Annotated in this window: 47 protein-coding genes, 1 tRNA gene and 1 pseudogene (2 of these 49 running past the window's edge); 19 read left to right on the forward strand and 30 right to left on the reverse strand. The window is 65.0% G+C overall.

The window, feature by feature from the left end; all coding sequences use genetic code 11:
• Positions 1-818, forward strand: the 3' portion of a protein-coding gene (locus tag J4D52_RS10455; protein WP_102677313.1) for a fimbrial protein. It extends 109 nt beyond the left edge of the window; the window shows 818 of its 927 coding nt (coding positions 110-927); its start codon lies beyond the left edge, outside the window; its stop codon occupies positions 816-818.
• Positions 819-1,772: 954 nt separating this feature from the next.
• Here the strand turns inward: J4D52_RS10455 and J4D52_RS10460 are convergent.
• The gene (locus tag J4D52_RS10460) at positions 1,773-2,621 is read right to left on the reverse strand and encodes a hypothetical protein (protein ID WP_124302983.1); all 849 of its coding nucleotides are present in this window, start codon (positions 2,619-2,621) and stop codon (positions 1,773-1,775) included.
• A 762-nt stretch (positions 2,622-3,383) separates the two neighbouring features.
• Here J4D52_RS10460 and J4D52_RS30510 point away from each other — a divergent pair.
• Positions 3,384-3,766 (forward strand): annotated as a pseudogene (locus J4D52_RS30510) (integrase); the annotation flags it as partial.
• 76 nt (positions 3,767-3,842) lie between these two features.
• On the opposite strand, the gene J4D52_RS10465 reads toward J4D52_RS30510, so the two are convergent.
• Positions 3,843-3,916, reverse strand: a tRNA-Cys gene (locus J4D52_RS10465).
• 469 nt (positions 3,917-4,385) lie between these two features.
• On the opposite strand from J4D52_RS10465, the gene J4D52_RS10470 reads away from it, so the two are divergent.
• Both J4D52_RS10470 and J4D52_RS10475 read left to right on the forward strand, forming a co-directional pair.
• Positions 4,386-5,360 carry a quinone oxidoreductase gene (locus tag J4D52_RS10470; protein WP_102677315.1) on the forward strand — a complete coding sequence of 325 codons (975 nt, stop codon included), beginning with the start codon at positions 4,386-4,388 and terminating at the stop codon, positions 5,358-5,360.
• A 50-nt stretch (positions 5,361-5,410) separates the two neighbouring features.
• Positions 5,411-6,349: a LysR family transcriptional regulator gene (locus J4D52_RS10475; RefSeq protein WP_102677316.1), complete on the forward strand. Its 939-nt coding sequence runs from the start codon at positions 5,411-5,413 to the stop codon at positions 6,347-6,349.
• Between the two features lie 6 nt (positions 6,350-6,355).
• On the opposite strand, the gene J4D52_RS10480 is transcribed toward J4D52_RS10475, so the two are convergent.
• The gene (locus J4D52_RS10480) at positions 6,356-7,249 is read right to left on the reverse strand and encodes a LysR family transcriptional regulator (RefSeq protein ID WP_102677317.1); all 894 of its coding nucleotides are present in this window, start codon (positions 7,247-7,249) and stop codon (positions 6,356-6,358) included.
• 85 nt (positions 7,250-7,334) lie between these two features.
• Here J4D52_RS10480 and J4D52_RS10485 point away from each other — a divergent pair, with 85 nt between their 5' ends.
• Positions 7,335-8,111, forward strand: a complete 777-nt coding sequence (locus J4D52_RS10485) for an NAD(P)H-dependent oxidoreductase (RefSeq protein ID WP_102677318.1) — start codon at positions 7,335-7,337, stop codon at positions 8,109-8,111.
• A gap of 9 nt (positions 8,112-8,120) precedes the next feature.
• On the opposite strand, the gene J4D52_RS10490 is transcribed toward J4D52_RS10485, so the two are convergent.
• From J4D52_RS10490 to J4D52_RS10500, 3 genes are read right to left on the reverse strand one after another with little or no spacing between them, the layout of a single operon-like run.
• Complete coding sequence (locus J4D52_RS10490; RefSeq protein ID WP_102677319.1) at positions 8,121-9,518, reverse strand: efflux transporter outer membrane subunit; 1,398 nt, start codon at positions 9,516-9,518, stop codon at positions 8,121-8,123.
• Complete coding sequence (locus tag J4D52_RS10495; RefSeq protein ID WP_102677320.1) at positions 9,515-12,661, reverse strand: efflux RND transporter permease subunit; 3,147 nt, start codon at positions 12,659-12,661, stop codon at positions 9,515-9,517. The genes J4D52_RS10490 and J4D52_RS10495 overlap by 4 nt, the downstream gene beginning before the upstream one ends.
• Positions 12,662-12,663: 2 nt before the next feature.
• Positions 12,664-13,866, reverse strand: coding sequence for an efflux RND transporter periplasmic adaptor subunit (locus tag J4D52_RS10500; protein WP_102677321.1), 1,203 nt, complete (start codon positions 13,864-13,866; stop codon positions 12,664-12,666).
• Between the two features lie 113 nt (positions 13,867-13,979).
• On the opposite strand from J4D52_RS10500, the gene baeS reads away from it, so the two are divergent.
• The 3 genes from baeS to J4D52_RS10515 are packed head-to-tail and all read left to right on the forward strand — an operon-like array spanning position 13,980 to position 16,435.
• Entirely contained in the window at positions 13,980-15,398 is a 1,419-nt protein-coding gene (baeS, locus tag J4D52_RS10505) for a sensor histidine kinase efflux regulator BaeS (RefSeq protein ID WP_102677322.1), read from the forward strand.
• 3 nt (positions 15,399-15,401) lie between these two features.
• Positions 15,402-16,091, forward strand: coding sequence for a response regulator (locus tag J4D52_RS10510; protein WP_102677323.1), 690 nt, complete (start codon positions 15,402-15,404; stop codon positions 16,089-16,091).
• A gap of 56 nt (positions 16,092-16,147) precedes the next feature.
• Positions 16,148-16,435, forward strand: a complete 288-nt coding sequence (locus J4D52_RS10515; protein WP_102677324.1) for a barstar family protein — start codon at positions 16,148-16,150, stop codon at positions 16,433-16,435.
• Between the two features lie 129 nt (positions 16,436-16,564).
• On the opposite strand, the gene J4D52_RS10520 is transcribed toward J4D52_RS10515, so the two are convergent.
• Positions 16,565-17,344 carry an SDR family oxidoreductase gene (locus J4D52_RS10520; protein ID WP_102677325.1) on the reverse strand — a complete coding sequence of 260 codons (780 nt, stop codon included), beginning with the start codon at positions 17,342-17,344 and terminating at the stop codon, positions 16,565-16,567.
• A gap of 35 nt (positions 17,345-17,379) precedes the next feature.
• Positions 17,380-17,775: a heme-binding protein gene (locus tag J4D52_RS10525; protein ID WP_016703264.1), complete on the reverse strand. Its 396-nt coding sequence runs from the start codon at positions 17,773-17,775 to the stop codon at positions 17,380-17,382.
• A gap of 94 nt (positions 17,776-17,869) precedes the next feature.
• Between J4D52_RS10525 and J4D52_RS10530 the strand changes: the two genes are divergently transcribed.
• A complete protein-coding gene (locus J4D52_RS10530; protein WP_102677326.1) occupies positions 17,870-18,793 on the forward strand; it encodes a LysR family transcriptional regulator in 924 nt (307 codons plus the stop codon).
• Between the two features lie 13 nt (positions 18,794-18,806).
• Here the strand turns inward: J4D52_RS10530 and J4D52_RS10535 are convergent, their stop codons facing one another.
• Entirely contained in the window at positions 18,807-19,367 is a 561-nt protein-coding gene (locus J4D52_RS10535) for a TetR/AcrR family transcriptional regulator (RefSeq protein ID WP_230589725.1), read from the reverse strand.
• 276 nt (positions 19,368-19,643) lie between these two features.
• Here J4D52_RS10535 and J4D52_RS10540 point away from each other — a divergent pair, with 276 nt between their 5' ends.
• The 6 genes from J4D52_RS10540 to J4D52_RS10565 all read left to right on the forward strand — a co-directional run bounded on the left by J4D52_RS10540 (position 19,644) and on the right by J4D52_RS10565 (position 25,117).
• Positions 19,644-20,672, forward strand: coding sequence for a class 1 isoprenoid biosynthesis enzyme (locus J4D52_RS10540; RefSeq protein ID WP_102677327.1), 1,029 nt, complete (start codon positions 19,644-19,646; stop codon positions 20,670-20,672).
• Positions 20,673-20,700: 28 nt separating this feature from the next.
• Entirely contained in the window at positions 20,701-21,645 is a 945-nt protein-coding gene (locus J4D52_RS10545) for a DMT family transporter (protein ID WP_102677328.1), read from the forward strand.
• Positions 21,642-22,430, forward strand: a complete 789-nt coding sequence (locus J4D52_RS10550; RefSeq protein WP_102677329.1) for a glutathione S-transferase family protein — start codon at positions 21,642-21,644, stop codon at positions 22,428-22,430. The genes J4D52_RS10545 and J4D52_RS10550 overlap by 4 nt, the downstream gene beginning before the upstream one ends.
• Entirely contained in the window at positions 22,420-22,863 is a 444-nt protein-coding gene (locus J4D52_RS10555) for a thioesterase family protein (RefSeq protein WP_009049433.1), read from the forward strand. The genes J4D52_RS10550 and J4D52_RS10555 overlap by 11 nt, the downstream gene beginning before the upstream one ends.
• Positions 22,864-22,875: 12 nt before the next feature.
• Entirely contained in the window at positions 22,876-24,159 is a 1,284-nt protein-coding gene (locus J4D52_RS10560; protein WP_102677330.1) for a cation:proton antiporter, read from the forward strand.
• 124 nt (positions 24,160-24,283) lie between these two features.
• Positions 24,284-25,117: an enoyl-CoA hydratase/isomerase family protein gene (locus J4D52_RS10565; RefSeq protein WP_102677331.1), complete on the forward strand. Its 834-nt coding sequence runs from the start codon at positions 24,284-24,286 to the stop codon at positions 25,115-25,117.
• Between the two features lie 310 nt (positions 25,118-25,427).
• Here J4D52_RS10565 and J4D52_RS10570 read toward each other — a convergent pair whose 3' ends face one another.
• A complete protein-coding gene (locus J4D52_RS10570; protein ID WP_102677343.1) occupies positions 25,428-27,014 on the reverse strand; it encodes a serine/threonine-protein kinase in 1,587 nt (528 codons plus the stop codon).
• 192 nt (positions 27,015-27,206) lie between these two features.
• Here J4D52_RS10570 and J4D52_RS30515 point away from each other — a divergent pair, with 192 nt between their 5' ends.
• Entirely contained in the window at positions 27,207-27,503 is a 297-nt protein-coding gene (locus tag J4D52_RS30515) for a cation:proton antiporter (RefSeq protein WP_025810439.1), read from the forward strand.
• 11 nt (positions 27,504-27,514) lie between these two features.
• On the opposite strand, the gene J4D52_RS10585 is transcribed toward J4D52_RS30515, so the two are convergent.
• The 6 genes from J4D52_RS10585 to J4D52_RS10610 form a co-directional block, all read right to left on the reverse strand.
• The gene (locus J4D52_RS10585) at positions 27,515-28,771 is read right to left on the reverse strand and encodes a 3-hydroxybenzoate 6-monooxygenase (protein WP_102677332.1); all 1,257 of its coding nucleotides are present in this window, start codon (positions 28,769-28,771) and stop codon (positions 27,515-27,517) included.
• Between the two features lie 41 nt (positions 28,772-28,812).
• Positions 28,813-29,454, reverse strand: coding sequence for a maleylacetoacetate isomerase (gene maiA / locus J4D52_RS10590; RefSeq protein WP_102677333.1), 642 nt, complete (start codon positions 29,452-29,454; stop codon positions 28,813-28,815).
• 30 nt (positions 29,455-29,484) lie between these two features.
• The gene (locus J4D52_RS10595; RefSeq protein WP_102677334.1) at positions 29,485-30,867 is read right to left on the reverse strand and encodes an aromatic acid/H+ symport family MFS transporter; all 1,383 of its coding nucleotides are present in this window, start codon (positions 30,865-30,867) and stop codon (positions 29,485-29,487) included.
• A 59-nt stretch (positions 30,868-30,926) separates the two neighbouring features.
• The gene (locus J4D52_RS10600) at positions 30,927-31,625 is read right to left on the reverse strand and encodes a fumarylacetoacetate hydrolase family protein (protein ID WP_102677335.1); all 699 of its coding nucleotides are present in this window, start codon (positions 31,623-31,625) and stop codon (positions 30,927-30,929) included.
• A 28-nt stretch (positions 31,626-31,653) separates the two neighbouring features.
• Entirely contained in the window at positions 31,654-32,703 is a 1,050-nt protein-coding gene (gene gtdA, locus J4D52_RS10605; RefSeq protein ID WP_063431431.1) for a gentisate 1,2-dioxygenase, read from the reverse strand.
• A 99-nt stretch (positions 32,704-32,802) separates the two neighbouring features.
• A complete protein-coding gene (locus J4D52_RS10610) occupies positions 32,803-34,146 on the reverse strand; it encodes an OprD family porin (RefSeq protein WP_102677336.1) in 1,344 nt (447 codons plus the stop codon).
• A 116-nt stretch (positions 34,147-34,262) separates the two neighbouring features.
• Here J4D52_RS10610 and J4D52_RS10615 point away from each other — a divergent pair, with 116 nt between their 5' ends.
• Positions 34,263-35,225, forward strand: coding sequence for a LysR substrate-binding domain-containing protein (locus J4D52_RS10615; RefSeq protein WP_102677337.1), 963 nt, complete (start codon positions 34,263-34,265; stop codon positions 35,223-35,225).
• A 22-nt stretch (positions 35,226-35,247) separates the two neighbouring features.
• Here the strand turns inward: J4D52_RS10615 and J4D52_RS10620 are convergent, their stop codons facing one another.
• The 3 genes from J4D52_RS10620 to J4D52_RS10630 all read right to left on the reverse strand — a co-directional run bounded on the left by J4D52_RS10620 (position 35,248) and on the right by J4D52_RS10630 (position 39,937).
• Positions 35,248-35,463, reverse strand: coding sequence for a DUF3079 domain-containing protein (locus J4D52_RS10620; protein WP_102677338.1), 216 nt, complete (start codon positions 35,461-35,463; stop codon positions 35,248-35,250).
• Positions 35,464-35,584: 121 nt separating this feature from the next.
• Entirely contained in the window at positions 35,585-38,728 is a 3,144-nt protein-coding gene (locus J4D52_RS10625) for an efflux RND transporter permease subunit (RefSeq protein WP_102677339.1), read from the reverse strand.
• A 12-nt stretch (positions 38,729-38,740) separates the two neighbouring features.
• Entirely contained in the window at positions 38,741-39,937 is a 1,197-nt protein-coding gene (locus J4D52_RS10630) for an efflux RND transporter periplasmic adaptor subunit (RefSeq protein ID WP_110721773.1), read from the reverse strand.
• Positions 39,938-40,032: 95 nt separating this feature from the next.
• Here J4D52_RS10630 and soxR point away from each other — a divergent pair, with 95 nt between their 5' ends.
• On the forward strand, positions 40,033-40,518 hold the full coding sequence (gene soxR, locus J4D52_RS10635; protein WP_025810422.1) for a redox-sensitive transcriptional activator SoxR: 486 nt from the start codon (positions 40,033-40,035) through the stop codon (positions 40,516-40,518).
• Positions 40,519-40,572: 54 nt separating this feature from the next.
• On the opposite strand, the gene J4D52_RS10640 is transcribed toward soxR, so the two are convergent.
• The 11 genes from J4D52_RS10640 to J4D52_RS10690 all read right to left on the reverse strand — a co-directional run bounded on the left by J4D52_RS10640 (position 40,573) and on the right by J4D52_RS10690 (position 55,860).
• Positions 40,573-41,268: an anaerobic ribonucleoside-triphosphate reductase activating protein gene (locus J4D52_RS10640; protein WP_169914095.1), complete on the reverse strand. Its 696-nt coding sequence runs from the start codon at positions 41,266-41,268 to the stop codon at positions 40,573-40,575.
• A complete protein-coding gene (gene nrdD, locus J4D52_RS10645; RefSeq protein WP_025810414.1) occupies positions 41,265-41,432 on the reverse strand; it encodes an anaerobic ribonucleoside-triphosphate reductase in 168 nt (55 codons plus the stop codon). The genes J4D52_RS10640 and nrdD overlap by 4 nt, the downstream gene beginning before the upstream one ends.
• Positions 41,433-41,464: 32 nt before the next feature.
• A complete protein-coding gene (locus J4D52_RS10650; RefSeq protein WP_102677341.1) occupies positions 41,465-43,477 on the reverse strand; it encodes a ribonucleoside triphosphate reductase in 2,013 nt (670 codons plus the stop codon).
• Positions 43,478-44,389: 912 nt separating this feature from the next.
• On the reverse strand, positions 44,390-45,382 hold the full coding sequence (gene moaA, locus J4D52_RS10655; RefSeq protein ID WP_102677025.1) for a GTP 3',8-cyclase MoaA: 993 nt from the start codon (positions 45,380-45,382) through the stop codon (positions 44,390-44,392).
• Between the two features lie 10 nt (positions 45,383-45,392).
• Positions 45,393-46,355: a peptidylprolyl isomerase gene (locus tag J4D52_RS10660; protein ID WP_102677024.1), complete on the reverse strand. Its 963-nt coding sequence runs from the start codon at positions 46,353-46,355 to the stop codon at positions 45,393-45,395.
• 10 nt (positions 46,356-46,365) lie between these two features.
• Positions 46,366-47,046: a respiratory nitrate reductase subunit gamma gene (narI, locus tag J4D52_RS10665; RefSeq protein WP_025810410.1), complete on the reverse strand. Its 681-nt coding sequence runs from the start codon at positions 47,044-47,046 to the stop codon at positions 46,366-46,368.
• Positions 47,039-47,794: a nitrate reductase molybdenum cofactor assembly chaperone gene (narJ, locus tag J4D52_RS10670; RefSeq protein ID WP_102677023.1), complete on the reverse strand. Its 756-nt coding sequence runs from the start codon at positions 47,792-47,794 to the stop codon at positions 47,039-47,041. The genes narI and narJ overlap by 8 nt, the downstream gene beginning before the upstream one ends.
• A 2-nt stretch (positions 47,795-47,796) precedes the next feature.
• On the reverse strand, positions 47,797-49,335 hold the full coding sequence (gene narH / locus J4D52_RS10675; RefSeq protein WP_025810408.1) for a nitrate reductase subunit beta: 1,539 nt from the start codon (positions 49,333-49,335) through the stop codon (positions 47,797-47,799).
• A gap of 9 nt (positions 49,336-49,344) precedes the next feature.
• On the reverse strand, positions 49,345-53,112 hold the full coding sequence (locus J4D52_RS10680) for a nitrate reductase subunit alpha (RefSeq protein ID WP_102677022.1): 3,768 nt from the start codon (positions 53,110-53,112) through the stop codon (positions 49,345-49,347).
• 68 nt (positions 53,113-53,180) lie between these two features.
• Positions 53,181-54,578, reverse strand: a complete 1,398-nt coding sequence (locus J4D52_RS10685) for a NarK family nitrate/nitrite MFS transporter (protein ID WP_102677021.1) — start codon at positions 54,576-54,578, stop codon at positions 53,181-53,183.
• Complete coding sequence (locus tag J4D52_RS10690) at positions 54,565-55,860, reverse strand: nitrate/nitrite transporter (RefSeq protein WP_025810405.1); 1,296 nt, start codon at positions 55,858-55,860, stop codon at positions 54,565-54,567. The genes J4D52_RS10685 and J4D52_RS10690 overlap by 14 nt, the downstream gene beginning before the upstream one ends.
• 313 nt (positions 55,861-56,173) lie before the next feature.
• Between J4D52_RS10690 and J4D52_RS10695 the strand changes: the two genes are divergently transcribed.
• Positions 56,174-57,035, forward strand: the 5' portion of a protein-coding gene (locus J4D52_RS10695) for a HAMP domain-containing protein (RefSeq protein ID WP_102677020.1). Its footprint extends 953 nt past the window's final position; the window shows 862 of its 1,815 coding nt (coding positions 1-862); its start codon is at positions 56,174-56,176; its stop codon lies beyond the right edge, outside the window.

Consider the following 57,035-nt stretch of genomic DNA (forward strand, 5'->3'; position numbering starts at 1 on the left):
CAGCATTCGGGCAGGAGCTTTCGATTCCGAAGAACACGGCCAACGGCACCATAGTGGCTCGACATTACATTACTCCGCAGCAGCTATGCGGCGGATCGAGCTGCAAAATCACCCACGTTCTCGCCTACCCAGATGGCGGCGGGACCTCCTCATACGCAACAGTACTCACCACGAATGTCTCGGGCATATCGACTCGTTTGTTGATCAATGGAAGAGCCTACGGAACTTCATATCCAGAGCAAACGGTCACGCGGCCAATCGAAGTACAGTTACTTGGCGACGGTCGGGAAAATAAAGGCGGCTCCCTTGCGGGCGTCCACACCTCACCGTATTACTACCAGCTCAGAGCAGTAGAGAACTTCGATTTTCGAATCTACCTGAAGGGCACTATCACCCCTATCGACGGTACCTGCTCGGTACCGAGCCAGACGGTAAAGCTACCTAAAACCTTGATTCAGCGCCTGGAGCGCGTCGGCTCGACAGCCGGCACCCAGAGTTTCCAGATACAGGTCAACAACTGTCCCAAGGGCTATAACCGGATTGGCTATACCCTTGACCCGGTTGGCGGCGTGATTGCGAACTCGCCAGGGGTGTTGCCGCTTGCTGGCGGCTCGACCGCGAGCGGCATAAAGATCCGGGTCGAAAACGCCCAGGGCGCTCCAGCAACCATGGGGAGTTCGATAACGGTCGATGGATACAGCAAGGCGGCAGGTGGCTCGTTTGTCATTCCGATGCAGGCGTCCTACATCAGAACCGACACAGTCGCCAAACCGGGAACGGTAAAGGGGGCGATGACCGTGTTTATGGATTACCGGTAACCCTTCCCGCTCGCTATCCTGCTGGCCTCCTTCGAACCAACGACAGGAGGCTCCGCCAGTCGAACACATGTCTGGCTAGCCAATGCTGGTTTTCGAGGCAGACTTTGAGGGGCTTCAAAAGGCCCATCGGGTAGGCCTCGAACGGCAGGCCGCCATAAGGCTTTTCACTGCATAAATGAAGATTGGCCTGCGGCCATATCGGCTGATAATCGCGGCGCAGGCACCGCTCCTTACGCTTCAAGCCTGCTTTCTTCCAGCCAATAAAAAACCCCGTAGATCATTGATCTACGGGGTTTTCAGTTTGGAGGCCGAGGTCGGAATCGAACCGGCGTAGGCGGATTTGCAATCCGCACGCAGCAATCTTTTCTGTGGCTGGAGCCCGCAATCTACGCGGGGGGCTATATCCCTGTGCGGAAATGACTTTCCCTCCTCCGGCACCCTTCCGACTGAACACAATCCCCCTAACCTGGCCTGCAGTACCACGACTGCGTATACAGGCGCCTATCTACCTCTTCGATACCGCTCAGCATGAAAGTGTTGGCTGACATCCCGGACAGAAACGCATTGATCAACGGCAGAAGCAACTCAGTATCGAGCGGCATTGCCGGTCGGATCCTTGCTATGTTGCTATCGCGACTCATGGTTTCACACATCTCATTACGGATATTCAGGTCTCCGCGGATCGGCTTCTCTCTACCTATTGCCTCCACACCCAAGAAGCGTACCGAGCAGATAGTGCTCTTCAACAGGGCGAATCGGCCGAATCGTTTCGTGCGGGTTTTGAGGTGGGGATATGTGGAGCCAGGTCGCGGAACAAATAAGAGCCATCGATCAACTAACCATCTTTTGTCTTGATCAGCGACGAAAGCAGTCAACTCAAAAACGTCGCCGATCAATATATCGCAGCTCAAGCTAATTCACTCTAAATACAACCCCTTGAGCCTTCTATGAGACCTATGGAAATGGAGCATCCTCAATGGACTCTTCCAACAAATCCTTCAGTCTTTCGTAAACCGCATCAGAAACAAGATCCCAGCCTGATTCAAAAAACCTGATCGCCAAACCTTTAACAAGCAGGTCAAATGACTCGTAATCGGACTGAATAAATAAAGCCCTCCAACTGTTCTGCGTATACGTCATATAGGTATAGGCATAAGCTGTACTCAGATAACCACTATCTTCGCGTATCACCGGCCCAATTGCCCATTGAGACGACTCTCGCTTATTAAACTTATTATTCCAAAAAAAGGTACCAACGTTATCTACTGGCACGCTAGTATCAATCGCCATTTGCTCCGCAAACAAAGCCATAGCATCACTGGCACTTTTACCCAAAATCAAGCCAACGGCGGTTTGAACGATTTTATACAATTCAATTTTGCCGCTATTATTCTCCTGTTTTACAACCTGTTGATTATTGTAGCTAATCAACGCCCACTGCGTCCATTCAACAATAGCTGAGGTAACAAACCCCCAAAACTCTGGGGAGTTCCTCTTCGTAATGTCAGACCAATCTTGCTCAGTCCATCCATTCTGTTTCGCAATACCTAGCGTAACTCGTTGGATCCAGAGCAGAGTATACTCGACCATCTTCCTTTCTTTTGGAGAAACTTCAGGAAGAGAAATTAAGTTCTCATTAATTGCAGAAGTGCTTCTTGGTCGAATATCTGCTCGCGCCCCTGCTTTCGCCGTTACAGCTTTACTTTGTTCAAGGGCTACCACTTTAGTAACCTCGGACAAAATTCTTTTTAGATCTTCAGACGGATAAATTGCTGCTGTCTGGTAAAATTTACTTGGCTCCATTACGAACTCCACACTATTAAATTGCGACTGCCGGTATTGACAGCCACCAACTATCAGCCAGCAACCGCTGGCTGTCCAACACCTATCCTTGGCTTTGGGTATGCAGTCGAGTTAGAAACCACCAACACACCAACTCAGAGCATTTGCCTCGATACAATTTATTAGACTTTACGATAGTGCAGCAGAGCTACTTAGCAAGTACTTAACCAAAGACAAGCACCTGCAATCATGTGCGACCACCAACATGCTCAGCGTAGGATAAAAGCTACTGACTTATGCATAACAGCCTTACGCGACATTTAGGATATCCGCTATCAATTAGCAATTGAAAAGCCATTTTCTGAACCTCTTCCAGCAATGTTCTCTGTGTGATTGCACCTCCTCTAAATTTAAATACCAGTTCGCTCTCGCCTCCTTCAGCGAACAAATCGACCACCCTCCATCACTTACAAACCGTCACTACCGACACCAACTCCACCTCATATCCAATCCTTTGCCAGCGCTCAGCCAGCAGCACCCTCACCTCAAGCGAACCTGCTTTCTTTAGTCCTGCCGTGGCGAACTTCGGTACTGAAACCTCGAGCACCCTACAAGGCACCTCCACCGCCCCCCCCTACCCGCACAGTGCACACTTTCGGCTCCTGCACACTCGTCCAGCTCCTGTACTTTTCCTTGGTCCTCCAGCGCACTCATAGCCCCAACTCCTGATCGATGATTGTGGTGGTGGCCGTGCACTGATCACCGCCAGTTCGCTCCTGCATCAAGCGCCTGCGCATTCGGCTTCAGGAAGGCGGCAAGCAGACGAGACTTGGCACTTTCATTGAGGCACTACTTGAGCGCCGGCCCCTGCAGGGAATTCACACGTCAAGGCTGATCACCAACCTGAACGGCTTGAGGATGAGCTACGCGATGTTGCGCAATAGATGGGATAAGCGAGAGATTGTGCGGCGAAGAAGGCTGGCCTCGAAGGCAACTTGGCCCTTGCCGAAAAAATCAGAACGTTCCAGTTCAGAGATATTCGTCCCAAGGCGGCAAGCAAAATCGAAGATATTGGCCACGCCAGTCGGCTGCCTGGACACTCGAAAGAGGCCATCACCAAAAAGAGTTATCGGCGCGCTGGGGAGATCGTAAAGCCGACACGCTAGCCATACATGCGGAAGCGATACTTTCTTCCAGCCAATAAAAAACCCCGTAGATCATTGATCTACGGGGTTTTCAGTTTGGAGGCCGAGGTCGGAATCGAACCGGCGTAGGCGGATTTGCAATCCGCTGCATAACCATTTTGCTACTCGGCCAAACTTTCGATGCCTTACAACCGCATCAAAGGTACAACTCGAAGCTGGAAGGCCGATCTTGACCTTAATCTTAATCTACCTTCCAACCCTTTGAATTCTAAGGGGTTTTTCGCGTTCCTGAATCAGGAATGGACGCAATTCTGGACTTGTTCGCAGGGCATGTCAAGGACAGAAATGAAATAATTCAATGCTTTAGCACCAGTCTTTACTTCAGGACGCGACAGGCCCGGTTGTCCCGTTCCCCGCTAATCCTCATCGGGCCCGAGGATACTTTCCAACCCCGCCATCCTTTCTATGTCCCTTCTGAATCCACAAAACATCAGTGAACCTGCTGCATGGGGGGCGACTTCCGAAGGTGCTCAACTACTGCATCTGATGCAGCAGTCAAATGCAAACAGGCCTGATTGTTGACCCTGTAGCACAGCCCTATCCTCGTGTTCCCATCCCCAAGTTTCCAAGGAGATCGAGCATGGTCACTCGCATACAACTTCACCAAGTCGGCGCCCCTCAGGTTCTGCAGTTCGAACAGGTGCCAGCCCAGGCACCCGGTGCCGGCGAGGTCTGGCTGGAGCAGACGGCCATCGGCGTCAATCCGCTGGACCTCAGCCAGCGCAGCGGCGCCGTGCCTGTTGCCCTGCCCTGCGGGCTCGGCCTGGAAGGCGCGGGGCTGGTCAGGGCGATCGGTCCTGGCGTTACCCAGGTCCAGGTGGGCGACCGCGTCGCTTATGCCACCGGGCCCCTCGGTGCCTATGCCAGCGCCCGTCTGTACCCGGCCGAGCGCCTGGTCAAGCTGCCGCCGGAGCTGGCCTCGGACGCCGCCGCGGCGCTGCTGTTCAAGGGCATCACCGCCCAGTACCTGCTCAAGTCCACCTACCCCGTCGGCCCAGGCACCCGGGTGCTGATCTATGGCGCGGCCGGGGCCCTTGGGCAGTTGATGGTGCCCTGGGCCAAGCATCTGGGGGCCACGGTGATTGGCGTGGTGTCCAAGCCGCAGAGCGTCGAGCGGGCCCGGGCCGCTGGCTGCGACGCGGTGCTGGTGTTCGATGCCGCCACCCTCGCCCAGCAAGTGGTCGAGGTCACTCAAGGGCACAAGGTCGATGTGGTGTACGACCCGATCGGCCGGGTGTCCTTCGAAGCCTCTCTCGACAGCCTGCGCCCCCGCGGCCTGCTGGTGTCCTTCGGCGCGACGTCGGGTGCTCCGGACGCGGTGCAGGTCGGCACGCTCAACGCCAAGGGCTCGCTGTTCCTCACCCGCCCGTCCCTCGCCGCCCACACGGCCAGCGCCAGCGAGTACCAGGCGCGCGCCGCCGATGTGCTGTACGCCTTCGCCGCGGGTATCATCCAGCCGCGGATCTGGCAGCGTTATCCCCTGGCCGAAGTGGCCCAGGCCCACGCCGATCTGCACGACGGACGCGCGCAAGGAGCCATAGTGCTGATACCTTGAGGCCGATCTTTTCCTTCCCTTCTGGCCACATAGCGAGGCACCCCAGGCACATGGATCTGTTCGACAGTCGCCAGGCCGATGAACTCGCCACCCTGATGGCGCTCTTCGAGCACGGCTCTTTCGCCGCCGCCGGCCGGGCCTTGCAACGCCACCCTTCGGTGCTGTCCAAGCGCCTGGCGGCCCTGGAAAGCCGCCTGGGCATTCGCCTGGTGCAGCGCACCACCCGGCAATTGCGCTTCACCGACGAAGGCGCGCGTCTGGTCGAACGCCTGCGACAGGCAGCGAGCCTGATCAGCGAAGCCGAACACGAAGCCTCCCAGGGCGCCGCGCAGATCCGCGGGCGCCTGCGCCTGGCCCTGCCGGCCGCCATGGGCCGGCGCTGGCTCAGCCCGATCCTCGCCGAGTTCGCCCTGGCCCACCCCGGGGTGATGCTGGAGACCGAGTATTCGGACCGTTTCGTCGACATAGTCGGCGAAGGTTTCGACGCGGCGATCCGCATCGGCGAGCTGGCCGACAGCCAACTGGTGGCCCGCAAGCTCTGCGCCCATCGGCGCATCCTCTGCGCCGCGCCCGCCTACCTGCAACGCCATGGCGAACCCCTGGTGCCTGCCGACCTTTCCAGCCACAACTGCCTGGGTTTTACCGGCCTGCGCTCCTACCCCGACTGGCGCCTGACCTACCAGGGCCAGCTGGAAAGCGTGCGCATCCACGGCAGCCTGCACAGCAACGACAACGAGGCGCTGTTGTCCGCCGCCCGGGCCGGCGTCGGCATCCTCGCCGGTGGCGACTGGCTGATGCACCAGGACCTGGCGTCCGGGCATCTGGTCCGAGTGCTGCCGCAGTGGCAACTGGACAGCGACTCGGGGATCTACCTGCTGCGCCCCTCCGCGCGCTTCAGCAGCGCCACCACCCAGGCCTTCAAGCAGTGGATCGAGTCGTGTTTTGCCCAGGGCGCGCCGTGGGAAACGCCGGCCCCGGGCGAGGCGTAGCACCGCTCACAGCGAACTGACGATGAACTCCCGCAGCCATTGGTGGGCCGGGTCGCGGTGGCAGCGCTCGTGCCAGAGCATGGCCATTTCATAACCCGGGACCTCCAGCGGCGGCTCGACCACTTTCAGCGCCGGGTTGTCGCGCACCAGGCGCGACGGCAGCATCGCTACCAGATCAGTGTTCGCCAGCGCCGAAAGGACAAACAGGAAATGCGGGACCGACAGCACCACCCGGCGCGTCAGGCCCAGTTCCCCCAACGCGCTGTCGGTGACACCATGAAAACCGCCGCCATCGGGCGACACCATGACGTGTTCCAGCTTGCCGAACTGCGCCAGGCTCGGGCGCCGTTGCAGCCGTGGATGGCCCGCGCGGCCCACCAGTACATAACGCTCGCTGAACAGCACGCGGCGGCGCAGCCCTGGCGGCGAATCCTCGCTGGTATGCAGGGCCAGGTCGATGATGCCCTGCTCGGTTTGTCGGACCAGACGCCCGGGCTCCAGCTCGAGCACAGCCAGCCGGGTTCCGGGCGCCGCCGCCCGCAAGCCGGCCAGCGCCGGCAGGATCACCGTCGACTCGCCGTAGTCGGACGCCGACAGGCTCCAGGTATTGACCGCCGCGCCCGGGTCGAACGGGCTGGCCGGCGACACCGCCAGCTCCAATGCTTCCAGCGCCCGGCGCAACGGCTCGCGCAGCTCGTCGGCCCTGGCGGTGGGCCGCATGCCCCGCGGGCCCGGCAGCAACAACGGGTCGCCGAAGATCTCCCGCAGCTTGGCCAGGTGCACGCTGACCGAGGGTTGCGACAGGTTCAGGCGTTGCGCCGCGCGGGTCACGTTGTGCTCCGCGAGCAGCACATCCAGGGTCAGCAGCAGGTTGATGTCCAAGCGCCTTAAATTATTCACGACAATACCTGGGATATTGGATATTCATTTCCAATATACCTGGCAACCTCCGATCCTGCTGTCTCCCGACACTGGAGACCCTGTGATGAATGTACTGCTGGTTTATGCCCACCCCGAACCCCGCTCCTTGAACGGCTCGCTCAAGGACTTCACGATCAAGCGCCTGCAGGCCGCCGGCCACGCGGTCCAGATCTCGGACCTGTATGCGATGAACTGGAAGGCGCCGCTGGATGCCGACGACAGCCTGGGCCGGCCGGACAACAGCCGCTTCGATCCCTCCCTGGATTCCAAGCGCGCGTTCGAAGAAGGCCTGCAGTCGGCGGACATCGCCCGCGAGCAGGAAAAACTGCTGTGGGCCGACACCCTGCTGCTGCAGTTTCCCCTGTGGTGGTTCTCCATGCCGGCGATTCTCAAGGGCTGGGTGGAACGGGTCTACGCCTACGGTTTTGCCTATGGCGTGGGCGAGCATTCGGATGCGCGCTGGGGCGATCGCTACGGCGAAGGCACCCTGGCGGGCAAGCGGGCGATGCTGATTGTCAGCGCCGGCGGCTGGGAGTCGCACTATAGTCCGCGGGGCATCAACGGGCCGATGGACGACCTGCTGTTCCCGATCCACCACGGCATCCTCTATTACCCCGGCTTCGACGTGCTGCCGCCCTTCGTGATCTACCGCACCGGGCGCATCGACGAAGCGCGTTTCACCGCGATCTGCGAAGAACTGGGACAACGTCTGGACCAACTGGAACAAACCGCGCCCATCGCCTTCCGCCCGCAGAACGCCGGCGCCTACCGGATCCCGGAACTCACCCTGCACCCGGAGATCGCCGCCGACCAGCAAGGCTTCGCCGCCCACCTGATGTAGGCCCGGCGCTCACTGCCAGCCCCCACCCAGCACCTTGTACAGGGTCACCCTGTTGCTCTGCTCGGCCAGGCGCAGGCTGATCAGGTCCTGCTGGGCGCTGTACAGCGAACGCTGGGCGTCCAGGGCTTCGAGGTAGCTTTGCGAGCCGCCGCGATACAGCGCGTCGGCCAGCTCGAAGCTTTTGCGGCTGGCATCGGTCAGGGCCTGCTGGGCGTCCAGGCGTTCGTCCAGGGTGCTGCGCTCGGCCAGGGCGTCAGCGACCTCCTTGAAGGCGCTCTGCACGGTCTGCTGGTAGGTCTGCACCTGGATCTCGCGCTCGACCTTGGCCGCGTCCAGGGTCGCGCGATTACTGCCGGCGTCGAACAGCGGCAGGCTGATGCTCGGGGCGAAGGTCCAGGCACCGCTGCCGGCCTTGAACAGCCCGGACAGCGCCGAACTCGCCGAGCCGGCGTTGGCGGTCAGGCTGATGCTGGGAAAGAACGCCGCCCGCGCCGCGCCGATATCGATGTTCGCCGACTTCAGCGTATGTTCCGCCGCCAGCACGTCGGGACGGCGCTGCAACAGGCTGGACGGCAACTCGTCCGGCACCCGCACCAGCAGCGCCGCCGATTGCAGGCTGGCGCCGGGCAGCAGCTCATCGGGAATCTCGCTGCCCACCAGCAGGCGCAGCGCGTTGCGGTCCTGGAGGATCTGGCTGGCGTACACCGCCACGTCGCCACGGGCCGACTCCACGGTGGTCTGCGCCTGGGCCAGGGCCAATCCGGAAGAACCGCCCAAGGCATGGCTGCGCTGGGTCAGCTCGTAGGTCGCCTGCTGGCTGCGCAGGGTTTCCTGGGCCAGACGCAGCAGCTCGTTGTCCGCCGCCAGGGTCAGCCAGGCCGTGGCCACCTCGGCCACCAGGCTGATCTGCGTGCTGCGCCGGGTTTCGGCCAGCGACAGGTAGGCTTCCAGCGCCTCGTCCTTGAGGTTGCGCAGCCGTCCGAACACATCCAGCTCATAGCTGCTCAGGCCCAGTTGCGCGCTGTAGTCATGGCTGGTGGTGGCCACACCGCTGCTGGAGGAAGAAGCCGGCGTGCGCGCGTGAGTGCCGCTGACCCCGGCATCGATCGCCGGAAACAACGCCGCGCGCTGGATGCGGTACTGCGCCTGGGCCTTCTCGATATTCAGGCTGGCCAGGCGCAGGTCGCGGTTGTTGGCCAGGGCCAGGGTCTGCAAGCGCGCCAGGCGGCTGTCGGTGAAAAACTGCTGCCAATGGATATCGGCAGCGGCCTCCCCTTTGCCCGACTGGCTGCCCGGCAACCATTGCTCGGCGACCGGCGCCTCGGGGCGCTGGTATTCGGGTGCCAGGTTGATGCAGCCGCCGAGCAGCGCCAGGGCAGGCATCAGGGCCCAACGAAACTTGATCATGCGTCACCTGTTGCAGCGGGTTGAGTGGAGGTCGTGGAGACCCGGGTAAAGCGGCGACGGATCAGCACAAAGAACAGCGGCACGAAGAAGATCCCCAGCAGCGTGGCGCTGAACATGCCGCCCAGCACTCCGGTGCCGATGGCCCGGCGCCCGGCCGAACCGGCGCCGGAGCTCAAGGCCAGGGGCAGCACGCCGAACATGAAGGCCAGGGAGGTCATGAGGATCGGCCGCAGGCGCTGGCGCACCGCGGTCAGGGTCGCCTCCAGCAGGCTTGCGCCCTGCTCTTGCAGGTGCTTGGCGAACTCGACGATAAGGATCGCGTTCTTCGCCGACAGCCCCACGGTGGTCAACAGCCCCACCTGGAAGTACACGTCGTTGCTCAGGCCGCTGAAACGGGTCGCCAGCACCGCCCCGACCACGCCCAGGGGCACCACCAGCATCACCGAGAACGGCACCGACCAGCTTTCGTACAAGGCCGCCAGGCAGAGGAACACGAACAGGATCGAAATCCCGTAGAGCAACGGCGCCTGGGAGCCGGACAGGCGCAGTTGATAGGACTGCCCGGTCCACTCATAGCCGATGCCCTCGGGCAGTTGCTTGACGATGGACTCGACCACGTCCATGGCCACCCCGGAACTCACCCCCGGCGCCGGATCGCCCACCACCTCCAGGGAGGAGATGCCGTTGTAGCGTTCGAGCAATGGCGAACCGTAGCTCCAGGCGCTGCTGGCGAAAGACGAGAACGGCACCATTTCATCCTTGGCATTGCGCACGAACCAATGGTCCAGGTCCTCCGCCTGCATCCGCGCCGCGGCCTCGCCCTGCACATAGACCTTCTTCACCCGGCCCTGGTTGAGGAAGTCATTGACGTAGGTACCGCCCAGGGCCGTGGACAAGGTGCTGTTGATGTCGCTGGTGCTCAGGCTCAGGGCCCCGGCCTTGCGATCGTCGATGCTGACCTTGAGCTGCGGCGTGTCGTCCAGGCCGTTGCTGCGGACCCCGAGCAGGCGCGGATCCTGTTTCGCCAACTCGATGAACTGTTCGCGGGCTGCCACCAGGGCGTCGTGGCCCAGGCCGCCGAGGTCCTTGAGCTGCAGGTCAAAGCCCGAGCTTTGCCCCAGGCCGCGTACCGCCGGCGGCTGCATGACGAACACATTGGCATCGCCGATACTCGCCAACGCCAGGGTCGCGCGCTGGGCAATCGACGCCGAATCCTGGCCGGCGCCCAGGCGCTCGCTCCAGTCCTTGAGCTTGATAAAGGCGCGGCCGGTGTTCTGGCTGTTGCCGCCCATGCCCAGGCCGCTGATGCTGATCAAGGCCTCGACCTCCGGCTGTTCGAGCATGTAGTTCTCGAACTGCTTCATCACCGCCTGGGTGCGGCTGTCGGTGGCGCCCACCGGCAACTGGATCTGCGCCATCAGGGTGCCCTGGTCTTCGTCCGGCAGGAACGAGGTCGGCAGGTTGCTATAGCCGACGCCCATGACCAGCAGGAGCACCCCGTACAGCAGCAGGCTGCTGCGGCTGCGTTGCAGGATGCCGCCGACCAGCCGCTGATAGGCCTGGGCGTTGCGCTCGAAATGGCGGTTGAACCAGCCGAAGAAGCCGCGCTGCGGCCCATGACCGTGCCCCTGGGCATCGGCGGGCTTGAGCAGGGTCGCGCACAGCGCCGGGGTCAGGGTCATGGCCACCAGCACCGAGAGCAGCATGGCCGAGACGATAGTCACCGAGAACTGGCGGTAGATGACCCCGGTTGAGCCGCCGAAAAACGCCATGGGAATGAACACCGCGCTGAGCACCAGGGCAATGCCGATCAGCGCGCTGGTGATTTCCGCCATCGACTGGCGCGTGGCCTCCAGGGGCGACAGCCCCTGCTCGCCCATCACCCGCTCGACGTTTTCCACCACGACAATGGCGTCGTCCACCAGCAGGCCGATGGCCAGGACCATGGCGAACATGGTCAGGGTGTTGATCGAATAGTCGAGCAGCGCCAGCACGCCGAAGGTGCCCAGCAGCACCACCGGCACGGTGATCGCCGGGATCAGGGTGGCCCGCGGGTTCTGCAGGAACAGGAACATGATCAGCACCACCAGGACGATGGCTTCGCCGAGGGACTTGACCACCTCCTCGATGGACAGGCTGACAAAGGGCGTGGTGTCGTAGGCGATGACGTTCTTCAGTTGCATTTCCGTCGGGTAGAACTGCTCCAGCTCTTTGAGCTTGGCCTTGACCGCGTCGCCAACGCTCAAGGCGTTGGCCCCGGTCGCCAGCTGGATACCCATGGCCGAGGCAGGTTTGCCATTGAGGGCCGAGCTCATGTCATAGCTTTCGCTGCCCAGTTCGACCCGCCCCACATCGCTCAGCAGCACCACGGCGCCGTCGCTGGACGACTTGACCACCACGTTGCGGAACTCGTCCTCGGTCTGCAGCTTGCTGCGCGCGGTAATGGTGGCGTTCAGTTGCTGCCCGGGCACCGCCGGCACCGCGCCCAGTTGCCCGGCGGAGACTTCGGTGTTCTGCGCCTCCAATGCCGTGCTGACGTCGGACGGCATCAAGGCGTATTTTTCCAGCTTGGCCGGGTCCAGCCAGATGCGCATGGCGTAGCCCGAGCCCAGGGTCTGCACCTCGCCGACGCCATCGATACGGCTGATCTGGTCGAGCAAGGTGCTGGAGATGTAGTCGCCGATCTGGGTGCCGGTGACGCTTTCGTTGTCCGAGGCCAGGGCGGCGATCATCAGGAAGTCCGAACCGCCCTTGGTCACGGTCAGGCCTTCGTTCTGCACCGATTGCGGCAAGCGTGATTCGGCCTGCTGCAGCTTGTTCTGCACCTGCATCTGCGCCACGTCCGGGTCGGTGCCGGCGGCGAAAGTCAGGTTGATGCTGGCGCTGCCCGCCGAGCTGCTGGTGGCCGACATATAGGTCAGGTTGTCCAGGCCGGTCATCTGCTGCTCGATGACCTGGGTCACCGAGTCTTCCACGGTCTTGGCCGAGGCGCCGGTGTAGGTGGCGGAGATCCGCACCGTCGGCGGCGCGATGTCCGGGTACTGCTCCAGGGGTAACTGGCTGATGGACAAGGCCCCGGCGAGCATGATGACGATGGCGATGACCCAGGCGAAAATCGGCCGGTCGATAAAGAAGCGCGCCATGCTCAACCCTCCTGCGCCAGGGCGGTGGACGGTGCCTGGGGCACACGGCTGCGGGTACCGCTACCGCTGTTCTGCGCCAACACCGCGGCGCCGATCCGGACCTTCTGCCCGCCTTCGACGATCAACTGGTCACCGGCATTGAGGCCGGCCGTCACCCACCACTGGTTGCCCACCGCGCGGTCGATGGTCACCTGCCGTTGCTCGACCTTGCCCTCGACCACCACCAGCACCGAGGTCACGCCACTGGCGCTGCGGTTCACCGCCCGTTGCGGAATCAAAATCGCCTGTTCGTCCCGGGCCTGTTCCAGCACCGCCCGCACGTACATGCCCGGTAGCAGCAGGCGTTCCGGGTTGGGGAACTCGGCGCGCAGGGTCACGGTGCCGGTGCCCTGGCTGACGCTGACCCCGCTGAATTTCAGGCGGCCCGCATGGGCATAGGTGCTGCCGTCGTCGAACTTGAGACCGACAGGCACTTCATCCGTCGCGTTGCCTTGCAACGCACCGCTGGCCAGGTCGCGCTTGAGGCGCAGCAGCTCGGTGGTGGACTGGGTGACATCGACATAGATCGGGTCCAGTTGCTGCACGGTGGTCAGCGCCGTGTCCTGGTTGGCCACCACCAGGGCGCCGGGGGTCACGGTGGAGGTTTCGATGCGCCCGCCGATGGGCGAGCTGATCCGCGTGTAGGCCAGGTTGATGCGCGCCGTTTCGACACCGGCCTGGGCCACCTGCAGATCGGCCTGGGCGGTCAGCAGGCTGGCCTGGGCGTCTTCGTTGTCCTGCTGGCTGATGGCGTCGATCTTCGCCAGCTGGGCATCGCGGGTAGCGGTGGCCTGGGCCGACTTCAGGGTGGCGCGGGCCTTGGCCAGGCTGGCCTGGGCTTCCGCCAGGGCCGCCTTGTAGGTGGCGGCGTCCAGCTGGTACAGGCTGTCCCCGGCCTTGACCTCGGCGCCCTCGACGAACAGCCGCTGCTGGACGATGCCGCCGACCTGGGGACGGATCTCGGCCACCAGGAACGCCTGGGTACGCCCGGCCAGCTCGCTGGTCAGGGCCTGGCTTTGCGGCTGCACGGTGATCACCGAGACCTTGGGCACCTCGGCGGCGGCTTCGGGCGCCGCTGGCGAGCAACCGCTCAACACGAACAGCACCATCAGGGAAACGATGACCGCGGCGGTCACCATGGATTTGGCGAAAAGTTTGGTCGACATAAATGCCTCTGCAAAACGGGATGGCTTGGGCCTGTCGCCATGCTGCGAAGCAAATGTGCAGGAAAATTGAAGATTGCCCGGCGACCTTGAATCTTTGTCGCGCCGGGGCCTAAATGAGCGGGCCATTCCTCAAGCCCGCGTCCCCCATGAAACTGAGCATCTCCACCAAACTGTTCGGCGCCGTCCTGGCCAGCGTGCTGTTCGTCATCCTGAGCATGGGCCTGGCCACCAGCTGGAGCTTTGGCCGCGGCTTTCTCGGCTACCTCAACGAACAGGCGCTGCAACGCATGGAACCGGTACTGCCGCGCCTGGTAGAAGCCTACGAGCGCGAAGGCAACTGGGAGTTCGTCCGCGACAACCCCGACCGCTGGTTCGACCTCATGCGCCCGGGGCCCAAGGAGCAGTCGCAGATCCGCAAGCTGAAACTGCCGCTGACCTCGGACCTCACCGGCGCGCTGTTTCGCATTGCCCTGCTGGACCGCGACAAGCAACTGGTGATCGGCTATGCGGCGATCGGCGACGATGCCCTGCTGCGGCCGATCGAGGTGGCCGGCAGCACCGTCGGCTGGCTGGCCGTCTCACCCTTCCAGAGCGTCACTGAAGCCGGCGGCGAACGTTTCTTCCAGTACCAGCTGCGCACCAGCCTGGCGGTGGGCGTGGCCTCGCTGCTGCTGGCGATGCTGATCGCCTGGTGGATCTCGCGCACCCTGCTCGACCCGGTCAAGCGCGTGGCCGCGGCCACCCATCGCCTGGCCGCCGGGGAATACAGCAATCGGGTGGCCGAGGCCTCCAACGACGAAGTCGGCCAGCTGGCCCGCGACTTCAACCAGCTGGCCTACACCCTGGAGCGCAACGAACAGATGCGCCGCGAATTCATGGCCGACGTGTCCCACGAGCTGCGCACCCCGCTGTCGGTATTGCGCGGCGAACTGGAGGCCATCGAGGACGGTGTGCGCAAGCTCGACCGGCAGTCGATGCAGTCGCTGCAAAGCGAAGTGGCCATGCTCAGCAAGCTGGTGGACGACCTGTACGAGCTGTCCCTGGCCGATGTCGGCGCCCTCACCTACCGCAAGAGCGAGTGCTCGCTCAACGAGCTGCTGCAAGCCAGCGTGGCGATGTTCCAGGAACGCTGCCAGGCCGCCCGGCTCAAGGTCGAGTTGGAACTGCCGGCGCAGCCATTGCCGCTGGATGCCGACCCCAAGCGCCTGCAACAGCTGTTCGCCAACCTGCTGGAAAACGCCCTGCGCTACACCGATGCCGGCGGCCTGCTGCGTATCCGCGCCGGCACTGAGGGCGACAACCTGCGGGTCGACTTCCTCGACTCCGGCCCCGGGGTCGAGGCCGAACAACTGCCGCGGCTGTTCGAGCGTTTCTACCGTGGCGAGGCCTCGCGCAACCGCGCCAGCGGCGGCGCCGGCCTGGGCCTGGCGATCTGTCGCAGCATCGCCCTGGCCCACGGTGGCAGTCTCGACGCCGATCACTCGCCCCTGGGCGGCCTGTGGCTGACCCTGCGCCTGCCCGGCAAGGTCTGAAGCATGAGCACCGAACAACCGATCCTGATCGTCGAAGACGAACCGAAACTCGCCGCCTTGCTGCGCGACTACCTGGACGCCGCCGGTTACCCCAGCCTGTGTCTGGACAACGGCCTGGACGTGGTGCCGGCCGTGCGTACCCATCGACCGCGGCTGATCCTGCTCGACCTGATGCTGCCCGGGCGCGACGGCCTGGAGGTGTGCCAGGAGCTGCGGCGCTTCAGCGAAGTACCGATCATCATGATCACCGCCCGGGTCGAGGAAGTGGACCGCCTGCTGGGCCTGGACCTGGGCGCCGACGACTACATCTGCAAGCCCTTCAGCCCGCGCGAAGTGGTGGCCCGGGTCAAGGCCATCCTGCGCCGCAGCCCGCAACTGACGGCAGCCGCACAGGCCCGCCTGCAGATCGACGAAGAACGCTACCGCGCCTCGTTCGACGGTATCGCCCTGGACCTGACCCCGGTGGAGCTGCGCCTGCTCAAGACCCTGGCCGCGTCCCCGGGCCGGGTGTTCTCCCGCGACCAGTTGCTCGATCGCCTGTACTCCGACCACCGGGTGGTGACCGACCGCACCGTCGACAGCCATGTGCGCAACCTGCGGCGCAAACTGGCCCAGGCCTGCCCGGGGGAAGACCCGATCCAGTCGTTGTACGGCGTGGGTTACAAACTTGAGCTGGGCGCGCTGCCGGGCTGAGCGATCACGGCAAGCCGGGTTATCCTGCGCCGCCAGAAATCTTGCAGGTGCATGATATGACCCGACTACAGCGGGTGGACATTGACTTGAGCGCGGTGGCCAGCACCGCCGAACTGCACGCCACCCTGCGCGACGCCCTGGGCTTTCCCGACTGGTACGGCGCCAACTGGGACGCCTTCTGGGACGCCATCACCGGCCTGGTGGAAATGCCCGTGCAGCTGCAACTTCATGGCTGGGACCGGCTGGCCACGCGCTTGCCGAGGGATGCCCGGCTGCTGCGGCAATGCCTGGAAAAGATGACAATCCACTATCCGGAATTCGCGTCGCAGGTAACGTTCGGCTGAACAGCACGCCAACGCAACATACCGTTCCTTGATGCCATTGCCCTCCTCCACGCCGGCCTCGAACCCCTGCATGTCCTCCGGCACTTCCAGCGGATGCGCCTGGGGACCGCAAGGGATCGGCAGGCGCACCTACGACTGCTGGCGCGTCCAGGCATCCTGCTGGTCCTGCTTGACGATGTCGACGAAGTGCGCCGGCAGCAGGTTGCGGAACGGCCCGCCGTCGCGCTCCACCACCTCGACCATCTTCGCCACCATTTCCTCGGGGTCGTATTGCTCGAAGGGGAACTTCAGCCCGGAGTGATCGGTGAAGTTTTTCTGCGGGTCGTACCAGCTTTTCCAGGTCTCCATCATCCGGTCGTTGAAGCCGGTGGAATACGGCCCGGGGTTGATGGTCGCGACCTGGATGCCGAACTCCGCCAGCTCCATGTGCAGGGCCTCGGCGATGGACTCCAGGGCATGCTTGGAGGCGCAGTAGGCAGCGGTGAACGGCCCGGTGAGCAGGCCGGCGATCGACGACACGAAGACGATCTTGCCCTTGCGCCGCTCGACCATCTGCCGCACGAAGCCCTGGGTCAGCTCCAGGTTGGCGAACACGTTGGTCTCGAACTGGGAACGCAGGATATCCACGGGGATTTCCGCGATGGCGCCAGTTTCCGCGTCGCCGGCGTTGTTCAGCAGCACGTCGATGTCCCATTGCCAGGCATAGGCGCGGTCGCGGGCCGAAGTGATGTCGAGCTTCTCCACCCGCAGCTTGAGGTCCAGGCTGTCGGCGAGTTCGCGCAGCTCGGTGATCTGCGGGGTGATCTGCACCCCGGCGATCACTTCATGGCCATTGGCAGCCAGGCGCAGCGCCACCGCACGACCAAAGCCCGAACCGGCGCCGGTGACCAGAATACGTTTTTTGCACATTGTGGGTTCTCCAGGAAAATGTCGGTGGCCAGAGCTCAGAGGCAAGCCCGGGCGATGATTTCGTCTTCAACCGCGGTGCCGCCAGAGACGCCGATGGCGCCCAGGCAGCGCCCCGCCTGATCGACGATGGGCAGGCCGCCGGCAAAGCTGGTCAAGCCGCCATTGCTCTGCTCGATCGACCACAGCGACTGCCCCGGCCCGGACAAGGCGCCGAGTTCGGCGCTGGCGGTACGGAACAGCGCCGAAGTCCGGGCCTTGCGCTGGGCCAGGTCGATCGCCCCCGGCACGGCGTCGTCCATGCGCACGAACGCCAGCAGATTGCTGCCTTGATCGACGATGGCGATGCACACCGAAAGTTGCATCTGCATGGCTTTGGCGATGCCCTTGTCGAGCATCTGCCGGGCGGGTTTGAGGGTGACGGGCCAGTGCATGGCGGGACTCCTTTGCGGTTGAAAAGAGTCTATGAAGCTCGTAGCTTTAAGAGAATCCGCATTCTCCCTACAAGACTATTAAGTATTCCTAACAATGAGCCGACGCGATCCACTGGCCGGACTGCACCTCTTCATGGCGGTGGTCGAGACCGGCAACTTCACCCGTGCCGCCGCCGTGCTGGGCGTAACCCCGGCAGCCGTGAGCCTGGCCATCAACCAGCTGGAAAGCGAACTGCAGACCAGGCTGTTCCATCGCACCACCCGCGGCGTCAGCCTGACGGAAAGCGGCCAGCGTTTTCACGAAGGCAGCGAAGCCGGCTACCGCAGCCTGCTGCAGGCCCGGGACGAGTTGGGGGAAACCCAGGGCGAACCTTCGGGGCATCTGCGCATCAGTGCCTTGCACATGGCCAAGCACCTGATCGTCGCCCCGCTGCTCGAGGACTTCTTCCAGCGCTACCCCAGGGTCACCCTGGAAATACGCTACGAAGATCAGCTGGTGGACATCGTCAAGGAACAGCTCGACGCCGGTATCCGCCTGGCCGACGCCCTGCACCCGGGCATGCACGCGGTGCAGATCACCCCGCCGCTGCACTGCGCCCTGGTGGCCAGCCCGCAGTACCTGGCGCGCCACCCTGCACCGCGCAGCATCGACGAGCTGCGCCAGCATTCCTGTGTGCGTTTTCGTTTTCCCAGCAGCGGGCAGATGCACAAATGGCACCTGCACGACGGCCAGCACGAGGTGAAGCTGGATGTGCCCGGGCGCTTTATCAGCACCGACACCCAGGCAGTGATCGAGGCCGCCCGTGCCGGTGTGGGCATTGCCCATGTGTTCATTCGCGAACGGATCGCCGCCGACCTCGCCAGCGGCCAGCTGGTGGAAGTCCTGCCCGGCACCTGCCAACCGCTGCCGGCCATGTGGCTGTACTACGCCAACCGCCGGCACGTCCCGCCTAAGCTGCGCGCCCTGATCGAGGTGCTGCGGGACTGGAAGCAGTCGCTCGGACGTGACGTCCGGTAAGCCACCCTAAGGCCTAGGCCCGCGCCTGGACGCTCGGCACCAGCATCCGCACCAGGCAATCGGCGGTGCTGCGCAAACGCTCCGGTTCTTGATAGATGCGCTCCATCACCGCCAGCCCGCGGGTGAAGGTGACCAGCACTTGCGCGGCTTCTGCCGGCGCCAGGACCAGGTCGTCCTGGATCTGCTCGGCCGACAGCGCGGTGCTGATGGTCAGTTGCAGGGCGTCCAGCAGGTCGCGCAAGCGTTGCTGGATGCGCGGGCCGATGGTATCGGCTTCGGTGGCCGTCTTGGTGGTCAGGCAGCCTTTGGCCGGCGTGCCGCTGGTCATGTTGCTGATCGCCACCTGGAAAAACCGCCGCAGCGCGGTCTCGGCGTCCGGGGCCTCGAGGGCCTTGGCGGCATTGCCCAAAAAGCGCGTGGCGTAGGCTTCGAACGCCAGCAGGAACAACGCCTCCTTGCCGCCATAGGCGTGGTACAGCGAGCCGCGCTGGACCTCGGCCGCCTCGGCCAGGTCGGCCATGGAGGTGGACTGCCAGCCCTTGCGCCAGAACACATCAAGGACCGCCGACAACACTTTTTCTTCGTCAAACTGCCTGACACCCGCCATAAAAATCACTGCTCACATAATTGTTGACAACCTTGTCAAAGATACCAACACTGCGATCTTTGACACACCTGTCAATCATAGCCGATAGGTGCTGTGCGGTAAGCATGCTTGATGTACTGGTCCACGACTTTCGTTTCGCGCCACGGAAGGAAGTCGGCTTCAACTGCGCAGTCACGCCCGCTGACAGCGGTCGTGGGCGCGAGCGGTTTTCTCTTTTTACGTCAGGAAAAAGGAGTCTTCGAAATGGTTTCGAACAGTCGTATCCAGTATGGCTACATCAATGTCATCGAGCCCGCCGAGCACAAGGGCGAGCTCACCCGCGACAAGGTCGAGCGCTTCACCGAGGGGTTCACCAAACCCGCCCTGCTGCGCAAACTCGCGCCCATCGGCGAGGAGTTCGCGCAGCGGTCGTTCTTCGATCAGGTCGGCTCGGGGAAAAACCTGCAATGGCGGGTCAAGTCCGGCGACCAGCCGGTGTCGATGCGCGACGAGAACGGCGCCTCGGACTACAACTACGTCACCGGCCGCGTCGGCACCGGGCAGGAATTCCTCGACGACATCTTCACCCACAACCTCGACGTCTACTCGCACCTGGGCACGATTTCCTCGAGCTACAACGACCCCTACGAGTGGGGCAAGGACGCCTTCAACCTGGTCAAGCAGCACGTCTTCAGCAAACCCTGGTTCAGCATCGACGCCTGGAAAGTCACCGGCCACATGTTCCTCGGCTACAGCACCCAGGAATATGGCGAGCCGGCCCGCGGCGCGGTGGGCAGCGACTGGCACATTTTCCCCACCCTCAACATCTTCGTGATGATCGCCGGCACCAAGAAGTGGAGCACCCGTCCGCCCCAACTGGGCGACCAGTTCCGTGACTACGACCTGATGTTCGAGACCAGCAGCGGCCGCGAAGCGCCAGGCGGCGATTACGAGGCCGACACCGTCTACGTCGAGCCGGGCGACGTGCTGATCAACCCGCCCTTCGAATGGCACAAGGTGCTCAATGCCCGTGGCCTGAGCATCGGCGCGGCGTTCCGGGTGATCGACATCGACTACCTGGACAAGCTGGAGAACCGCCGCAACCTGGACCTCTCCAAGGTCGCCCATGACAACGGCAACTTCGCCGAGACTGAGGAGCTGGCGCACTTCCTCACCAGCCTCAACTACGCCTCGCGCCACATCAACCGGGCGCAGATGCTGCTCAACGACCTCGAGTACGCCTACCTGCGCAAGCGCGGCAACGCCGGCTCGGTGAAGATCGGCCACCGCTAGCCCCGGGACGCCGCAGCGAGGACCCGCCATGACGCTCTCCGTCAGTCCCGAACAGCGTTGGGCCGGCATTCTGTGCGGCCTCGCCGCGGCCTTGATCTGGGGCGCATTCCCGGTGGTCACCCGGCTGGGGCTGACCCGCACGCCGCTGGATGCCTACGACATCACCTGCATCCGCTACAGCGTCTCCGGGCTGATCCTGCTGCCGTACCTGGTCCGCCATGGCCGCCGGGGGCTGAGCTGGACAAGCATCGGCCTGATGGTCGTCGGCATCGGTGCGCCGTACATGCTGGTGGTGGCCCAGGGGCTGGCCCTGGCCCCGGTGGAGCTGTTCGCCGTGGTGACCCCCGGCAGCATGATCCTGTTGTCGATCCTGATCAGCACGCGGCTGTTCGGCACCCGCCTCGGCGCCCGGGCGAATGCCGGCACCGCGCTGATCATCGGCGGCGTGCTGCTGGCCGGCTGGCACAGTTTCGCCAGGGCCCAGGCCTCGCCCTACGCCTACCTGATGTTCCTGCTCGGCGGCCTGCTGTGGGCGATCTATACCCTGGTGTCGAAATGGTCCGGCAGCGATGCATTGCACGCCACGGCGATCGTCTCGGTGTGCTCGATGGTCCTGTACCTGCCGGTCTACCTGGCCGGCCGCGGGCTGCGGATTCTCCAGGCGCCGCTCTGGGATATCGGCATCCAGGTGGTCTACCAGGGCCTGCTGGTGTCGACGGTGGCGCTGTTCTTCTACAGCCGCTCGGTACAGTTGCTGGGTGCGTCGCTCGGCTCCACGTTCGCCGCGCTGGTGCCGGGCACGGCCATGGTACTGGCCGCCCTGCTGCTGGGTGAGCGCGCGAACAGCACTGCCATCGCCGGCTTGCTGGTAGTGACCGCCGGCATGCTCCTGAGCCTGCTGCCGCAACGCCCGCGCCCGCTGCCGGGCGCCATCGGCCAGCCGACACCCAGGCCACCAGGCCCCACGCCATGAGCGACCTGCATGAGCGGAGCGCAACCACAGTCCACAGCGAAGGAAAAGCAAGCATGAGCAGCGCACCCTTGACCCTCTACGAACTGGCCGGCGCCGACCCGGACCTGCGCTTCAGCCCGCACTGCTGGAAAACCCGCATGGCCCTGGCCCACAAGGGGCTGGAAAGCCAGCGCATCGCCTGGCGCTTCAGCGACAAGGCGCGCATCGCCTTTTCCCGGCAAGGCGCGGTTCCGGTGCTGGTGGATGGCGACCAGAGCATCAGCGACTCCTGGCGCATCGCCCTGCACCTGGAGCAGCGTTACCCCGAGCGCCCGTCCCTGTTCGGCAGCCGCGACGCCATCGCGCTGGCGGGCTTCGTCAACCGCTGGGCCGACAGCATGCTGCTGCCCGCCGTGGCCCGTATCATCCTGCTGGATGTGTACGAACAACTGGCCGACGAGGACCGCGAATATTTCCGCAGCTCCCGTGAAGCGCACTTCGGCACCTCGCTGGAACAGCTGGTGGCACCGCAAGCCAAGCACCTGGAGCAGTTGCGCCAGGTCCTGGCCCCGCTTCGCCAGACCCTCAAGGGCCAGCCCTTCCTGGCCGGCGAGGCCCCGGCCTACGCCGACTACTCTGTGTTCGGCATGTTCATGTGGGCGCGCTGCACCAGCGGCGAAGAACTGCTGGCACCCAACGACATCCTGCATGCCTGGCGCGAACGCCTGCTGGACGCCTTTGGCGGGCTGGCGCGCGCGGCAACCCTGGCTTCCCCCCTCGAGACTGGAGCACGCCATGTCCAATGATCCCGCCCTGCACGACTTCGCCGTCCGTTCCTCGGACAAGATCCGCTATGCCGATACCGACCGCCAGGGCCATGTGAACAACGCGGTGTTCGCCACTTTCCTGGAAACCGGGCGGGTGGAGATCATCTACGACCCGCACGCGCCGCTCGCCGAACCCGGCAGCGAATTTGTCATCGCGCGCCTGGAGCTCGACCTGCGCGCCGAACTGCGCTGGCCCGGCACGGTGCAGATCGGCACCCGGGTCGCGACCCTCGGCAAAAGCTCGATGACCCTGGAACAGGCGCTGTTCCAGGACGGTCGCTGCGCGGCCCTGGCCACCACCGTGATCGTGCAGATCGATGCCCAGAGCCGGCGCTCGAAACCCTTTGGCGAAGAGGCGCGGCGCCGGTTGGGCGCCCTGACCACGGCCGCGGATTCGTTCGCGGTGAAATAGGCGGAGGACGCCATGTCGACGCTACAGCAACTGTTCTCGGCCCTGCCGTTTTTCCAGCTGGCGGTGATCATCATCGCCAGCCAGTTGTGCGGCGCGCTGCTGGCCCGTTGGGGGCAGTCGCGGGTGATCGGCGAAATCTGCGTGGGCATCCTGCTCGGTCCCTGCCTGCTGCTGGCCCTCGGCGCGCAGTGGCATGCGGCGGTCTTTCCGGCGGCTATCCGTCTGGGCATCGAGACCCTGGGTAATATCGGCCTGGTCCTGTTGATGTTCCAGATCGGCCTGCGCTTCGACAGCAACCACCTGGGCAACCACAAGATCGGTTTTTCCGCCCTCTCGGTGGCCGGCGGCGGGGTGATCCTGGCCTTCGCCCTCGGGGCCATGGTCGGGCTGCTCTCCCACAGCGCCCTGGCTCCCGCCCAACCCCGGCTCGGCTACGTGCTGTTCTGCGGCATCGCGCTGTCGATCACCGCCCTGCCGGTGCTGGTGCGGATCATCAGCGACCTGGGGCTGGAGCATTCGCTGGCCGGGACGGTGGGCATCGCGGCCGCCGCCATCACCGACATCATTGGCTGGGTGCTGCTGACCCTCATCGTCGCCCTGTCCAGCAGCGACAGCTCGCTGTTCGGGGTGTTGCGCCAGCTGACCTTTATCGTCCTGTTCCTCGTCCTCGCCCGCTGGGGCCTGCGCCCGCTGCTGCACGCCCTGACGCGGCTGCTCGCGACACGCAGCGCAACCCCTGCCGCCGACATGAGCATGGCGCTGATGCTGGCGACCGCCCTGCTGTGCGGCTGGATCACCACCCTGATCGGCCTGCACAGCGCCCTGGGCGGGCTGATCGCCGGCTGGCTGCTGCGCGAGCAGCGCCAGCACTGGCACCACCACATGGAAGGCTTCGTCAACATCGGCCTGGTGCCCTTCTACTTCGCCGCCACCGGGCTGAAGATGGACCTCGGCGCCCTGGCGCCCCTCGACAGCTGGTTGTGGCTGCTGGCCTTCTTCGTCGCCGCGGTGCTGGGTAAAACCCTCGGCTGCTACCTCGCCGGACGCCTGGCCGGCCTGTCCGTGGAGGTCTCGCGCAGCGTCGCGGTGTTGATGAACACCCGTGGCCTGATCGAGATCATCGTGCTCTCCGTGGGCCTGGACATGGGGCTGATCTCTCAGAGCGCGTTCTTCCTGTTGCTGATGGTGGCCATCGCCACCACCCTGATGACCACCCCGTTGCTCAGGCGCCTGGCCAGGACCGGGCCCGTCCCGGCCGCCCTGGCGAAAGGCGAGCTGCAGACTTCCGATCGCTAACCATCGACCGACCGGGGAGGCAAGGAAACCCCACAAGCTACACTCGCAGCTTGTGCCTTGCCTGTGCCCGAAAGCCTGGCCTGGCAATGGATATCCCTCGCCAACCACAGGAGGTGCGGCGGCCATGGCCTTTAGCGAAATCGACTACGAAACCCAGGGACCGATCAGGATCATCCGCTTCAACCGGCCGCAGAAACGCAATTGCATCGGCCCCACCACCCACCTGGAACTGATCGAGGCCTGGAGCCGTTTTCGCGACGATCCGGACGCCCTCGTGGCCATCATCACCGGCGCCGGCGACCAGGCCTTCTGCGCCGGCGGCGACCTCAAGGCGGCGCTCGACCTGGTGCCCACCACCCCGGACGAGATTGCCGCGCACAATCGCGGCGAGCGCCCCGGGATCATCGGCCCGAGCCGCTGGACGGATATCTACAAACCGGTGATCGCTGCGGTGAACGGCGTGGCCTACGCCGGCGGCCTGGAGTGGGCCTGCTTCGCCGATATGCGCATCGCCGAGGAGCACGCCACCTTCGGCGTGACCTGCCGCCGCTGGAACATCGGCCTGGGCGATGGCGGCACCCAGCGCCTGCCACGCATCGTCGGCATGGGCCGGGCGCTGGAGCTGATCCTCACCGGCAAGGTCATTTCCGCCAGCGAGGCGCTGGCTATCGGCCTGGTCAACGAGGTCGTCGCCAAGGGCCGCTCCCTGGAACGGGCACTGGAGCTGGCGCACCTGCTCTGCACCCTGCCCCAGCCCGCCATGCGCTCGGACAAGGAAGCGCTCATCCGCGGCTACGGCCAGCCCCTGGCCGAGGGACTGCGCATCGAAGCCGAGTGTTTCAACCGCTCCATCCATCAGCCGGAAACCCTGGAAGGACTGCGCCGCTTCCGCGAACGCGACCACCCGGACCTGCGCGGCGATGTGCCGGCCCAGACGCCGGGGTTGATCAAGGATTGAGGGCCATAGCGTCACCGGTGCGGCTCATGCATCGGCTGCAAACAGCGCAAACAAATACGGCTTCACAGGTTCAACCAAGGGCAGCTCCATGACGCTGTAGGGTCAAACCTTTGACCAAGAGTTCTGGGAAAAAACCGCTATCAAAGCTATGTCCCAATAGCCTGTTGCAGGGTGCGCCCGACTGCCTCCCGGATGCAGTGAACCGGTCGAATGCCCTACTGATAAGGTTCCAGCATGCGGCGCCAGCCCAGGTAATTTGGGACATAGCCTTTTTTATGTCTCGGCATCGGCTCCGCGTGCCCTGGCCACATCAAAAGAGCCTGTTCCACAGGCGCTTGAACCCATTCGGCTGTTCCGCCTGCTTGTCGGTCGATTGAGGTGCCGAGGGCGGCGGGGAAGGCGGCGCGGCGGACGGGCGCGGCGCTTGGCCACTGCGTGTGCGCTTCTCATACTGGTCCCGGATTGCGAGTAGTTCGGGGCTGTCCGGACGGGCTTCCAGGCCATGCTTGATATAGGCCCGCGCCAGGTCGCGATCGCCCTTGGCATACGCGCTTTTGCTCATCTCGGCGTAGAGCAGCGCCACCTGGTCCAACCCGGCCAGCGCCTGGGCGTTCCCCGGCGCCAGGCCGAGTATCTGCCGGTAATAGAACACCGCACTGTCATCCTCGGGCTCCAGCAGGTGTTCTTCGGCGATGCGCTGCTCGGCCAGTTGCCGATAACCGGCGATCCGCGCCGCGGCTACCCGTTGCAGTCCTTGCCGGGCCTCCTCGCTGGCTTCGTCGAGCTGCAAGGCCTGGTTGAAGAAATACTCGGCATTGTCCTGCGCCGGCTCGACCAGCTGGCCCGCCGCCAGGCGCTGTTCGCCACGTGTCAGCAGCTCGGCGATCTCGATCCGCGGCTGCAGGTACAGGCCGGTGCCGCTGGCAGCGCCGAGCAGCAGCAGGCTGCCGAGTGCCCACAGCGCCAGGCGCCTGTTCGGGCTGCGCCGGCGGGCGGGCTCGGGCTCGGCCTCGGCCTGGGGCGGCGCAGGATCGATCAGGGCCGGCGCGAAGCGGGTAGATTCCAGCTCCACCTCGCTGGGCTCGTCCGGTTGCTCTGGCTGGTCCAGCTCATCGAGTGCCTGCAGCAGCGCCTGGCAGTCGGCGAAGCGCTGGTTGGGATCCTTCGCCAGCATCCGCTCGAGCACCGCCTTGTACGGGCTGATGTGCGCCGGCAAGCTCGGCGGCGGCATCTGCACCTGGTTCATCACGGTCTGGGTATAGCTGGCGCCGCGGAACGGATTGGTGCCGATGAGCATCTCCAGGAGGATGACGCCCAGACTGTAGATGTCGGTGCGGATATCCAGCGGCTGGCACTGCGCCTGTTCCGGGCTGCTGTAGGCCGGGCTGCCGACCGCGATGCCGAGCCCGGTGAGCTCGCTGTCCATCTCCAGCGCCTTGGCGATGCCGAAATCGGTGATCACCAGCGTGCCGTCGCTGCGGAAGAGGATGTTCGCCGGCTTGATATCGCGGTGGATCAGACCCTGCTCATGCACCACGGCGAGGCCGGTGGCAATCTGCCGGACGATATCCAGGGCGCGCCTCGGCTCGAACACCTCGCCCTTGTGCCGGGCCAGGTCGCCGCCGCCGACGAACTCCATGGCCAGGTAATAGCGGCCATCGGCCAGTCTGTTGATGTCGTGGATGGTGATGATGGCGGGGTGGTGCAACGAGGCGACGATATGTCCCTCGCGGATGAAGCGCTTGCTGAACGCCTCGTCATTGGCATTGAGCAGTATCTTCACCGCCACCTTGCGGTGCAGCGACTCCTGGGTTGCCAGGTAGACTTCGGCCATCCCGCCTTGGCCAAGCCGGCTATGCAGGCTATAGCCGGGTATTTCGGGTAATCGTTCGTCCATGAAAGAATCCGTGCGCAGCCGCTGATTGGGGGTATCGCCGATACTGTCGGGCCGAATGTCACCCATCGGATCGAGTCTCTGATTTTAGAACTTTTCCGATAGTTCCCGGCTCGCCGTCTGCCGCCGTCCGTCGGTAAGCACGGCAGCGATAGCGACACAGGCCCCGCGCCCCTCCCCAAGGGGCAGTCGCGGGTGATCGGCGAAATCTGCGTGGGCACCCTGCTGGGCCCCTGCCTGCTGCTGGTCCTCGGCGCGCAGTGGCATACGGCGGTCTTTCCGACGGCCATCCGCCTGGGCATCGAGACCCTGGGCAATATCGGCCTGGTCCTGCTGATGTTCCAGATCGGCCTGCGCATCGAAACCGAGTGCTTCAACCGCTCCATCCACCAGCCGGAAACCCTGGAAGGACTGCGCCGCTTCCGCGAACGCGACCACCCGGACCTGCGCAGCGATGCACCGGACCAGACACCGGGGTTGACCAGGGATTGAGGGTTACGGCGTTACCTGCGGGGCTCAGGCAGCGGCTTAAACAACGGCGATCTACGCCCTCCGTTTACCCCCGCCCCCAGACAATTATCGACATTCCACCCATACAACCACTGCACCGCATCATAGAACTGCGCCTGGCTGCTCCCCTCCCACAGGCTGTTGCGCACGCTGCGTTCGACGCCCTGGGCATGGTAGAGGCGGCCCATTTCCCGGGTGGACCAGACTACGCGGGCGGTGCGGGGGATGCGCACCGATTCGTAGAGGCGGAACGCCGCCTGCAGGTCGTGGCCGCAGGCCCTGACCGCTTCGCCCAGGGTCACCGCGTCTTCCAGCGCCATGCAGGCGCCCTGGGCCAGGTACTGGCTCATGGGGTGGGCGGCGTCGCCGAGCAGGGTCGCGTTGCCCTGGCCCCAGCGCGCCACCGGCTCGCGGTCGGCGGTGGCCCAGCGGCGCCAGGAGCTGGGGGTTTCCAGCAGCCGGGCCGGGCTCGGGTGGATGCCCTGGAAGTACGACAGCACCTCGGCCTTGCTGCCGTCGCGCACGCCCCACTCTTCCTGCTCGCGGCTATGGAAGGTCACCACCAGGTTGTACTGCTGGCCGCCACGCAATGGGTAGTGCACCAGGTGGCAACGGGGACCGGCCCACAGCACCGGGGCGTTGACCCGCAGTTCCTCGGGCATCTCCTGCTCGTCGACCACCGCCCGGTAGACCACATGCCCGGTCACCCGTGGCGTATCGCCCAGCAGTTGCTCGCGTACCACCGACTTGACGCCGTCGCAGCCCAGCACCGCGTCCGCCTGGTAGCGCTGGCCATGCTGGTCGATCAGGGTCACTCCGGGCCCTTGCAGGTCCATGCTGGTAATCCGGGTCGAGGTCTGGAAGCTGATCAGCGGGTCCTGCTCCACCGCCTCGAGGATCGACAAGTGAATATCGGCGCGGTGGATCACCCCATAGGGGTTGCCGAAACGCTGCTGGAACGCCACGCCGACATCGATGCGCAGCACTTCGCCGGCGTCCACCGCATCCATCATGATGATGTGGTCGGTGAACACTGAACGGCGTCGCGCCGCCTCGCCGGCGCCCAGGGCATCCAGGGCCGCGTAGGCATTGGGCCCGAGCTGGATGCCGGCGCCGATCTCGCCAATCTGTTCGGCCTGTTCCAGCAGTTGTACGCGGATGCCCTGGCGGGTCAGGGCCAGGGCGGCGGCCAGGCCACCGATGCCGCCACCGACGATGATGACTTTTTGTTGTTGTTTTTCGTGGTTCATTAACGCTACCTCTGTGATGCGATGCGGTCAGGGGATGGAAATCAGGGGATGTAGTCCGGCTGCCGGTCCGGAGCCGCCCGTTGGAACGCCGGGTGACCCAGGCAATGCCGATGGATCGCCAGGGTCAGTTCGAAACGTTCCAGGTCGCAGCCCATGCGCAGCGCGTTGGCCACCTGGGGCACCAGGCAGCAGTCGGCCAGGGTCGGCTGTTCGCCGAAGCAGAACGAACCCTGGCCATGGCGTTGCAACAGGCTTTCCAGGGCCTCGATGCCCTGCTCTGCCCAGTGTCGGTACCAATCGTTTTTCTGTTGCACGCTCACCCCCAGCCGGTTCTGCAGGTAGGCCAGCACCCGCAAGTTGTTGATCGGGTGGATGTCGCAGCCGATCAGGTTGGCCACCTCCAGCACCCGCGCCCGCGCCAGGGGCTCCTGGGGAATCAGGCATACCTCGGGATGCAAGGCATCCAGGTAGTCGATGATCGCCAGCGACTGACTGAGACTGGTCCCGTCGTCGTCCACCAGCAGCGGCACACTGGCGCTGGGATTGAGTTCCAGGTACTGCGCCGCGCGCTGCTCGCCCTGGCGCAGGTTGACCGGCAGGCAATCGAACGCCAGCCCCTTGAGCGCCAGGGCAATGCGTACCCGGTACGAAGTGGAACTGTTGAAGAAACTGTAAAGCTGCATAGCTGCGCTCCTGGCACATCGAACAAGAAATCAGGGCTGCGCCGGGGCCTCGACCAAGGCTGGCGCAGCCGGTGCCGCGCGGTAACGGCGGCCCATGAGGAACATCGCCCCGGCGGCGATCAGCGCCGGGGCCATCAGCAGGCTGAAAATGTCGTTGAACCCCAGGCCCAGGCTGAGCATCACCCCGCCGCCCAGGGTGCCGGTGATCGAACCGATGCGCCCGACCCCGTGGGCCCAGGCCACCCCGGTGGCACGGCTGGCGGTGGGGTAGAAACCCGAGGCCAGGGCATTGGCGCCGACCTGGGTGCCGCTGATGCAGAAACCCATGCCGGCCACGCAAAGCACCAGCGGGTAGAACGACTGGTAGTACTGGCCGATGGCCCAGAGGAAACCCGCGCCGCACAGATAGGCCAGGGTCAGCACCCGCCAGGGGTCGAGGCGATCCATGCTGGCGCCCAGGCTCACCGCGCCGAGGGTGCCGCCGATCTGGAACATCGCGCTGATCAGCGCCGCCTGGCTCAGGCTCAGGCCGGTGTCCTTGATCAGCAGCGGCAGCCAGTTAGTCATCATGTAGATGATCAGCAGGCTCATGAAAAACGCCGACCACAGCAGCAAGGTGCCGCGGCTCAGGTGCCCGCGCAGGATCAGCCGCACCGGCGACACCGGCTTGGCCCCGACCACCCCCGCGTCACCCAGGTCGAAGCGGCCGTTCCAGCCCTCGGGCAAAGGCCCGATGCGCCGCAAGATAGCGCTGACCCGCTCGCGTTGCTGGGCCTTGCGCAATACCAGGAAGCGCACCGACTCCGGCAACCACCAGATCAGCACCGGCACCAGCAGCAACGGCAGCACCCCGCCCAGCAGCAACACGCTGCGCCAGCCGTGCAGCGGCACCAGGTGCGCCGCGACCACGCCGCCCAGGGCCGAGCCCAGGGTGAAGCCGCAGAACATGCTGGTGACCATCAGCGAACGGCGCCGTTGCGGACAGTATTCCGAGGTCAGGGTGATGGCGTTGGGCATCGCCCCGCCCAGCCCCAGGCCGGTGAGAAAGCGCAGCACGGTGAGGGTTTCCAGGTTGCCGGCGAAGGCCGCGGCGACACTCCAGCCGCCGAAGAACAGCACCGACCACAAGAGCACGGTCTTGCGCCCCAGGCGGTCGGCCAGCGGCCCCGCGGCGAAGGCGCCGAGCATCAGCCCGAGCAGCGCCGCGCCCAGTACCGGGTTGAGCTGGGCCGGGCTCAGCCCCCACTCCTCACGCAAGGCCGGGGCGATAAAACCGACCGCGGCGGTGTCCAGCCCGTCCAGCGCGGTGACCAGGAAACACAACAGCAGAATCAGCCACTGGAACGGCGCCACCGGCTGCCGGTCAATGAAATCCTGTACATCCACACTGTTGTTGTTATCAGTGGAAGACATGATCGAACTCCAGCGGCCCGGACCTGCGCCCGGGCCGCATCAGCAAGGAAGGAAAAGGCTCAGATAACCCGCACGCGCAGCTCGCCCAGGGATTCGACGCCACCCAGCATCAGCTCGCCGGCCACTACCGGGCCGACGCCTTCGGGGGTGCCGGTCATGATCAGGTCGCCCGGCTGCAGCTCGAAGAAACGCGACAGGTAGGCAATGGTTTCCGGCACCGACCAGATCAGCTTGTCGATATCGCTGCGCTGCTTGTCCTGGCCGTCGACCTGCAACCAGATCACCGCGTGTTCCAGGCCAGCCAGCTGCGCGGCCGGGGTCAGGGCACCGATCGGCGCCGACTGGTCGAAGGCCTTGCCCAGCTCCCAGGGCCGGCCCATTTCCCGGGCCTGCATCTGCAGGTCGCGGCGGGTCATGTCCAGGCCCACGGCGTAGCCCCAGACGTGCTCGTTGGCCTGTTCCCGGGAGATGTCGCGACCGCCCTTGCCGATGGCCACCACCAGCTCGATTTCGTAGTGGTAGTTACTGGTCTCGGCGGGGTACGCAAGCTCCAGGGTCTGCCCGTTCTGTACCGGCACCACCGCATCGGCCGGCTTGCAGAAGAAGAACGGCGGTTCGCGATCCGGATCGAAACCCATCTCCCGGGCGTGGGCGGCATAGTTGCGGCCGACGCAGTAGACGCGGCGCACGGGAAAGGTGTCGCGGCTGCCATTGATCGGCAACGCGGTGATGGCAGGCGGGGTAACGACATGAGTCATGGTCGGCTCCAAAGTCTGGGCGGAAGGTTCAAGGGGTCTCGCGGGATTCACGCAGGATGCCCAGCGCTTGCTGCACCGGACGGTCGGAGAAGCTGAACAGCACGCACTCCTGCTCGCACTGGAAACGCACCGGCGCCCAGCTGGGCACGACAAACAGGTCGCGGGGTTCGAAATCGAAGCGCTCGGCGCCGATGAACACGCTGCCCTGCCCCTCCACCACGCTGAACACGCTGGCATCGGTGCTGCGGTAGGTCTGGCCGCGAAAACCGCGCGGCAGGATCTGCATGAAGGTGGCGATGGTCGGCATCGGCCAGCCGCCGGTGGCCGGGTTCACGTAGCGCAGCTTGACCCCGTCCCAGGGGTCGATCTGCTCCTGGCGCAGCAGGGTGTCCAGGGCCTCGCGCGTACGGCTGTAGGGGTAGCTGAAGATCGGTGAGGTGTGCGAGTCGACCTGATGCCGCACCGGCAGCATGTTCATGCCGAACCGCGCCAGGCTGTTGCCTTCCGGGCGCAGGATCGGCTGCTCCGCGACCTCGTGGTTTTCCGCGAAACCGGCGTCGAAGAAACGCACCAGGGGAATGTCCAGGCCGTCGAGCCAGATCACCGGCTCGCCGCCTTCGGCCTCGCTGGGGTTGCCGTGGTCGTGCCAGGCCCAGGACGGGGTGATGATGAAGTCCCCCGGCTCCATGGTGGCGCGCTCGCCTTCCACCGCGGTGAACGCGCCGCGGCCCTCGACCACGAAACGCAGGGCCGACTGGCTGTGGCGATGGCTGGGGGCGATTTCACCGGGCAGGATCAACTGCAGGCCGGCGTACAGGCTCGAGGTGATCGAGGCCTGGCCGCGCAGCGCCGGGTTCTCCAGCACCAGCACGCGGCGCACCGCTTCCTGCGCGGAAATCAGCCTTCCGGCTTCACTCAGATAGGGACGCAGTTCCTTGTAGCGCCAGAGGGCGGCGACACAGGCACCGGCCGGCTGCTGGGGCACCAAGTTGTGCAGTTGCTCCCACAGCGGGAACAGATTGTGTCGATCAATGCGCTGATAGAAATCCTGGCGCAACCCGTCGCTCTTGTTATTCATGGGACACCTTTGCGAGTTGTGTGGCAGCGATTATCGAACCGATACCCATGCACGAATAATGGTATTTATGGATCGCTCCATACCCAAAAACACATACCATCAGAAGGACAGCGGGTACTCGACGATGACCCGCCATTCGTCCAGGTCCGGCAGGTCGGCGCGCTGCACCGCGGCGTCGGAACGCAGGGTCGCCTGGCGCACCCGTAGCGACAGATCGCGCACCGGCCCGCTCTGCACCACGTAGCGCGCCTCCAGGTCGCGCTCCCAGCGCCCGCCGTCGTCGATGGCCTTGAAACGGTCGTAGGCGCCGCCCCCGTAGCCCGAACCGTCGATGCCGGAACTGCTCAGGTAACGCCCCATCAGGCTCAGCCCGGGAATGCCGAACGCCGCCAGGTTCAGGTCGTAACGCAGTTGCCAGGAGCGTTCGTGGGGCAGGTTGAAATCGGCGTTCTGCGACTTGTTGGCGAGAAAGCCGATGGCGTCGCCGGGCATGGCGCCGAAGCCCAGGTAGTCGAACGGCTCGTCGCCGTCGATCACCTGTCGGGCCAGGGTCAGCTTGTGCGGGCCGAAGGCATAGGCCAGGCTGGCCGACCAGGCGTTGTTGTCGATCGGCCCTGCCAGGGCCTTGCCGCTGTCGCGGGTGTGATAACCGGCCAATGCCAGGCTCAGCGCGTGCGCAGCATCGATCGGCCAGCGGTATTCGGCGCTGACGAAGTGCTGCTTCCACACATCCTGGTAATCCGCGCTGAACGCGCCGAGCTTGAGCCGCGGCGTGGCCTGGTAGAAACCGCCGAGGTAATCCACCTGGCGCACATCCAGCCGCGCGTAGAAGGCGCTCAGCGGCCCGTCGCGGTTGGTCGAGTTGACGCCGTTGCCGGAGGTGAAATGCCCGGCGTCCAGGTTCAATCCGGGCAACTCGCCGCTGAGCAGTTGCAGGCCCTGGGCGGATGACGGCAACAGCCGCGCCGTGGCCATGGCGAACACCGGGTTGTTGGGCATCAGGTCGCCGTACTTGAGCTCGGTGGCGGACCAGCGCAGCTTCAGCGCACCGCCCGCCTCGGCCCACTGCTGCTCTGGGTTGCCGTGGCTGTCGGTGGGTATCAGCATCACCGGCGAGCGCCGCCGGCTGCCGTCGAGCCGCAGGCCGAGCATGCCGAAGGCATCCACCCCCACGCCCACCATCCCCTGGGTGTAGCCGGAACGCAGGTCGAGAATGAACCCCTGGGCCCACTCCTCGCGCAGGCTGGTGGGCCCCAGGTCACTGCGAAAATCGCGATTGAAATAGAAATTGCGGCTGGTCAGCTTGAGACTGCTGTCTTCGATCAGGCCGGCCGATTCGGCCTGGTTCTGGGCCTGGTTCTGTGCCTGGTTCTGCGCCTGCACGAGCGCGCTGGCGCCCAGCAGCGACAAGCCCAGGACGGTAGTTGGGTAAGGCAAAGGCATGGCGGTACACCCTGTTTGTTGGAATTGTTCAGGTGGTGCGGGGGCGATTATTCAGGGCTCATGCATATCCGAATAATGCTATTTTCTGATCAACCCATACGTGTAGAGGTATACCCATGGCCGCCGACTGGACCCGCCGCCTGCGCATGCAGCACCTGCAATTGCTGGTCAGCCTGGAAGAAACCGGCAGCGTCAGCGAAGCCGCGCGCGCCACCTTCAGTACCCAGCCGGCGCTGTCGAAATGGCTCAAGGAGCTGGAGGACGATGTCGGCGCGCCGCTGTTCGAGCGCCATGCCCGCGGCCTCAAGCCCACGGTCCAGGGCCTGATGCTGCTGGGGCATGCGCGGCGGGTGCTGAGTGAGATGGACCGTGCCCAGCAGAACCTCGCCGCGCTACAGGACGGCAGTTCCTACCGGGTGGCCATCGGCACCTCGCCGGCCTCGGCGCCGAACCTGGTGCCGGCGGCGATCATGAAGTTTCTCGAAGGCCACCCCCGGGCCCAGGTCGAACTGCATGAAGGCACCATGAACCACCTGCTCGACCGCCTGGAGCTGGGGCAGCTGGACCTGGTGGTGGGCCGCCTGGACAACTACGCGCCGCGCAGCAACCTGCACAGCGAACTGCTGTATGACGAAGCCATGCGGGTGATCTGCCGCCCCGGCCATCCGCTGACCGAGCGCGCGAGCCTGAGCTGGCCCGACCTGTACGGCTACGACTGGATCGTCTGGCCCCAGGGCACGCCGATCCGCAGCAAGCTGGACATGGCCCTGACCAGCGTCGGCCAGGGCCCGCTGCCCTACCGCATCGAATCCTCGTCGCTGATCGGCAACCTGTGGCTGCTGCAATACAGCGACATGCTCTCCATCGCCTCCGACCGGGTGGCCGAGCACTTCACCCGGCGCAAGCTGGTGGTGCCGCTGGATTTCGAACTCAACGCCGTGGGCTCCCTGGGCATGTGCTGGCGCGACGAACCGCACCCGGACCCGAGCCTGCCGGGGCTGCTGGCCAGCCTGCGCTTCGCCGCCGAGCGCCAGTCATCGGACTACGCGGTGCCGCCAGGCACCCTGGACTTCAAGTAGAAGTACGGCCAACGGCATCCGTTCAGGACCGCTCCTCGTCCAGCGCCTTGTCCGACGCGATCGGCGGCTCGATACCCCAGTCGCCGTGCAGGTACCAGTCCTCGCCGAGCATCTCGGCGGGGTGCATGGTGCGGTCCGAGCCATTGCCGCAGGCCAGGGCATTGGCCGCGCAGTAGCGGTCGCAGCCCCAGCAGATGCGTTCGGGGTGCTTGGGGCTGATGGGAAAGTTCTTGGCCATGGCGTTCCCCGGATCGCGGGTGGGAGTGGCTCCCAGGCTACGACGCCCACAGAAAAATGCCCTTGATCGGGGTCAAGAATGACAGGCCCGGGGCGCCCGTCTTAGCACCCCGGGCTGCCTGCTACGCCGTAACCGCCGGCGCGTAGCGCACCGCCAGCTTGCGCAAGGCGACGTAGAACACCGGGGTCAGGAACAGGCCGAACAGGGTCACCCCGAGCATGCCGGAGAACACCGCGACCCCGGTGGCGCGGCGGATCTCGCTGCCGGCGCCGCTGCCGATCAGCAGGGGCACGGAACCGGCGATAAACGCCACCGAGGTCATGACGATCGGCCGCAGGCGCAAGCGGCAAGCCTCCAGCGCCGCCTCGATGATGCCCTTGCCCTGGAGCTCCAGTTCCCGGGCGAACTCGACGATCAGGATCGCGTTCTTGCAGGCCAGCCCCATCAGCACCACCAGCCCCACCTGGACGAAGACGTTGTTGTCGCCGCCGCTGAGCCACACCCCCGACAAGGCCGCAAGCATGCACACCGGCACGATCAGGATCACCGCCAGGGGCAGCGTCCAGCTCTCGTACAGGGCCGCGAGGACCAGGAACACCAGCATCACCGCCAGCGGGAACACCACCGCCGCGGCATGGCTTTGGGTGACCTGCTGGTAGCTCAGGTCGGTCCATTCCAGGGTGATGCCGCGGGGCAATACCTGGGCGGCGATCTCTTCCAGCTTGGCGATCACCTGGCCCGACGACAGCTGCTTGGGATCGGAGTCGCCGATCAGGTCGGCAGCCGGGTAGCCGTTATAACGCACCACCGGGTCGGGACCGTAGCTGGGCGTCACGCTGATCATCGCGCCGAGGGGCACCATCTCGCCCCGGTCGTTGCGCACCCGCAGGTTGGTGATGTCCTCGGCGGTCTGCCGGTAGGAGCTGTCGGCCTGGGCCATGACCCGGTAGACCCGGCCGAACAGGTTGAAGTCATTGACGTAGACCGAGCCCAGGTAGGTCTGCAAGGTATTGAACACATCGCTCAAGGACACCCCTTGGGCCTTGACCTTGACCCGGTCCACCTGCACCTCCAGCTGCGGGATGTTGGCCTGGTAGGAGCTGACCGGGTAAGTCATGCCCGGGGTCTGCGCCACCGCGGTCTGGAAGGCGCTCAAGGCATTCTGCAAGGCGCCGTAACCGAGGCCGGCGCGGTCTTCGAGGTACAGCGAATACCCCGAACCGTTGCCCAGCCCCTGGATCGGCGGCGGCAACAGCGCATAGGCAAAACCTTCGTGGACCTGGGACAGCTTGGCGTTGAGTTCGGCGTTGATCTGCGCCGCGCTGCGCTGACGCTGGTCGAACGGCTTGAGGATCACGTAGGCGGCCATGACATTCGGCGTGTTGACCGACTGCAAGGCATTCAGGCCGCTGAAGGCCGGCACGGTATCCACGCCCTCCACCGAGAGTGCCGTCTCGATCAGCTCGCTGGTCACCGCGTCGGTGCGGGCCAGCGACGCGCCTTCCGGCAGCTTGGCGCCGGCGAACAGGTAGAGTTTGTCCTGGGTCGGGATAAAGCCGCCCGGCACCAGGTTGAACAGCCAGGCCGTGCCGATCAGCAGCAAGGCGTAGAGGAAGAACACCGAGCCGCGCCGCCCCAGGGAATAGGACACCAGGCCGTGATAACCGTCGGAGCGGCGTTTGAACATCCGGTTGAAGGCGCGGAAAAAGCCCCCGAACACCTTCTGGATGCCCCGCTCCAGCCAGTCCTGCGGCGCGCCGTGGGGCCTGAACAGCTTGGCCGCCAGGGCCGGCGACAGGGTCAGGGAGTTGATCGCCGAGATCACCGTGGAAATCGCGATGGTCACCGCGAACTGCTTGTAGAACTGGCCGGTGACGCCGGAAAGAAAGGCCATGGGAATGAACACCGCGCACAGCACCAGGGCGATGGCGATGATCGGCCCGGACACTTCCTTCATCGCCCGGTGCGCCGCCTCCCGCGGGTCATAGCCCTTCTCGATGAAACGCTCGACGTTCTCCACCACCACAATCGCGTCGTCGACCACGATGCCGATGGCCAGCACCAGGCCGAACAGGGTCAGGGTGTTGATCGAGTACCCCAGCAAATACAGCCAGGCGAAGGTGCCGATCACCGACACCGGCACTGCGATCAGCGGGATGATCGAGGCGCGCCAGGTCTGCAGGAACAGGATCACCACCAGCACCACCAGCACCACCGCCTCCATCAGGGTGTGCTGCACCGCGCTGATGGATTCGCGGACGAACACCGTCGGGTCCCACACCGCCTTGTAGGCCACGCCTTCGGGGAAATGCTCGGACAACTCGTCAAGCTTGCCGTAGACCGCCTCGGCGACCTGCAAGGCGTTGGCCCCCGGCGAGAGGAAAATCCCCACCGTCGCCTGGTTGCGGTCATCCAGGCGCGCGCGCAGGGTGTAGTCGCTCGCGCCGAGTTCCACCCGCGCCACGTCCGACAGCTTCACCAGTTGCCCGTCCGCCCCGCTCTTGAGGACGATATCGGCAAACTCCTGCTCGCTGCGCAAGCGCCCGCGTACGCTGATCGATACCAGGAAATCAGCGCCCTGAGGCGAAGGCTCGGCCCCCAGCTGGCCGGCCGAGACCTGCACGTTCTGTTCGCGGATCGCATTCACCACGTCAGCCGCGGTGAGCCCGCGGGCGGACAGGCTGTTGGGGTCCATCCAGATGCGCATCGCATAGTCGCCCGAACCATAGACCCCGACATCGCCGATCCCGGACAGCCGCGACAGCTCGTCCTTGACGTGCAGGGTCAGGTAGTTGCGCAGGTACAGCGAGTCGTAGCTGTTGTCCGGGGACAGCAGGCTGACGTACATCAGCGGCGTCGGCGATTGCTTCTGGGTGGTCACGCCATACTGCCGCACCTCCTCTGGCAGCCGCGACAGCGCCTGGCTCACGCGGTTCTGCACGCGCACCGCGGCGGTGTCCGGATCGACGCCGGGGACGAAGGTGATGCTCACCGCCAGGCTGCCGTTGGAGCCGGCGACCGACTTCATGTACATGATCCCCTCGACGCCGTTGATCGCCTCTTCCAGGGGCACCGCGACCGACTCGGCGATCTCCTTGGGGTTCGCCCCCGGATAGGTGGCGCGCACCACCACGCTGGTCGGCACCACCTCGGGGTATTCCCCCGACGGCAGCACCGGGATGGCGATCAGGCCGAGGGCGAAAATGATGATCGACAGCACGATGGCGAAGATCGGTCGGTCGATGAAGAACTTGGAAAAATCCATGGCCGCTCTCCCTTATTTCGCCAATGGCGTCTGGGGCGCGGCGGTCGAGGCCTGCTGCGTGGGAGCGGAGATTTCCTTGGGCTCCACTGCCATGCCCGGGTAGAAGATCTTCTGCGCCCCGTTCAGCACCACCCGGTCGCCGGCCGCCAGCCCCGCGCTGATCACCCGCAGGCCATCCAGCTGGCGACCGAGGGTCACGTCCTTGCGCAGGGCCTGGTTTTGCGGGCCGATGACGTACACGTATTTGCGGTCCTGGTCGGTTTGCACCGCGCGGTCGTCGATCAGCACGGCGCGGGTCTCGCTACCGCCTTCAAGACGCACCCGGGCGAACAGGCCCGCGGTCAGCCGGCGCTCGGGATTGGGCAGCACCGCGCGCACGCGGATGGTGCCGGTGGCCGGGTCGACCTGGTTATCCAGGAAGTCCACGGTGCCGGTCAGGGGAAAGGTCCCGACATCGTTGGCCAGGCCGACCCTCACGGTATTGCTCACCCCCGGGCGCTGGCCCTTGCCCAGCAGTTCGGTGTAGCGCAGCAGGCTCTGCTCGTCGGCGTCGAAATAGACGTACATCGGGTCCTGGGAAACGATGCTGGTCAATATGCTCTGGTCGGCCTGGGCCAGGTTGCCGAGGGTCAGCATGGCCCGCCCGACGCGCCCGGAAAACGGCGCGCGGACCTGGGTGAAATCGAGGTTGAGCTGGGCCGTGGCCACTTCGGCGACGGCCGCGTTCACATCCGCCACGCCCTGGGCCAGGGAGGCGCTGCGAATATCGCCCTCCTCCCGCGACAGCGCCGACTGCCTGACCAACGCCTGGCCGCGGCGGTCCTGCTCGGTGGCCAGGCGCACCGTGGCGCGGGCCCGGGCTAGCCGGGCCTGGGCACTGGCCAGCGCCTCGCGGTACGGACGCGGGTCGATGACGAACAGGGTCTGGCCCTTTTCCACCTCGTCGCCCTCGCGGAACGCCACCCGGTCGACATAACCGCTGACCCGCGGCCGCAGGTCGACGGCATCGATCGCACTGATACGGCCATTGAACAGGTCCCACTCACGCACCGCCTGCACGCTTACGGTCGTCACCTCGACCACCGGCGCCGCGGCGGCGACCGGCTCGCCCTTTTCGTTACAGCCGCCCAGCGCCAACAGGAGGCACAGCGCTCCCAGTCGATGGGTTGAAGAACTGCTTCGACCGAGCACCCGGCGAATTCGATTCATGAAAGTGGACTCCGCTGTCACTGCACTGTTGATTTATAGGCAGGCGGAATATAAAAGTTAAAGTGAACTTTAAGTAAAGCCCCTTCGGAGGGCCCATGAACAAATCAAGCGAGCCGCTGCTGACCATCACCGAAGTCGCCCAGCGCAGTGGCGTCATGGCCTCGGCGCTGCGTTTCTACGAGTCCCGCGGGCTGCTCCACTCGATCCGCGTGGGCAGCGGCCACCGCCGCTACCCGCGCTCGGTCCTCAGGCGGATCGCCTACATAGTGTTCGCCCAGCGCATCGGTTTCTCCCTGGATGAAATCATCCAGCAACTGACCGGCCTGCCCATCAACACCGCACCGGCGGGTGCGGACTGGCGGCGCCTGACCGCCACCTGGAAAACCCGGGTGCAGCAACGCATCGCCGAACTCGAACGGCTGAACATGAACCTGGAGGAATGCATAGGCTGTGGCTGCATGTCGCTGGAACACTGCGGGCTCAACAACCCCGAGGACATCTACTCGCGCAACGGCTGCGGCGCCCGGCGCTGGCTGGGGGACCAGAAGATTGTCGTTGCCCCTGGGCAGGAGGCGGATTGATCACAGGGTCGCCAGCCCTCCTGGGCGGCGACCGATATACCTGAACACCCAGCCCTAGCCGCGCAACACGAACACCGGGAACATCTCGCGCAGGTGCTGCCACAGGTCGGGCACCAGCACCTGTTGCGGTGTGCTGGGCAATTGCGGGTCGAGCATGCGTGCGGTGCGCACCATCTGCACGGCGAAGCGCTTGACCCCCAGGGCTTGCAGGCGCTGGCCGAGGAGCAGCAGGCGCGCCGGCTGCAACAGGTGCCAGTGCACGGTGGTGCGGCATTCGTAGTCGACGCCGCTGGCCAGCAACAGCTCCAGGCTGCGCCAGTTGGCCTTGCCGCTGCCCGGGACGCCGGTGAGCATCGGGGCGTCTTCGGCCAGGGCCTTGACGTCGAAGCCAACCCAGTCGGCGCCGGCCACCGCCCGGGCAAAGGCCGCCGGCTTGATGCCGGCGCTGTGCAGGCCGATGCGAAAGCCCATGGCGCGCACTTCGTCCATCGCCCCCGGCAAACCGTCCTGCAGGGTCGGCTCGCCGCCACTGAACACCACCGCGTCCAGCAGGTCCTGGCGGCGTTGCAGGAAACTCAGGACCCGACACCAGTCCAGCTCCTCGCTGCCCCGCGGCGGGATCAGTTGCGGGTTGTGGCAGTAACGGCAACGCCAGGCGCAGCCCTGGCAGAACAGCACGCAGGCGAGCAGCCCCGGGTAGTCGAGGGTGGTCAGGGGCACCATGCCCCCGACCCGCATCTTTCGGCTCATTGGCGCCCTGCCGCGGTCGCCTGTTCGGTGAAGTGCACGCGCTCGCGGTGCTCGGACTGTTTACCCGGGTTGAACGCCGAGACCGGGCGGTGATAACCCATCACCCGGGTCCAGACTTCGCAGCGCTGGCGTTGCGCCTGGGGCAATGTGTGTTGTGCGCTCATGGTCAAACTCCTTGCGGTTGGGGGAAGGCAGGTCAGTGCACGGTGTCCGTAGCCTGGGCATGCAGCAGGGCTTCGTCGCACTTGGGGCAGAACTCGTGTTCGCCGTCGAGGTAGCCATGCACCGGGCAGATGGAAAAGGTCGGGGTCACCGTCAGGTACGGCAGGCGGAAGCGTCCCAGGGCCTTGCGCACCAGCTGCTTGCAGGCCGCGGTCGAGGAAATCCGCTCGGCCATGTACAGGTGCAGCACGGTGCCGCCGGTGTATTTGCATTGCAGTTCGTCCTGCAGTTCCAGGGCCTCGAACGGATCGTCGGTATAGCCGACGGGCAACTGCGAGGAGTTGGTGTAGTACGGCGCCTCGCGGCTGCCGGCCTGGAGAATGCCGGGGTAACGCTTGAGGTCTTCCTTGGCGAAACGGTAGGTGGTGCCTTCGGCCGGGGTCGCCTCAAGGTTGTAGAGGTGGCCGGTTTCCTCCTGGAAGCGCACCAGGGTCGCGCGCACATGGTCCAGCAGCCTGAGGGTGAACTGGCGGCCCTGCTCGGTGTGCATGCCCTGCTCGTCGCCACTGAAATTGCGCAGCATTTCGTGCAGGCCATTGAGGCCGATGGTGGAGAAGTGATTGCGCAGCGTGCCCAGGTAACGCTGGGTGTAGGGGTACAGGCCGGCGTCCATATGGTGCTGGATCACCTTGCGCTTGACCTCCAGGCTCTCCATCGCCAGTTCCATCAGCGCGTCCAGGCGTTGCAGCAGGCCACTGGTATTGCCCTTGAACACATGACCCAGGCGCGCGCAGTTGATCGTCACCACGCCCAGGGAGCCGGTCTGCTCCGCCGAGCCGAACAGGCCGCCGCCGCGCTTGAGCAGCTCGCGCACGTCCAGCTGCAGGCGGCAGCACATGGAGCGCACCTGGTTGGGCTGCATGTCCGAATTGAGGAAGTTCTGGAAATACGGCAGCCCATAGCGGGCGGTCATCTCGAACAGGCGGTCGGCGTTCTCGCTGTCCCAGGGAAAGTCATGGGTGATGTTGTAGGTCGGGATCGGAAAGGTGAACACCCGGCCCTTGGCGTCGCCAGCCTGCATCACTTCGATATAGGCGCGGTTGAGCAGGTCCATTTCCACTTGCAGCTCGCCATAGGCAAAGGGCATTTCCTCGCCGCCGATCACCGGGACCTGCTCGCGCAGATCCTCCGGGCAGACCCAGTCGAAGGTCAGGTTGGTAAAGGGTGTCTGGGTGCCCCAGCGCGACGGCACGTTGAGGTTGTAGATGAACTCCTGGATCGCCTGGCGCACCTGGGGGTAGCTCAGGCGATCCTTGCGCACATAGGGCGCCAGATAGGTGTCGAAGGAACTGAAGGCCTGGGCCCCGGCCCATTCGTTCTGCAAGGTGCCGAGGAAATTCACCATCTGCCCCAGGGCGCTGCTCAGGTGCCGGGGCGGCCCGGCCTCGACCCGCCCCGGCACGCCATTGAGGCCTTCATGCAACAGGCTGCGCAGGGACCAGCCGGCACAGTAGCCGGCGAGCATGTCGAGGTCGTGGATATGCAAGTCCGCCTCGCGGTGGGCGCGGCCGATCTCCTGGCTGTAGACCTCGTCCAGCCAGTAGTTGGCGGTGACCTTGCCGGACACGTTGAGCACCAGCCCGCCCAGGGAATACCCCTGGTTGGCGTTGGCCTGCACCCGCCAGTCCTCGCGGTCGAGGTACTCGTTCATCGAGGCCGCCACTTCGACCAGGGTCTTGCGGTCGCGACGCAGGCGCCCGTGCTGTTCGCGGTAGACGATGTAGGCGCGCATGGCGAGGAAGAAACCGGCGTCCATCAGCACCCGCTCGACCCGGTCCTGGATCTGCTCCACATGCAGCCGCGCATGCCCCTCAAGGTGGGCCAGCACCGCCTTGAGCAAGCCCTCGGCCTCGACTTCGGCGTACTCGCCGCTGGCCTTGCCGGCGGCGATCAACGCCTGGCGGATCTTGTCCGCATCGAAGGCAACCAGGCTGCCATCGCGTTTGTGCAGGCGGTTGTTGCCCACCCTGATCAGCGTGCTGTGCATTTGACCTCCGCATACTACATATAGATATTTTTGATTCTTAGAACACAAGATGCAGTGAGATTACGAAGAGTGCGTTGGATTGCCATTGATCGTGATCAAGTTTTTTTGGGGTGGTGTACATATCCGTTGCTGCGGTAACGGCTGCTTAGGGTTCCGCCCTTACGGCGGGTCACTTTGGAAAGGCCCCAAAGTAACCAAAGGGCCCAGCCCCTGGCGTCCGGTCCTCGCTAAGGCTCGGATTCCCTCGCTCCGGTCCTGCTCCGTGGGCCGCCGCCACAGGCCATCCATGGCCTGGGGCGGCTAACTCGGCATCCCTGCCGAGTTGCCCACTGCGCAGAACCTCCACTCGGCCTCCCGATGGGGCAAACAATCAAAAGCAACGCGAGGCGGCCTACCGGCCGGCCTGTGTTTGAAAGCGTGCGTTCTGCAGCCCTGTAGCCCTGTAGCCGCTGCCGCAAGCTGTGATCGGCTGCGCAGCAGACGCAAACCCTGCCTTCCGGACTTACCTGCTACACCGCGTCGTCAGGTTTGGCGGGCGCTTCGTCGGAGTGCCGCCCAGCCCGATCGCAGCTTGCGACAGCGGCTACAGGGAGCGCACTCCCCCAAGGCCGGCCGGTAGGCCGCCGTCTTGCTTTGGCTTTTGATCTGAAGGCCCCGTTAACCACGATGGCCGAACGCAGGCATTGAGCCGTGGGTAACCCGGCAGGGATGCCGGGTTAGCCGCCCCAGGCCATGGATGGCCTGTGGCGGCGGCCCACGGATCAATGCCGGAGTGAGGGCATGCCGAGCCTAGGCGAGGCACCGAGTGGTGGGGCAAAGCGCTTTGGTTACTTTGGCGCTCTTCCAAAGTGACCCGCCGTAAGGGCGGAACCCTAAGTAGCCGTTACCGCAGCAACGGATATACACACCGCCTCACCCCCCACTCATATTCATAAACCGCACCAACTGCACCGTACCTCCGGGGCTAAAGTCGTGGCGCCATGGCTTACGCCGCAAAGCCTGCTGCAAGGCATCGATCAACGGCTGATCATCCAGCGGATACCGCCGCAGCAAACCGCGCAGGTCCAGGGCATCATCCTGCCCCAGGCACAACAACAGCTTGCCTTCGACAGTCATCCGCACCCGATTGCAGCTGCCACAGAAGTTATGGCTGTTGGGCGAGATAAAGCCGATGCGCGTCTGCGGATGGCGCTCCAGGCGCACGTAACGCGCCGGCCCGCCGCTGTTCTCGGTGCTGTCGAGCAAGGCATGGCGGCTGGCGATCAGCGCCCGCACCTCGTCGCTGGAGCAGAAGGACTCGCCCCGGGAACGGCCGACGTCGCCCAGGGGCATTTCCTCGATGAAGCTGATGTCGATGCCCTGCTCGATGGCGTACCGCACCAGTTGCGGCACCTCCTCGAAGTTACGGCCCTTCATCACCACGCAGTTGAGCTTGACCCGCTCGAACCCCGCCCCGCGCGCCACCTCGATGCCGCGCAGCACCTGGTCGAGATCGCCATTGCGGGTGATGGCGCGAAACTTCTGCCCGTCCAGGCTATCGAGGCTGATGTTGATGCGCTTGACCCCGGCCTCCGCCAGCGGCCGGGCCAGGCGCTCCAGCTGCGAGCCGTTGCTGGTCATCACCAGTTCGCGCAGGCCCGGCAAGGCCGCAATGTTGCGACACAGCCCGACGATGCCCGGGCGAATCAGCGGCTCGCCGCCGGTGAGGCGGATCTTGCGCACGCCCTGGCCGACGAACAGCGCCGCCAGCCGCTGCAACTCCTCCAGGGTCAGCACCTGCTGGCGCGGCAGGAAGGTCATGTTCTTCGCCATGCAATACACGCAGCGAAAATCGCAACGGTCGGTCACCGACATCCGCAGATAGTCGATCTGCCGCCCGAAGCCGTCCTGCATCATCTTGCTCATGGCCTTCCCCTTACTGCACCAGCGGCGAGTCGGCGCCTTGCAGCTGAATGCCACGGATGTCCGCGGCGCCGATCAGGGTTTGCAGGTACTGCACCACCGCCTTCTGCCAGACGCCCTGTTGCAGCTGGTTGCGGATCGCCGTCGCCACCGCCTCGTAAGGCAGCGCCTGGCCCTCGACCCGCTGATCGACGCTGACCACATGCCAGCCATAACGGCTTTCCAGCGGCTTGGCCGCCAGCCCCGGCGCCAGGCTGAACAGCTGGCGCTCCAGTTCCGGCACGGTCTGGCCCTTACTGATCTGCCCCAGGGAGCCGCCCTGGGCCTTCGACGGGCAGGCCGAGTACTTCAGCGCCAGTGCCGCGAAACTGTCGGGCAACTCGTCCAGGCGTTGCAGCAGGATTTCCGCCTGGACCTGGGCCGTGCTGCGCGCCCCGGCATCGTCCGGCGCGCATTCGAGCAGGATGTGCCGCACCGCCAGCAAGGGCGCGCTGTGAAAGCGCCCGCGGTTGTTGTCGTAGTAACGCCAGCACGTGGCCTCGTCGCACTCCGGCACCTGCACCTCGCGTTCGAGCAGCAGGCGGGTGGCGGCCTCCTCCTCGTTCTCGCCGGCGCCGATCTGCAGGGTCAGGCCAAGTTCGGCGATGCGCTGCTGCAACAGCTCGCGGATCACCAGCGCCCTGGCCGCCTGATACACCGCCTCCTCGCGGCTGGCCGCCGGGTGATATTGCAGCTCCTGGGCCATCGCCTGCAGGGTGATCGGCACCTGGTTGACGCTGATGATCGGCCACTCCTGCTCACTGCTGGCGATCAGTTGCACGGGCGCCTCGTCAGTGGCCACGGGCTCATGGCCCGGCGGCGTGAAAGCCTGCACGCCCACTTCCACTTCACTCTCTGGCACCAGCGGTTCTTCGCGAGCCGAAGACCCGCAACCGCCGCTGCCGCCTTTACCGCCGCCACATCCACATCCAGACATGACAACCTCCTCAGATTTTCTGCCGCACGATTTGATAACGCCGCCCCAGGTACCAGACCGGCGCGCTGACCATGTGCACCAGGCGGGTAAAGGGGAACAGCACGAACAGGGTCAGGCCGAGGAACACGTGCAGCTTGTAGGTCAGGCCGACCGGCGCGATGGCCGCCGCCGCGTCCATGGGCCGCAACATCAGGGTGTTCTGCGCCCAGTCGGCGAGCATCACCATCACCGAGCCGTCCATATGGGCGGTGGAGGCGACTATGGTCAGCAGGCCGAGCAGCAACTGCGCCAGCAGCACCAGCAGGATCAGGATGTCCGAGGGGCTCGAGGTAGCGCGCACCCGTGGATCGGTGAGGCGGCGCTTGATCAGCATCAGCAAACCGATCAGGCACAGCAGGCCGAAGAAACCGCCGGAGACCATCGCCAGCAACTGCTTGTGCTCGGTGCTGATCACATGGTGATAGACCGAGGCCGGGGTCAGCAGGCCGACGAAGTGCCCGGCCAGGACGAACAACACGCCGACATGGAACAGGTTGCTGGCCACCCGCATGCCACGGTTGTCGAGCATCTGGCTGGAGCCGGCCTTCCAGCTGTACTGCGACAGGTCGAAGCGCGCCCAGCTGCCCAGCAGGCAGATCGCCAGGGCGACATAGGGATAGATCCCGAACACCAACAGATTCCACTTAGACATTGCCCACCTCCCCGGCTGGCGCGGCGGCCAGCCCCTGATGCTGAAAATCCACCCAGTGCAGCGGTACCGCGCTTTCCTCCCGGGGCTTGCCCGGCGCGCTCGGCATGGCGCTGCAACGTTCCTGCTGCTCGGCCTTGAGAAAGTCCACCGCCTCCTCTTCCCAGATCTTGTCCAGGGCTTCGAGGGAGTCGTCGCGCGGCTCGGCCGCCACCTGCTCGCGCAGGTCGGCCACCGCCTGGTGCGGCTCCTCGCCAGCGATCTGCAGCAAGGCGCGGAAGCAACTGGCGTAGGCGCTCTCGCGTTCCTCCAGGCGCGCCGCCAGCAAGGCCAGCAAGTGCGCGACATCGGCCAGGCCCTCGCGGGCCTCGAGGTCGTCGCGGGTGGAGAGGAACTCCAGGTACAGCGGGATGTAGTCCGGCAGCTCCTTGATGCCGATGGCAAAGCCGGCGGCTTCGTACTGGGCGAGCATGTCGACCATGGCCTGGCCGCGGTCGCGGGACTCGCCGTGCACATGCTCGAACAGCAGCAGCGACAGCGAGCGGCCACGGCCGAACAGCGCGCCGTAATGCTCCTGGCCATCCATCAGGTCGTTGGCGCAGATCAGCTCCAGCAACTCGAACAGCGCGCCGCGCTGCTTCGGGCTGATTTCCCGAGCCTGGATGATCGCCTGCTCCAGCTCGTCGCGGCCCTCGATCAGGGTTTCGCTCGGGTAGTCGAGCAGCAGCGAAATCACTTTAAGGATGCGCATGCTCATTCCTCCCACAGCTGCACGGTTTTCAGGACGTCGCGGCGGTTGGCCTTCTTCGCCCCGAACATGTTGGTGTCGGAGCTGCCGCTGCAGCCGCTGCCGAAACTGAAGCCGCAACCGGAACGCTCGGCGAAGGCGTCGCTCATGGCTTCCTCGCGGTGCGCGCTGGGCACCACGTAGCGGTCTTCGTAGTTGGCGATGGCCAGGTAGCGGTACATCTCCTCGACCTGGCTCACACTCAGGCCGACCTCTTCGAGCACCCGCAGGTCCTGCACGCCTTCGACCTGTTCGGCGCGCTTGTAGGCACGCATCGCCAGCAGGCGCTTGAGGGCGCGCTTGACCGGTTTCTCGTCGCCCGCGGTCAACAGGTTGGCCAGGTAACGCAGGGGAATGCGCAGGCTGTCGACATCCGGGATCACCCCGTTCATGCCCACGGTACCGGCGGCCGCGGCGTTCTGGATCGGCGACAGCGGCGGCACGTACCAGACCATCGGCAAGGTGCGGTATTCCGGGTGCAGCGGCAGCGCCAGCTTCCAGTCCACCGCCATCTTGTACACCGGCGAACGCTGCGCGGCGTCGATCACCGACTGCGGCACGCCGTCTTCCAGGGCCTGGCGGATCACCGCCGGGTCATGCGGGTCGAGGAAGATTTCCAGCTGCTTCTCGTACAGGTCCTGCTCGCTGGCGGTGCTCGCCACTTCGGCGATGCGGTCGGCGTCATACAGCAGCACGCCGAGGTAGCGGATGCGCCCGACACAGGTCTCGGCGCACACGGTGGGCATGCCCGCCTCGATCCGTGGGTAGCAGAAGATGCACTTCTCCGACTTGCCGCTCTTCCAGTTGAAATAGATCTTCTTGTACGGGCAGCCGCTGATGCACATGCGCCAGCCGCGGCACTTCTCCTGGTCGATGAGGACGATGCCGTCCTCTTCGCGCTTGTAGATCGCCCCGCTCGGGCAGGACGCCGCGCACGCCGGGTTCAGGCAGTGCTCGCACAGGCGCGGCAGGTACATCATGAAGGTGTTTTCGTACTCGCCGTAGATGTCCGCCTGGATCTGGTCGAAGTTCTTGTCCTTGCGCCGCTTGGCGAACTCGCTGCCGAGGATCTCCTCCCAGTTCGGCCCCCACTCGATCTTTTCCATGCGCTTGCCGGACACCACCGAGCGCGGCCGCGCGGTCGGCTGGTGGTCGCCCAGGGGCGCGGTGTGCAGGTGCTGGTAGTCGAAGTCGAACGGCTCGTAGTAGTCGTCGAGGCTCGGCAGGTCAGGGTTGGCGAAGATGTTCGCCAGCACCCGGAACTTGCCGCCGATGCGTGGGTTGATCGAGCCGTTGGCGTTGCGCACCCAGCCGCCCTTCCACTTGTCCTGGTTTTCCCATTCTTTCGGGTAGCCGATCCCGGGCTTGGTCTCGACGTTGTTGAACCAGGCGTACTCCATGCCTTCGCGGCTGGTCCAGACGTTCTTGCAGGTGATCGAGCAGGTATGGCAGCCGATGCATTTGTCCAGGTTCAGGACCATGCCGATTTGTGAACGAATCTTCATGACAACTCCTCAATCCATCTCGGTCGGCAGGGGGCGTGGCAGCTCATCGCCGTCCGAGCCATCGAGCCAGTCGACGCGGGCCATCTTGCGCACCACGACGAACTCGTCGCGGTTGCAACCGACCGTGCCGTAATAGTTGAAACCGTAGGCCTGCTGGGCATAGCCGCCGATCATGTGGGTCGGCTTGAGCACCACCCGGGTCACCGAGTTGTGGTGGCCGCCGCGGGTCTTGGTGGTCTCGGCGCCGGGCACGTTCACGATCCGTTCCTGGGCGTGGTACATCATCACCATGCCCTCCTTGACCCGCTGGCTGACCACCGCCCGGGCGGTCGCCGCGCCGTTGGCGTTGAAGCATTCGATCCAGTCGTTGTCCTCGATGCCGGCGCGTTGCGCGTCGATTTCCGAGAGCCAGACAATCGGCCCGCCACGGCTCAGGGTGAGCATCAGCAGGTTGTCGCTGTAGGTGCTGTGGATGCCCCATTTCTGATGCGGGGTGATCCAGTTCAGGACGATTTCCGGGTGGCCATTGGTGCGCTTACCCTTCACCGCCTCGATGGTCCGGGTGTTGACCGGCGGCCGGTAGCTCATCAGCTGTTCGCCGAACGCCTGCATCCACGGGTGGTCCTGGTAGAACTGCTGGCGACCGGTGATGGTGCGCCACGGGATGTTCTCGTGGACGTTGGTGTAGCCGGCGTTGTAGCTGACGTGATCGTCCTCCAGGCCCGACCAGGTGGGGCTGGAAATGATCTTGCGCGGCTGCGCCTGGATATCGCGGAAGCGGATCGCCTCGTGGGCCTTGGACAGCGCCAGGTGGCTGTGGTCGATGCCAGTGAACTCGGACAGCGCGGCCCAGGCCTTGACCGCCACATGGCCGTTGGTTTCCGGGGCCAGGGACAGGATCACCTCGGCGGCGTCGATCGCCGTGTCGATCTTCGGCCGGCCCTGGCTGAGGCCCGCCGCGCCCTCGCGGTAATTCAGCTCGCCGAGGAATTTCACTTCCTCGTCGGTGTTCCAGTTGATGCCCTTGCCGCCGTTGCCGAGTTTTTCCAGCAGCGGCCCGAGGGAGGTGAACTGCTTGTAGATGTTCGGGTAATCGCGCTCCACCACTTGCAGGTTCGGCGCGTTCTTGCCCGGCTGCGGGGCCACGCCCGCGGTTTTCCAGTCGGTGCCGCCGAACGGCTGGGCCAGCTCGCCGACGCTGTCATGCAGCAGCGGCACGGTGACCAGGTCCTGCTCCACGCCAAGATGCCCCACCGCCATGCTGGAGAACGCCTTGGCGATGCCCTTGTAGATTTCCCAGTCGGAGCGGGATTCCCAGGCCGGGTCGATGGCCGCCGACAGCGGGTGGATGAAGGGGTGCATGTCCGAGGTGTTCATGTCGTCCTTCTCGTACCAGGTGGCGGTCGGCAGGACGATGTCGGAATACACGCAGGTCGAGGACATGCGGAAGTCCAGGGTGGTGACCAGGTCGAGCTTGCCGATGGCGCCCTCGTCCACCCATTCGGCCTCTTGCGGCTTGCAGTCGCCGACCTGGCCGATGTCCTCGTTCATCACCCCGTTACGGGTGCCGAGCAGGTACTTGAGCATGTACTCGTGGCCCTTGCCCGAGGAACCCAGCAGGTTGGAACGCCAGATGAACATGTTGCGCGGGAAGTTCTGCGGGCTGTCCGGCTGTTCGCAGGCAAAACGCAGGCTGCCTTCGTGCAGGCTCTTGACCACATAGTCCTTGGGCGCCATGCCGGCCGCGGCGGCGTCGCGGCAGATGTGCAGCGGGTTGCTGTTGAGCTGCGGCGCGCTGGGCAGCCAGCCGGCGCGTTCGGCGCGGATGTTGTAGTCCAGGGCGTGTTCGGGGAACTGGCTCTTGTCGGCCAGCGGCGAGAGCACGTCGTGCATGCTCATCTTCTCGTGGCGCCATTGCGAGCTGTGGGCGTAGAAGAAGCTGGTGCCGTTCATCTGCCGTGGCGGACGGCTCCAGTCCAGGCCGAAGGCCAGGGGCAGCCAGCCGCACTGCGGACGGAGTTTTTCCTGGCCGACGTAGTGGGCCCAGCCGCCGCCGGTCTGGCCGACGCAACCGCAGAGCATGAGCATGTTGATCAGCCCGCGGTAGTTCATGTCCATGTGGTACCAGTGGTTCATCGCCGCGCCGACGATGATCATCGAACGGCCACGGGTCTTGTCGGCGTTGTCGGCGAACTCGCGGGCGATCTGGATCGCTTTCTCGCGGCTGACGCCGGTGATCTGCTCCTGCCAGGCCGGGGTGCCGGGCACGCTGGCGTCGTCGTAGTCCTTGGCCACGTTGGCGCCGCCCAGGCCACGGTCGATGGCCAGGTTGGCCGCCGACAGGTCGAACACCGTGGCGACCTTGACCTGGCTGCCGTCGGCCAGGGTCAGGCTGCGCACCGGCACCCGGCGGTATTGCACGGCATCGCCGGCCACGTGCTGGAAGTGCTCCTGGGTTTCGCCGGCGAAATACGGGAAGGCCACCTCGGCGACATCGCCGCCGATCAGGCTCAGGCTCAGGTCGATCTCGCGGCCCTCACCGCCTTCACGGGCAAGGATGTTCCACTTGCCCTGCTCGCCCCAGCGATAGCCGATGGAGCCCTGGGGCGACACCAGCTCGCCGCTGGCGTCGATGGCGATGGTTTTCCATTCCGGGTTGTTGTCCTGGCCGAGGTTGCCGGCCAGGTCCGAGGCGCGCAGGAAGCGGTCCGGCTGGTAGCCGGCCCCCGGCGCGGTGCCGAGCATCGGCTTGAGCAGCACCAGCACCGGCAGGTCGGTGTAGCGCTTGGCGTACTCGGTGAAATAGGCGCTCGGCCGGTCGAGGTGGAACTCCTTGAAGATCACATGATTGAAGGCCTGGGCCAGCGCCGCGTCGGTGCCCTGCTTGGGGTTGAGCCAGAGGTCGGTGAGCTTGGCCACCTCCGAATAGTCCGGGGTGATGGCCACAGTCTTGGTGCCCTTGTAGCGCACCTCGGTGAAGAAGTGCGCGTCGGGGGTGCGGGTCTGCGGAACGTTGGAACCCCAGGCGATGATGTAGTTGGAGTTGTACCAGTCGGCCGATTCCGGCACGTCGGTCTGCTCGCCCCAGACCATAGGCGAGGCCGGCGGCAGGTCGCAGTACCAGTCGTAGAAGCTCAGGCAGGCGCCGCCGATCAGCGACAGGTAACGGGCGCCGGCGGCGTAGCTGACCATCGACATGGCCGGGATCGGCGAGAAACCGACGACCCGGTCGGGGCCGTATTGCTTGATGGTGTAGACGTTGGCCGCGGCGATGATCTCGTTGACTTCCTCCCAGCTGGAACGGATGAAGCCGCCCATGCCGCGCTTGCTCTTGTAGGACTCGGCCTTGGCCGGGTCCTCGACAATGCTCGCCCAGGCTTCCACCGGCGCCAGGCTCTGGCGTGCCTGGCGCCACAGCTTGAGCAGCGGCTTGCGGATCTTCGGGTACTTCAGGCGGTTGGCGCTGTAGATGTACCAGCTGTAGCTGGCGCCCCGCGGGCAGCCGCGCGGCTCGTGGTTGGGCAGGTCGTTGCGGGTGCGCGGGTAGTCGGTCTGCTGGGTTTCCCAGGTGATCAGGCCGTTCTTCACGTAGATCTTCCACGAGCAGGAGCCGGTGCAGTTCACCCCGTGGGTGGAGCGCACGATCTTGTCGTACTGCCAGCGCGAGCGATAGACGTTCTCCCAGTCGCGGGACTCCTTGCGGGTTTCCCCGTGGCCGTCGGCGAACTCGCTTTGCTTGCGGTTGAAGAACCGCAGTTGATCCAACAAATGACTCATGGTGCTTTCCTCTCAGGCTTGCCGCGGGGTTCTGTGCCCCACCGGGCAAGGTTTGGATTCGGGTGCTGTCAGCAGGGAGTCGCCGCGCCTTTGCGCGCGTACCACCACCAAGTCACCACAATGCAGCTCAGGTAAAAGCCGACGAACATGTAGAAGGCCATCTCCGGGCCGCCGGTCTGGGCCATGGAAGTGCCGAAGGATTTGGGGATGAAGAACGCGCCGAAGGCGCCCATGGCCGAGCTGAAGCCAAGGACCGCGGCCGACTCCTTGCCGGCGTTTTTCAGCGCCTGCTCGCGCACCGCTGAGCTTTGCCCGGCGGCGGCCTTTTCGTGCAGGGTGCGGAAGATCACCGGGATCATGCGGAAGGTGGAGCCGTTGCCGATGCCGGTGGTGATGAACAGCAGCATGAACAGGCCGAGGAAGCCGTAGAAGTTGCCGCCGACGCCGTTGTGGGGAAGAAAATGTAGAACCCCGAAGACCATCACAATCATCGCCACGAAGTTCCACAAGGTGACCCGGGCACCGCCCAGCTTGTCCGCCAGCCAGCCGCCCAGCGGCCGCACCAGGGCGCCCACCAGCGGGCCGAGGAAGGCGAATTTCAGCGCCACCACGTCCGGGAACGCGGTCTTGATCAGCAGCGGAAAGGCCGCCGAGAAGCCGATGAACGAGCCGAAGGTCGCCAGGTACAGCCAGCACATCAGCCAGTTGTGCTTGCGCTTGAAGATCACCGCCTGCTCGCTGAACGAAGCCTTGGCGCTGGACAGGTCGTTCATGCCGAACCAGGCCAACAGGGTCACCGCGATAATGAAGGGCACCCAGAGAAAGCCGGCGTTCTGCAGCCACAGCTGGCTACCGTCGGCCAGCATCTGGGGTTGCCCGCCGAGCCAGCCGAACAGGCCGAAGGTGATCACCAGCGGCACGCAGAACTGCATCACCGACACCCCGAGGTTGCCCAGCCCGGCATTCAGGCCCAGGGCCGTGCCCTGCTGCGACTTGGGATAGAAGAAGCTGATGTTGGACATGCTCGAGGCGAAGTTGCCGCCGCCGAAACCGCAGAGCAGCGCGATCAGCACGAACACGCTGTAGGGGGTGTTCGGGTCCTGCACGGCAAAGCCCATCCACAGCGACGGCAGCAACAGCGAGGCGGTGCTCAGGGCGGTCCAGCGGCGGCCACCGAAGATCGGCACCATGAACGAATAGAACACCCGCAAGGTGGCGCCGGACAGCCCCGGCAGCGCCGCCAGCCAGAACAGCTGGTCGGTGCTGAAGCTGAAGCCGATGGCGTTCAGGCGCACGATCACCGTGCTCCAGACCATCCACACGGCAAAGGCCAGCAGCAGCGCGGGAATCGAGATCCACAGGTTGCGGGTCGCTGTCTGCTTGCCGCTGCGCCCCCAGAAAGCGGGGTCTTCCGGGCGCCAGTCATGAATCACCGGGCCTGAATCGGGCTTGTTAAGAACCGACATGTTCTTCTCCTTGGGCAATGCTGGAAAACGGGGACGAGGTGGCCGGCGGCTGTTTGCCCAGCAGCGGGCGCTTGCGGATTTCGCTGAGGTACATCCAGGTGAGCGACACCCAGACCACGCCGTACATCAACATGAAGCAGGAAGAGCGCACGCCGGTGAGGTCCACCAGGGCGCCGAACAGGATGGGCAGGACGAAGCCGCCCAGGCCGCCGGCCAAGCCGACGATGCCGGACACCGCGCCCATGTTTTGCGGGTAGTCGTTGGCGATGTATTTGAATACCGAGGCCTTGCCGAAGGCGAAGGCGATGCCCATGACGAACAGCAGCACGGTGAACAGCGCCGGGCTCAGGCCGATGTGGAAATCCAGGGAGCCGTCGACGGTGTGCACTTGCAACTGGGTCTGCGGGTAGGACAGCAGGAACAGGCAGATCCAGCTGACCCAGAGCACCCACCAGGTCACGCTCTGGGCGCCCCAGCGGTCCGACATCCAGCCGCCGACGGCGCGCAGCACGCCGCCTGGCAGGGAGAAACAGGCGGCCAGCAGCGCCGCGCTCTGCAGGCTGAAACCGTATTCCTGCACGTAGTACTGGGTCATCCACAGCGCCAGGGCCACGTAGCCGCCGAAGACGATCGAGTAGTACTGGCAGTAGCGCCACACCGCCGGGTCCTTCAGCGCGCCCAACTGCTCGCGCAGGGTGGCGCCGGAAGCGCTGCGATGGGCCTTGTTGTCGGCGCTGAGAAACCAGAACAGCAGCGCGGTGATGAACAGGATCGCGCTGAAGGCTTTCGGCACCAGCTGCCAGCTGCCGGCGGCGATCAGCGCCGGGGCGAGAAACTTGGTCAGCGCGGCGCCGGCGTTACCGGCGCCGAAGATGCCCATGGCGAAGCCCTGGTTGTCCTGGTCGAACCACTTGGCGACGTAGGCGATGCCCACCGAAAACGAACCGCCGGCCAGGCCAACGAACAGGCCCAGGACCAGGAACTGCCAGTAGGCCGTGGCGTGGCTGATCAGGTACAGCGGCAACACGCAGCACAGCATCAGCAGGAAGAACACGCTGCGCCCGCCAAAGCGGTCGGTCAGCAGGCCCAGCGGCAGGCGCGCCAGCGAACCGGTCAATACCGGGGTGGCGGCCAGCAGGCCGAACTGGGTTTCGTTGAGCTGGAGCAGCTCCTTGATCGGCACCCCGAGCACCGCGAACATCATCCAGACCATGAAGCACACCGTGAAGGCCAGCGTACTCATACCCAGCACCAGGCCTTGTCGCACACGCGGTTGGGTCATCTCGCTCTCCCGTCAGTCATTCATGGCCGCAGACTAGAGAGGCGAACCCGGTAAAAACTTGACCCGGATCAAGGAAGCCCAGGCCCCGGTGGGCCTATGCTTGCGCCGCCTACCTCCAACGAGGTAGTGCCTTAAAACCTCTGAACCCTTTGTTTATCAGGCTCTTGCCTTGGCTCCACGAGGCGGCTGCACGGATCCGATGGACAGCAACTCTTTAGAGGTAGAGCGCCAGGGACCGGCGGCAAAACCATCGCCAGCCGCCCCTGGAGCCTGCTATGTCCGCCCTCCTCTCATTCACTCAGCGCCCGCGCCCATGATCCGCTGGCTGCGCAGTTCCCTGCCCGCCCGCGCCGGCCTGGCGGTGATCCTGATCGCCGTGCTGGCGCTGGCCAGTTCCCTGAGCGCCGGGCTGATCGCCTGGTTCAGCCAGGGCGACGCGGCAGCCATCAATACCGCGGGCTCGGTGCGCATGGAGACCTACCACCTGAGCTGGAAGCTGGCCGCGGGCGCCAGCGCCGAAGACATCGAGCGCATCCGCCAGAGCCTGCAACAGCGCCTCGACAGCCAGTCGCTCAGGGCTGTGCTGGAAGACGGCGCCGACCCCGACCTGCTAGGCAGCTACCGGCAGATCCAGCAACGCTGGAACGACGAATTGCAGCCGGCCCTGGAACGGCACGACGCCGCGGCGTTCCAGGCCCTGGCCCTGCCCTTCGTCGAACAGCTCAACCAGTTCGTCAGCCTGCTGCAACGCCAGAGCGAACATAAGCAGACCTGGCAACAGCTGATCCAGGGCGCGGCGTTGTTCACCACCCTGTTCGTCCTGCTGCTGGGCCTGTACGAGCTGCAATACAGCGTGGTCACGCCGTTGCAGGAACTGGTGGAAGCCACCCAGGGTTTTCGTCGCGGCGAGTTCCAGGTGCGGGTCAACCACCAGTCCCAGGACGAGCTGGGCCAACTGGCCACCAGCTTCAACGCCATGGCCGAGACCATCGAACAATCCCACCGCACCCTGGAAACCCTGGTGCGGCAAAAGACCCACAACCTGCAACAGGCCAATGCTGCCCTCGAGCTGCTGTACCAGAGCAGCCGCAGCCTGGCCACGCGGCTGGCCAACGCCGAAGGCCTGGACGAACTGATCCGGCGCTTCCAGCAGCGCCTGCCAGGGCTGCGCCTGT

The organism is Pseudomonas sp. GW460-12-10-14-TSB1 (genome assembly GCF_017349775.1).
In the GTDB taxonomy this organism is placed as follows: domain Bacteria; phylum Pseudomonadota; class Gammaproteobacteria; order Pseudomonadales; family Pseudomonadaceae; genus Aquipseudomonas; species Aquipseudomonas piscium.

What these genes read in the sequence shown, in the direction of transcription:
- J4D52_RS10460 (WP_124302983.1), bottom strand. Translation starts at nt 2,621, where the DNA reads ATGGAGCCAAGTAAATTTTACCAGACAGCAGCAATTTATCCGTCTGAA.
- J4D52_RS10470 (WP_102677315.1), top strand. Translation starts at nt 4,386, where the DNA reads ATGGTCACTCGCATACAACTTCACCAAGTCGGCGCCCCTCAGGTTCTG.
- J4D52_RS10475 (WP_102677316.1), top strand. Translation starts at nt 5,411, where the DNA reads ATGGATCTGTTCGACAGTCGCCAGGCCGATGAACTCGCCACCCTGATG.
- J4D52_RS10485 (WP_102677318.1), top strand. Translation starts at nt 7,335, where the DNA reads ATGAATGTACTGCTGGTTTATGCCCACCCCGAACCCCGCTCCTTGAAC.
- J4D52_RS10490 (WP_102677319.1), bottom strand. Translation starts at nt 9,518, where the DNA reads ATGATCAAGTTTCGTTGGGCCCTGATGCCTGCCCTGGCGCTGCTCGGC.
- J4D52_RS10495 (WP_102677320.1), bottom strand. Translation starts at nt 12,661, where the DNA reads ATGGCGCGCTTCTTTATCGACCGGCCGATTTTCGCCTGGGTCATCGCC.
- J4D52_RS10500 (WP_102677321.1), bottom strand. Translation starts at nt 13,866, where the DNA reads ATGTCGACCAAACTTTTCGCCAAATCCATGGTGACCGCCGCGGTCATC.
- baeS (WP_102677322.1), top strand. Translation starts at nt 13,980, where the DNA reads ATGAGCGGGCCATTCCTCAAGCCCGCGTCCCCCATGAAACTGAGCATC.
- J4D52_RS10510 (WP_102677323.1), top strand. Translation starts at nt 15,402, where the DNA reads ATGAGCACCGAACAACCGATCCTGATCGTCGAAGACGAACCGAAACTC.
- J4D52_RS10515 (WP_102677324.1), top strand. Translation starts at nt 16,148, where the DNA reads ATGACCCGACTACAGCGGGTGGACATTGACTTGAGCGCGGTGGCCAGC.
- J4D52_RS10520 (WP_102677325.1), bottom strand. Translation starts at nt 17,344, where the DNA reads ATGTGCAAAAAACGTATTCTGGTCACCGGCGCCGGTTCGGGCTTTGGT.
- J4D52_RS10525 (WP_016703264.1), bottom strand. Translation starts at nt 17,775, where the DNA reads ATGCACTGGCCCGTCACCCTCAAACCCGCCCGGCAGATGCTCGACAAG.
- J4D52_RS10530 (WP_102677326.1), top strand. Translation starts at nt 17,870, where the DNA reads ATGAGCCGACGCGATCCACTGGCCGGACTGCACCTCTTCATGGCGGTG.
- J4D52_RS10540 (WP_102677327.1), top strand. Translation starts at nt 19,644, where the DNA reads ATGGTTTCGAACAGTCGTATCCAGTATGGCTACATCAATGTCATCGAG.
- J4D52_RS10545 (WP_102677328.1), top strand. Translation starts at nt 20,701, where the DNA reads ATGACGCTCTCCGTCAGTCCCGAACAGCGTTGGGCCGGCATTCTGTGC.
- J4D52_RS10550 (WP_102677329.1), top strand. Translation starts at nt 21,642, where the DNA reads ATGAGCGACCTGCATGAGCGGAGCGCAACCACAGTCCACAGCGAAGGA.
- J4D52_RS10555 (WP_009049433.1), top strand. Translation starts at nt 22,420, where the DNA reads ATGTCCAATGATCCCGCCCTGCACGACTTCGCCGTCCGTTCCTCGGAC.
- J4D52_RS10560 (WP_102677330.1), top strand. Translation starts at nt 22,876, where the DNA reads ATGTCGACGCTACAGCAACTGTTCTCGGCCCTGCCGTTTTTCCAGCTG.
- J4D52_RS10565 (WP_102677331.1), top strand. Translation starts at nt 24,284, where the DNA reads ATGGCCTTTAGCGAAATCGACTACGAAACCCAGGGACCGATCAGGATC.
- J4D52_RS10570 (WP_102677343.1), bottom strand. Translation starts at nt 27,014, where the DNA reads ATGGACGAACGATTACCCGAAATACCCGGCTATAGCCTGCATAGCCGG.
- J4D52_RS10585 (WP_102677332.1), bottom strand. Translation starts at nt 28,771, where the DNA reads ATGAACCACGAAAAACAACAACAAAAAGTCATCATCGTCGGTGGCGGC.
- maiA (WP_102677333.1), bottom strand. Translation starts at nt 29,454, where the DNA reads ATGCAGCTTTACAGTTTCTTCAACAGTTCCACTTCGTACCGGGTACGC.
- J4D52_RS10595 (WP_102677334.1), bottom strand. Translation starts at nt 30,867, where the DNA reads ATGTCTTCCACTGATAACAACAACAGTGTGGATGTACAGGATTTCATT.
- J4D52_RS10600 (WP_102677335.1), bottom strand. Translation starts at nt 31,625, where the DNA reads ATGACTCATGTCGTTACCCCGCCTGCCATCACCGCGTTGCCGATCAAT.
- gtdA (WP_063431431.1), bottom strand. Translation starts at nt 32,703, where the DNA reads ATGAATAACAAGAGCGACGGGTTGCGCCAGGATTTCTATCAGCGCATT.
- J4D52_RS10610 (WP_102677336.1), bottom strand. Translation starts at nt 34,146, where the DNA reads ATGCCTTTGCCTTACCCAACTACCGTCCTGGGCTTGTCGCTGCTGGGC.
- J4D52_RS10615 (WP_102677337.1), top strand. Translation starts at nt 34,263, where the DNA reads ATGGCCGCCGACTGGACCCGCCGCCTGCGCATGCAGCACCTGCAATTG.
- J4D52_RS10620 (WP_102677338.1), bottom strand. Translation starts at nt 35,463, where the DNA reads ATGGCCAAGAACTTTCCCATCAGCCCCAAGCACCCCGAACGCATCTGC.
- J4D52_RS10625 (WP_102677339.1), bottom strand. Translation starts at nt 38,728, where the DNA reads ATGGATTTTTCCAAGTTCTTCATCGACCGACCGATCTTCGCCATCGTG.
- J4D52_RS10630 (WP_110721773.1), bottom strand. Translation starts at nt 39,937, where the DNA reads ATGAATCGAATTCGCCGGGTGCTCGGTCGAAGCAGTTCTTCAACCCAT.
- soxR (WP_025810422.1), top strand. Translation starts at nt 40,033, where the DNA reads ATGAACAAATCAAGCGAGCCGCTGCTGACCATCACCGAAGTCGCCCAG.
- J4D52_RS10640 (WP_169914095.1), bottom strand. Translation starts at nt 41,268, where the DNA reads ATGAGCCGAAAGATGCGGGTCGGGGGCATGGTGCCCCTGACCACCCTC.
- nrdD (WP_025810414.1), bottom strand. Translation starts at nt 41,432, where the DNA reads ATGAGCGCACAACACACATTGCCCCAGGCGCAACGCCAGCGCTGCGAA.
- J4D52_RS10650 (WP_102677341.1), bottom strand. Translation starts at nt 43,477, where the DNA reads ATGCACAGCACGCTGATCAGGGTGGGCAACAACCGCCTGCACAAACGC.
- moaA (WP_102677025.1), bottom strand. Translation starts at nt 45,382, where the DNA reads ATGAGCAAGATGATGCAGGACGGCTTCGGGCGGCAGATCGACTATCTG.
- J4D52_RS10660 (WP_102677024.1), bottom strand. Translation starts at nt 46,355, where the DNA reads ATGTCTGGATGTGGATGTGGCGGCGGTAAAGGCGGCAGCGGCGGTTGC.
- narI (WP_025810410.1), bottom strand. Translation starts at nt 47,046, where the DNA reads ATGTCTAAGTGGAATCTGTTGGTGTTCGGGATCTATCCCTATGTCGCC.
- narJ (WP_102677023.1), bottom strand. Translation starts at nt 47,794, where the DNA reads ATGCGCATCCTTAAAGTGATTTCGCTGCTGCTCGACTACCCGAGCGAA.
- narH (WP_025810408.1), bottom strand. Translation starts at nt 49,335, where the DNA reads ATGAAGATTCGTTCACAAATCGGCATGGTCCTGAACCTGGACAAATGC.
- J4D52_RS10680 (WP_102677022.1), bottom strand. Translation starts at nt 53,112, where the DNA reads ATGAGTCATTTGTTGGATCAACTGCGGTTCTTCAACCGCAAGCAAAGC.
- J4D52_RS10685 (WP_102677021.1), bottom strand. Translation starts at nt 54,578, where the DNA reads ATGTCGGTTCTTAACAAGCCCGATTCAGGCCCGGTGATTCATGACTGG.
- J4D52_RS10690 (WP_025810405.1), bottom strand. Translation starts at nt 55,860, where the DNA reads ATGACCCAACCGCGTGTGCGACAAGGCCTGGTGCTGGGTATGAGTACG.